Origin of the sequence: Pseudoalteromonas 'SMAR' (assembly GCF_048515945.1) — a bacterium.
GTDB lineage: Bacteria > Pseudomonadota > Gammaproteobacteria > Enterobacterales > Alteromonadaceae > Pseudoalteromonas.
In genome coordinates this window covers 57,672-100,911 of sequence record NZ_JBLWMW010000011.1, presented here as the reverse complement: position 1 = coordinate 100,911, position 43,240 = coordinate 57,672, and the positions used below count along the sequence as shown (strand labels likewise).

Here is a 43,240-nt window from a genome sequence, read left to right as displayed (position 1 = left end):
TATCATTCCTCTTTTGTGTATTCTAGTGAAATGACACAGATTTCTAAACACTACCCAAAGGGCTGACTGCGCCCTATCCTTATTTGTTATAAGCTATTTGTTGCCACTCTTTGCCCGCAATGAATACAAACAATTGAACCCGAAAACCAACGCAAAACAACTTTATCCCAGCTCCCACTTGATGCTAGATGAGTATTTTTAAAACCTTGAACAGTTAAACACTTATTACAATGTGGGCAACGGTTAAAAAATGCCAAAACAATATGAATTAAAACTGCGCAAATGAATGCCCCAAACAAATAAGCTAAATGAATAGCACTCGCACTAAGTCCAGAAAATAATTTTCCATAGGCCAGAGATACAAAGAAACCTATTACAAGTGCCCACGCTGCAAACACGCTTAACACATCCAGTTTACCAATTATTGATTTCATCACAGAACTTTGAACGCCCTCACGGCCAATCCTTATTTGTTAAATGAATTTATGCATCAATCTCAACTTGAGAGGCTCTTGGTATATGCCGATGCACTGTCTTTACTTCATATTTTGAGTTTGTATATATACCTGTATCTTCATCCCTAACTTGGGAAATCGTTAGTACTGCATCAAGTGAGTCTCCCGGGGCGACCGTGATTTTATGAGCAAAAAAGTCGTCATAGAACTGCTGATCAGATACTGGAGCTGAGATTTTTATGCCTCGCCAGATGAATTCCCATTTTCTTTTTGACCGTTCGAGTATTGCCCTTTTTATTTGAAGCTCTGCCACTTCATTAATTTCTCGTTGCGGTTCCTCAATTTCTAGAGGCGATGTTAGCAATGCAAAATGTTTGCGAAGAATCTCTATATCTGGTGATTTGTCATCGATGTTTCGAGTGAAGCCAAAGCTAGATATATTCTTGTCTTTATCAACAGCCTGTATTGATTTAGAAATACTCTTTCGAAACTTCTCAGACTTTTCGACTTCTTTTTGGGCATCGTAGATCGTTTTAGGTACAACGATAGTCTTATCACCCTGCTCAATTATAACCTGAGTATCATCTATGATTACATTTACATCAGAGTCTGGCGCTAGTGTATGCTGGTAGATAAATGATGTGACAATACCAATAGCTACAGCTTCAACACGATTTGCACTGAAAATATTTTTTAAACCACCGTAAACCGTTTTAACCTTAGCTCTAAAGCTCCCCTCGCCAAACGCCTCTACTAGTATCTCTACTTCATAGCCAGGGTTAATAATTGCATTTGCTTCTTTAATAGCATCACTAAGAGATACCAAAGAAGTCGCAAGTGTGTACGCATTGATTTTTTTGCGTTCACCACCAAAGTGAAGAACTACCTCATCACTATATTCCGCAATATTTACAACTTCCACAGTTGCTCCTCATTAATTTAACGCCCGCATAAGGCGCCCATTACGCGCTTGCTAGTCTTTTCGGCCTTGTACCGGCCCAGCAAGCGTGTAATGGGGCGGCTTTAATGCGATTGTTAGCTGCCTTCAACCATGCTTGTATAGTAATAATTCATATCAATTTTTGTGGTTCTTACCTTGTCTCTGATCCAATTCATCTCTTGCAAAGCAAAGGCACTCACCTTCCAGGGGTAGCGTGCCAAAATAGACTCTAACTCTTTCAGCTTTTCCTCTATCTCACCGCATATAGCTTTATCAACATCAATCCTATCAAAGTCGGAATAATGACCACTCCCTACTGGAAGTTTTCCAACTAAAGACTTTGCCTCACTGAAAAGATCTTGAATATTATTTGTTTCGTTGGGCGATACGAGCTCTTTAAACTTACTCTTTGAATCACTGCTAAAGAGGTTATGGTTTAGGCAAAAGTTTACTTTTTTTGAAGCCCCTGAAGTTGAATATGCTTCAGTAGCAGTAACTTGTTTCCAGTAAATTTTTTCCGTTGATAGATCTACGCAACAAACAATCACAGGAAGGCAGAACTTTTTCCAATATTCGATATGTCTATCATCAACATAAATTGATGTTTTATCTAATGTAGAAATACTATCAACGGCTTTAACTTGAATTTTTATTATGTCGCCTGTGGAGATTCCAGATTCATCAAGTATTTCAACCTCTGCGTCGACGCCTAAATCTTGACCATATAAACGACAAGGCCACCCTAAAACGTGAGTGAATTTGTATGCCAATAGGTATTCCCCTGAATCCCCATTTATTTGCTGCTTATTATATTTCATAGTGAGAACTTCTTAATTTCAGCTAACGCTTTAGTATTCATGCGTACGCAGTAGCATAATCGATTGTTGAACTAGGCTGCGACCTGCACGCCGTATCCGGCTGCTGTGGTTTATGCTGTGGTTTATGCTGTGGTTTATGCTGTGGGGACTTGCTATTGCTGAGTGGCTGTTAATCTGAACCATTTTTGGAATTAAACGTTATAACCTGACTCGCTCCCTGCCTGAACAACGTTATTTATGAGTCCATTAAACCTACTTTTTCACACTTTGGCAAGCTTCTGTGGATCTGCACAGCCGAACTGACTCTACCTCTCACCGCCGATTGGGAGATTTATGAGTCCATTAAACCTACTTTTTCACACTTTGGCAAGCTTCTGTGGATCTGCACAGCCGAACTGACTCTACCTCTCACCGCCGATTGGGAGAGTGGCTTTAATAGCTGATAACCATCATGAATTTGTATTTTACTAATAAGGTAATGTCACCGTAGGAAATAGCGATAGGCGTCATTAATTTTTAGCAATGAAATTATGAGCGGATTAAAACAGCAACCAACAGCAACGCCCCCCTCCCTCATCATACCCTCAAGTCAGCAGCCAATTAACCTATTTCGCGCAGGGAAGCGCGAAAAAGCATGTCAGGGCCAAGGACGGCCCTAACATGCTGGTAACGTTAACATTGGCTGCTGACTTGAGGTTCCCGGTGTGATGTTGGGAGCGCCCTTTCTTTTGCTTACTTTTCTTTGGGCGGCAAAGAAAAGTAAGTCGGCGCCCATGGACGGGCGTCGAAATCCGTCACGAGGACAACGAACAAAATACACAGACGTAAAAGGTGCCGTCATTAATAAATGTTTCAAAGCGCAGCCATTAACTACGTTAAACATTTATTATTTAGCACTATCAAATCGCAAAAATTTTGCCTTGCCAGCATGGATGCAGGTACCTTGGCGATATCAGAAAGCGGGAGCGGTGTTATTGCCAAGATTTACTTGCCTCAAAATCGACCCTTTAATTAACCAAACGGGTATTAGTGTGATGTTGGCAGCGCCCTTTCTTTTAATTACTTTCCTTTGAGCGACATTGAGAAGTCAGTCAGCGCCAACGGACGGGAACAGAACCCCGTCACGAGGACAACAAGCCAACAGAACGAGGTGTTAGAGATGGCTGTACTTTTCCTGTTTTCGTACAGCCACTTATAATTTGAAGGTTTACAAAGGAGCTGGGGCTAAACCGCCCCAACTCAGTATGTGTTAGAAGGACTTCACTACCTTTACACTGCCATCAGCAGCACCCGATGACACAAAGCCAATAAGGTTGGGGTTGCTGGCCACTAACTTTATCACCTCGGCATCATTTTCTGCCTCTTTCGGCGGCGTTCCTTTTCCGGTAAACACTAATTTAGACCAATAGGCCTTTAGCTGGCTCGAAGACTTATTCAGTACCTTTTGATTAAATTCATCAGTGATCGCAGAGCCTTCGACCTGGGTAATAGGCAAGGCTTTTGAGCCATCTGAAAAAGATTTTGACTTACCAATAAATATCTTTCTGATTTCATTCTCATCTAACGCCGAACCATTCGCTGGGTTGACAATAACATCCACGGCCATGGCACTGAATGTGCTGCATAGAAGAGTAAGCATTAATAATTTTTTCATGTCTTGCTCCTTAAAAAACCATGTCTACGCCAATGGTGATGGCTTTACTATCACCGGCCACCGCCAGACCTACAGAATTATCATCAACCTCGTCATACTGGATTTTAAATGCCGCGGCATAGTGAAAGTCCCAGCGTAAACCAATTGACGTGGTTTCGTGGCTTTCGGCATCAACGCCCTCGCCTTCAAAATCAGCATAAGAGACAAAGGGTGTGATGGAGTCGAAGCGGTATCCTAACGTGATCATACTGGTATCAAGATTGCCATCGAGGTCGAGACGATTGAGCTCAGATAAAATGAAAAAGTCACCCCAGTCGGCATTCACCGCCAAGCCATAAAACTTACCATCACGCTCGTCACTGCCATTCCAAAGCACCGGCTCTCCGCCACGATAGCGCTGATTAGTGTATTGCATGTGAGTTAGGCGCACCTCTAACCAGTCGTTACTGGTTTGAATGACTCCCCCGACGATGTCTTTCCATATTTCTCGCGTCGGTTCGCGGAAGAAGAAATCACTGAGCAACTTGTTCTCTTCATCGTCTTCTTTACCGGCATAAATGTTGCCGCTTAATGACCAGTCGCCAATGCTGACACTGTAGAGCAAGTTTACGCCGTTATAGTTGAAGATTTGCCAAGTGTAATTATCGGCAGGCGCCCGCATCCAGACATAGGCATAACCAACATCGTAAAAGTCAGAATAATAAAACAACGGCAGACGTTTTTTACCCGCCTGGAATGTCCAGTTCTCGTTTATGTCGTAGGATAAGTAGGCCCATTCAAACTTGGCATCGAAGTCATTAGCACCGCGGGCAACGATTTGCCCTTAACGCTAAGGCCTTCGGTAAGATCGGAGCTAAACTGCAAGCCCATTAGGGTTTCTGGTTCAAATGAAATGTCCTCATTGTAAACACTGACGATAGGGTAATCAGCCAAAAAGGTTGGCTCATTAATTCCAAATTGTGGCACTCCTGTTCCACTTAACACTTTACCGGCATTAATACTGGCAAATCCTGAAAAGTTAACTTCGGCTTGGCTATAAAAGCTGGCCAAGCAAAGGGTACAACCTAATGCTAATTTCATATTCATCGTTGAATCATCCCAATTGCTTGTTCTACAAGTACTACAGACCAAGTATAGTTAAATTTAAAAAAATGCTATAAAAAATAACTAGAGTGCTAATTGATTTGTATTTTTTGCAATTAAAACTAAAAAAGCAGCCTTTCGGCTGCTTATTATTCGCTATCATGAAAAATTAGCTAGAGGTTAAGGTTCCTCGTTGTAATAGCGTTCAATTTGGTCTTTAAGGTTGGGCGGCACGCCTTTGATTGTCAGGGTATCCGTGGCGGCATCATACACCACTCGCTCACCCAGATGCTTACGCTCAAAGCCAACACTCACACCACCGCCCATGCCTGAAAACTTAACCATGCTAGTAACGGTCTTTTTATCGACGGGGAAGCTTTCTTCTAGTTCGTAACCTTGCTCTTTGTAGAAGTCTTCAAATTTAACCTCGCTGGATTTAGAGAGGGTTTCAGAGAGTGAGCCAATTTCAGCATCATCGCCTGCAGAAATGCAATCATTGCAATAATCAAACACTTCTTTGCGGAGATCGTCCTTTTCTTCCTTTTGATAATCTTGGGCCGCTAAGTAGTCCTCTACCGCATGCAACATGGTTTGCGACTGCTGCTTAGGATCAATGCCTTCTTCACAGCCTAAAAAGTCTAAGAAGAAGTCTGCTACTTTGCGTCCGGCTCGTCCTTTAATAAAGGAAATGTAGCGATTTTCATCGGCTTGCGTGTCCCAGGCATCTAAATCAATTCGTGCCGCCAGTTGCATTTTAGCAATGTCTAAGTGCTTTGCTGCAGAAAGATCTAAGTCCGAGGTAATGGTGTAGTGCTCTTTAATATTAATTAATGCAATTAAGATGAAATTACTGGCAACGTATTGGTAATGGCAAAAAACCAAATACCCCGTTTCATTAAAGGCATACTTATTTAGCTCTTCTTTAAGCACATTGGTGGCTTCTTGGGTCAAGTTCCAAAAGTGTAATTCGTTGTTACGATAGCTTTGCATGGCCGAAGCAACAACACTGCTTTTTTCGCCACTGAAGGCGCAAAAGCCCTTGCCCGGTTTGCCATTGTAAGCATGATGCAGTTGCTCAATAAAAACATTGACGCGATCATTGATTTGCATCTCGTCGTCACGCAGGTGAATTTCGGTATCGTCATCTTGTTTGTCGACATAATGTACAACTAGTTTTTTTACCTCAACGCTCATCTTTGTTTTTCACGCCTCTAATGTTAAAATGTAAAAATTATTGCTTTTAAATTATTGAACCAACTGATGCCTATCCAATCAAAGTATTCCAATGAACAAGTAGAAGAAATTGTTGACCAATTAATCAACGTATTAAGCTCGCAAAATGCACCAGTTGATCTCAGCTTGATGTGTTTAGGTAATTCTATCACGCACATCCTAAAAGAACATGTTCCAGAAGCGAAGCGAGAATCTGTTGCTGAAAATTTTGCCAAAGCGCTCACTCAATCAGTAAAGTAACGGAATGAATCTAACACCGCACAGCCCGTTTTCGTCTAAAGCTAGCCAACTGCTCAGTTGGGGGCACTGGTTTACCTTTGCTAACATCGGGCTGGTTATGCTGATTAGCTTAGTCTACCTGGCCGCCGATAAGGCCCCAAGTACCTTGGTTGGTTGGTTTTACATGCTGATCACCTGGCTAAGTCATACCAGTTTTATCACCTTCTGTGCCTTTGTGTTAACCATTTTCCCGCTTAGTTTGGTCTTTCCTTACCCGCGGCATATACGAGGAATGGCAGCAGTCACTGCCACCACTGGCATTATTATTTTAATGATAGATGCCTTTGTTTATCTGCGTTTGGGGTATCACATTAACCCCGCTTCTTTGTCCGATATTATTACCCTACTTTTGCAAACCATTCTCGGCTCTTCGTGGTTTAATGTTGTCATTGCACTGACGATTATTGTCGCGGTACTGACATTCGAACTTTTAGCTGGCAATTACGCTTGGCGCCATTTGGCTGAGCTGAAGTCGCTGAAATTCCCTCGCTATGCCTCGGGTACCATAGTGACCTGCTTTGCCCTAAGCCACAGCCTGCACATTTGGGCAGATGCCAACGCTTTTTTCGATATCACTAAGCAAGATAACGTGTTGCCGTTATCTTACCCAACCACAGCAAAAACATTACTAGCTCGCCACGACTTGCTCGATTTAGAGCGCTATGAACAAGCGCGCTCGCTGGAGTTAAGTGATAAGCAATCGACCTATCAGCCACCTTTAGTCACAGCGAGCTGCAAGGTTACCGATACACCTGCGGTGACGATTTATTTATTCACTGACGCTAAGCCTTACCAAGCGCTGCTGAATGATATGGCAGAGTCACAACACGCCATTAAACTGGAGTCAGTATTGCGTGCAGGTAACAGCAGTGATGCTGAGTTTAGCCTTATTTACGGCTTACCCAGTTATTACAAAGACTCCATTGTCTTGCAACAACAGGCGCCTATGTGGGCTTTGGTCACGGATATGCTCAGTGCCGAGAACACAAGCTATCCATTTATTGCCAATGATCCAAAGGCACCGATTAAGATTAAAACCGTTGCCGAGTTATCTGCTGCGGATACCAAGCAACCCTTTGTTGCCCTTGATATCAGTGATCATAGCACCACCGTGGTCACCACAACGGCGTTAACGAATATTGCACAATTCAACGAGGTATCTGGATTAGTACAACCCAACGATATCATGTATACCCTGCTCAGTTCCTACTTTGGTTGCCGTGATATTGCCAAACAAAGCATGTTGGCCTCTGACGTAACTACTAGACCCCATGCCGAAGGGGTTAATTTTACTCAGGGTGTATTGGTTGCCTATAAAAAAGATAAGATCACCTTGGTCAATCAAGATGGAAGCTTCAAGCAAATGTCAGCCAAAGAAGGGTTTGTGCTGGATGGTAATTTAGATGTGCCGTTTTTAATCCAAAGCATAAAAACGTTGAAAAAGTATAGCACTCCACCTGAACAGTAAACTTGATGTCAAGGCTATGTCATCTACGCTATATATACGTACTCGTTTTCAAGGATGAAATATGAACAAGCTAACGATTTTTTGCTGCTTTTTCCTCTTAGTTTCAAGCGCAGCCCAGGCTGAAACGACTAAATATTATAAATGCACTACTGAGCGTGGAGTAGTGTATAGCCAGTTTCGCTGTGCAGGTAACGCCACAGAGCATACCATCACCACCACAGATCCAAAAATTCCGGTACCTCGAGAGCAGTTTTATAAAACTCTCAACAACCTAGAAAAGAAACAAATAATCACCAACCTTGAACGTGCCTTACGTGCAAAGCGCCATGAGCATGCCATTCTCAATCGTGATAAAGATCGCGCCATTAAAGAGCAGCAAGATAGCTTAAACAGATTAATGAGCGATAATGAACAGCGGCGCCAAAGTAAAATTGTCCGCTCTAAGGTTAAAGCCATTAACAAGCGTCATCGCAAAGCAATAAAACGCTTAAATAAAGAGATAGCTCGCCTAGAAAAAAAACTCAGTCACTATCAATAACAGTGCCTGAGTAATGGCATCGCTTCCCGAGTTAACGCTTTTACGCCATCGAGTGCAGTCGGCACACGCACGCAGCAAATTATGTTGATTTACTGGCTAGCCTACTGGTACAACCAGGTGACAAATGCAACAATCCTTAGTAAAGTGTTAAAATCAATTCGCTTAATTAAGTGGTTTATTTGGGGCAAGAAAAATTCTGTCGATAACTAGGCGAAATTTTGCTATTTAGTTGTTCTAAATAAAAAATTTTTAACGCAGTTAGCGTCGGGTTTGCTCCCTCAAGTTGAGCAAGTATTAATGCAGATTGGTAGTAGTGTTGATCCACCCCTTGCCGCCATTTCATTTTGTTTTGTATGTACTGTTGGGTCATCAACACTGGCGATGTGATAAAGCAATGACAGTTCGAGGGATAGCATGCAAGCAGAGCAACTGGCCGAACAAATACTCAGTGGATTTCAAAAACACTTTCAGGCTTTTCAAGCGGTAACGAGCAAGGCCCCACAGGCTTTTGCCCAGCAAAACTGGGGCGAAATAGACCGTATAAGTAAAGCTCGAATTATTCAGTATGACAGCAAAGTGGATGAGACGGCACAACAACTTAGTCAGCACCATGGCAGTAGAGAACTGGATAAGCCACTGTGGTATGCAGTAAAGCAAGCCTATTTCGAGCGTTTGTCTTTTCATCCGCAGCCAGAACTGGCCGAAACCTTCTACAATTCAGTATTTTGCCGACTATTTCATCGCAAATACTATAACAGCGACTTTATCTTCGTTGAAACGCAACTGGCCAACGCCACCGCACTCCCAGTAGAAGCGGAATATCGCAGTTACTTTCCCGTTGAACATGGCCTTAAGCCCACCATTAAAAACATCATCGAACAAATCGATTTTCACTGTGAATTTGAAGATCTGGATCGGGATATTAGGCTGTTAGTAAAAGCCTTTTTAAAGCAAGCGCCAAATACCCATCATCGCAGCCATTTGATGCGTTTTGATATTTTAAGAGCCCCATTTTACCGTAATAAGGGGGCGTATATCGTCGGCAGAGTGGTGTCAAAGTCAGGAGTGCAACCCTTTATTATTTCTGTACTGCACGGGCCTGATGGTGGCTTAATGATTGATGCACTACTTACCAACAGCTCACAAATGCGGGTTATTTTTGGTTTTGCGCGCGCTTATTTTTTAGTAACAACTCATGCGCCATCTGCTTTGGTTAAGTTTCTTAATCAACTCATGCCTAATAAAACCAAGGCCGAGCTTTATAATGCCATCGGCTTCCACAAGCAAGGTAAAACGGAGTTTTATCGTGAGTTTTTACATCACCTTGCCACCTCAGATGAACAATTTGAAGTGGCAGCCGGTACCCCTGGTATGGTGATGATGGTGTTTACCTTGCCAAGTTTTCCTTATGTGTTTAAGGTCATTCGTGACAAATTCCCAGAATCAAAACCCTTCAACCGAGACACGGTGCTGTCTCGCTATCAGCTCGTAAAACGTCATGATCGCGTGGGCCGCATGGCAGATACGTTGGAGTACTCCGATGTGGTGATCCCCATAAAGCGCATTGGGGAGCAGCTCTATCAACAGCTACTTAGCTCCATCGCCAACAGCATTCGTGTTGAGGGAGTCAATCTAGTGATCAAACATTTATACATTGAACGCCGCATTACGCCACTGAACTTATTTATCCAGCATGCCGATGATAAGGCCTGTGAAGTGGTGATGAAAGATTACGGCAATGCCTTAAAAGAAATGTTGGCGGTTAATATTTTCCCTGGTGATATGCTACTGAAAAATTTCGGAGTGAGTAAGCATCATCGCGTTATTTTTTATGATTACGATGAAGTTCAATACCTGACCGATATGAGCTTTCGCGCCTTGCCAACAACTCAGGGCCTCGATGACTTTTATAGTGGTGGTGACGTTTCCAGTGCACCGCAAGATGTCTTTCCTGAACAGCTGTGTACATTCGTGCTAACAAACCCTAAACTAAAGGAGCTGTTTCTACGTCACCATGCTGACTTAGCTGAAGTGCATTTTTGGCAACAGGCACAACAATATATAAAGGATAAATTGGTAAAACACATTTACCCTTATCCACAACATAAACGTTTTTTACAGCATGGCAGCAAAAATAATAATACAAAGGAAACCTAAGTGAACATTAGTAAAATCGACTTAAACCTGCTGGTCTATTTAGATACCCTGCTACGAGAGTGCAATGTGACTAAGGCGGCAAACCAACTTAGTATCACCCAGCCTGCCATGAGTAACGGCCTAAAACGACTACGAAACTTGTTTAACGACCCGATTTTAGTTCGCACCAGCGAAGGCATGGTACCCACTGAGCGCGCGCTAGAGTTGCAGCCAGTGATCCGTGGCATTTTAATGACCTTAGAAGAAACCCTTGCCCCAAACCGTGAGTTTGAAGCAGCAGTGAGTAACCGTGTTTTTCGTATCATGGCCAGTGATTATGCTGCCAGTACCCTCGCGCCACGCTTACTCAGTAAGCTTCACGAAGAAGCGCCTGACACCACCTTAGATATATTAACGCCCAGTGATGTTACCTTTCATGATGTAGAAAATGGCAAGGTCGATATGGCCATAAACCGCTTTGAAAACTTACCTCAGTCGTTTCACCACAAGCGAATTTGGAAGGATAGCTTTTGTTGCTTAGTAAAATCGGATAACCCTGTTATTACTAATTTCACTCTTGATGCTTACCTAAAGTCACGCCATATTTGGGTGAGTAAAACGGGCTTTGGCGTTGGTGTCGGAATGGACCCTGCTGATGTGCAAAAGCTTGGTTGGGTCGATGAGGCCCTAGCCCACTTTGGTAAGCATCGTAATATCGCCACCTTCACCCGTAACTACCATGTGGCTATCCACTTGGCCAAAGAGCAAAACCTCATCGCTACCTTGCCATCAAAAGCGGCCAACATTTACCATGCGGATCCAACGCTTACCGTATTAGAGCCACCTTTTCCTATTCCGCCCTTTGAATTAGACATGATCTGGAGCCCGTTATTACACCGCGATGCCAGTCATGTGTGGCTGCGCCAAAAGATTGCTGAAGTAGCAGAAGAGCTGGCCTAAACGTTAGCCACTCTGATCTCATAAAGGGAGTGGTTTTTTCGTGATTTAAGCCATCTTAGTCTATGCTGTTATAAAGCACACTACTTGGCTTAACTCGTATGAAGAAGTTTTCCTATCGCACCACCATAGACCTTAAAGAGAAACTGATCCATGCTGCAGCTTATGGTGATTGTGTCGAAGACGACATTGTTAATATGTATAAAAACCTTGGCAACTACCTAAAAAGCAATGATTTTAAGCATTTGCTAATCGATGTCTCACAGCTCAATATTACCTACGACTACCCAAACGTGCTGACCGTGTTAAAGAAAATTAATGAAGTATTAGACGGTATCGCCATTGCTCGGATCGTTTCTTCGAAAGATGCCAAGAGTGGCCTCATCGAAGCTTTCGCCGAAAAGCATTAACTTAAACTGCGTAACTTTGAAAATCAGCAAGACGCCGTTGCCTGGTTAAGCACCGTAGACGATGAGTAATAACATTCCGAAGTAACACTGAGTTATTGTTGTTGCTGTTTTAAGTAGCGCTGCACGGCACGGTTATGCTCGGCCAAGGTTTTAGAAAACTGATGTCCCCCAGTCCCCGACGCGACGAAATAAAAGTATTCCGTCTGCTGCGGATTCAACGCGGCCTTGATCGCGGCTGTCGAAGGCATGGCGATGGGCGTGGGAGGTAAACCGTCAATTCGATAGGTGTTGTATGGCGTCATCTGACGCAGATCTTTGCGTTTAATGTCGCCGTCAAAAGACTCCCCAATGCCATAAATCACGGTTGGGTCAGTTTGTAGGCGCATGCCTTTTCTAAGACGATTAATAAAGACTGACGCGACTTTGCTGCGCTCACCATCCACCCCTGTTTCTTTTTCAACAATCGACGCTAAAATCAACGCTTCATAAGGAGATTGCAATGGTAGATCAGGTTTTCGCTGTTGCCACTGTTGCGCTAAAACCTGTTGCATTTTTTGGTGCGCTCGCTGCAATAACGCCAATGCCGAGTCATTGCCATGATAATAATAGGTATCGGGATACAGCCAGCCTTCAGCGCTGTCTTGCTGAAGCCCTAGCTGCTCACTAAGGTTATCAATATCATAATTTAAGTAAGGCGCAGCGGCGATTTTTTTGGTCACCGTCCAAATGGCTTCGCCCTCAATGATAGTAAAACTAAAGCGGTGCTGCTGACCGCGACGTATAATTGCTAACGCCTCGAGAACCGGCTTGCCTTTAAGCTGGTAAACACCGGATTGCAATGCAAATTGCTGGGGTGCCAGTTTACTGTATAAATTGTAAGGCAAGCAGCTTTCTATCGCCCCGACCTGTTGCCAGCGTTGACATAAGCGGCGAAAGGTTTCTCCTGCTTTTACCTCAGTGTAGGTTTCATCCAGCAGTAACTTTTCGCTTTGCATCTGCTCCACCACTGATAACAACCACCAGGTTGCGGATGCAATCAGCAAAAGCAACAATACTAGTAATTTTTTTATCATGCCTTCACCTGTAAAAATTGCTGCTGTAACTGCCGAGTCTTGGCGATATCGAACGTCTTTTCTTGCAATCGCTGCACGGGAACCAAAGCCATTAAGCTATTGCAAAGATAGATGGCATCGGCTTGTTTTAGTTCGGCTAAGTTGACGTTCTGACTGTGAATATTGAGTTGACTCGAGAGGTAGTCCAAATACACACCGCGGATGCCACACAGGCTTAAATCAGGGGTATAAATGTTACCTTGTTTGATAAATATAAGGTTGGCCGCCGACGCTTCAATGATATGGTCATTGATATTGGCCACCACCACATCTTCTTCGCTAAATTGCTGAGCATCTTGTTTAACCAGTACCTGCTCTAAGCGGTTTAAGGTTTTTAACCCTGCCAGTAATGGCTGCAAGCCAAGTTTAATATTACTCATCGCCAAACTGATCCCCTGTTGTTGCCAACGCAGGTAATGCTCAGGGTAGTCAAAGGTTTGCAGATTAAATACTGGCGTTGCGCGCTCTGGTGCTTGGTAGCCTCTGCCCCCTACGCCACGAGTAATAAGGATCTTGATAACTCCTTGCGCTATCCCTGCGGTGGCTTCAGCAAGTTGTTGCTCTAGTTGCTGCCATGGCAACGCCGGAAAGCCTAAGCGCTGTTGGCACTCTAACAGCCTGGCCCGATGAAATGGCCAAAGTTGTGCCTTACCATTTTTTATCAACGCCGTAGTGAAGAAACCATCGCCATAACTGAGCCCACGGTCGTTCGCTGGGAATTGGGTTTGCTGCTGCAAGTCATTACTCCATTAACTGAAAAAGCCCGGCAATGCCGAGCTTTATGATAATAACCTAAATATGCATCATTATGCTAAGGCTAACTACACCTTTTTAAACAGCAATGAGCCGTTCGTGCCACCAAAGCCAAACGAATTACAAAGAGTGTAATCAAGCTTGGTATCACGTGCTGTGTGCGGTACATAGTCCAAATCACAGCCTTCGTCTGGGTTATCTAAGTTGATGGTTGGCGTCACTTTTTGCTCTTGTAGAGCCAAAATGGAGATAATTGACTCTACCGAGCCGGCCGCGCCAAGTAAGTGGCCCATCATGGACTTTGAAGAACTCACCATCACTTTATCGGCAGCAGCACCAAACACTGATTTAACCGCTTGTGTCTCAGCCACATCGCCTGCCGAGGTAGATGTCCCATGGGCATTAATGTAACCAACCTGATCGGCATTTACACCGCCATCTTTAAGCGCGTTTTCCATTGCCAACGCCGCACCAGCACCGTCTTCAGGTGGAGAAGTCATATGATAGGCATCGCCACTCATGCCAAAGCCAGATAATTCAGCGTAAATTTTTGCCCCACGCGCTTTAGCGTGCTCATACTCTTCAAGTACGATAACCCCTGCGCCATCAGCCAGCACAAAACCATCACGGTCTTTGTCCCAAGGTCTTGAGGCAGCTTGCGGATCGTCATTACGAGTTGATAACGCTCGCGCAGCACTAAACCCACCCATACCAATTGGCGTAGATGCTTTCTCTGCACCCCCTGCCACCATGGCATCAGCATCACCATAAGCAATCATTCGTGCAGCGTGGCCAATATTATGAAGGCCTGTAGTACATGCGGTGACGATTGAAATATTCGGGCCTCTGAGGCCATGCATAATGGATAAATGACCCGAGATCATGTTGATGATGGTAGAAGGCACGTAAAAAGGAGATAACTTACGTGGGCCACTGTTCAACAACTTAACATGGTTTTCTTCAATCAGTGTTAAGCCACCGATACCAGAACCAATGGCAACACCAACGCGATCCGCGTTTTGCTCAGTGACTTCCAATCCAGAATCATTGAGTGCCTGTACACCAGCTGCGATACCGTATTGAATGAAGACATCCATTTTTTTGGCGTCTTTTTTGGAAATATAATCAGTGACATCGAAGTCATTGATCAAACCAGCAAATTTGGTGCCGAAACCTTCAGTGTCAAAGTGTGTGATATTACGAATGCCACTACGGCCTTCTAATAAGCCCTGCCAGGTAGATGCAACATCATTACCCAGCGGCGTCAACATACCTAAGCCAGTTACTACGACTCGACGTTTAGCCACGGTGTCCTCCAAAAAGGGATTATTATATTGATGGGGGGTCTAGAAATGAATTAGGGCAGCGAGTGCTGCCCTAATGGGATAACTGGTTACTCAGCGTGAGCAGTAACGTAGTCGATAGCTGCCTGAACAGTAGTGATTTTCTCAGCTTCTTCGTCAGGGATCTCAGTATCAAACTCTTCTTCTAGCGCCATTACAAGCTCAACAGTGTCTAGAGAGTCAGCACCAAGGTCATCAACAAATGACGCTTCGTTTTTCACTTCTTCTTCTTTAACACCTAGTTGTTCAACAATGATTTTCTTTACGCGTTCTTGGATGTCGCTCATTCTTCTTTCCTTTATTTAAACGCTACTGCGTTAATTTTCAGATTTTGGCGCAGTTTACGCCGCATCATACTGGGATTCAAGGATTGACCCTCACTTTTTTTTCTGGTCAAACCTGTTACAAACCTATGAATCTTTTTATCGCTTATTTTCAATACGATTTCAAGTACGTTGTCGACAAGATCACAAAAAATTCAATTAATTTGCGTTCTCATCCCCGTTTCGGTGACGACGGGTGTAGCTTGCTACAAAGTAGCTTACACCATGTACATAGCACCATTAACGTGTAATGTTTCGCCCGACACATAGGCCGCAGCGTCCGAGGCTAAATAGATGACTGCCGCCGCAATTTCTTCAGGTTGACCTAAACGCCCTGCTGGGACATTGGCTAAGGTTGCCGCTTTTTGCTCATCCGTTAACTCATCGGTCATATCCGTTTGGATAAAGCCCGGAGCTACAGTATTTACCGTAATACCACGAGATGCAACCTCACGCGCCAAGGATTTTGTAAATCCAATCACACCCGCTTTCGCGGCAGCATAATTAGACTGGCCTGCGTTGCCCATGGTGCCAACCACCGAGCCAATATTGATAATACGGCCCGATTTCTTTTTCATCATAGGACGCAATACGGCTTTAGACAGTCTAAAGACCGAAGACAAGTTGGTATCGATAATGTCGTCCCACTCTTGCTCCTTCATACGCATTAGCAGGTTATCGCGGGTAATACCGGCGTTATTCACTAATACATCAACATCACCAAGATCGGCCTTAATCGCAGCTAATGTCTCAGTGATCGACTCAGGTTCGGTGACGTTCAACGCATATCCTTTACCATTTTCACCTAAATAGTCAGAAATACGTTGTGCACCACTTTCACTGGTTGCCGTACCAGCTACTTTCGCGCCTTGAGCCACCAAAGCGTTAGCAATGGCTTTACCTATACCCCGGCTGGCACCAGTGACTAATACCACTTTGCCTGCTAAAGAAAATAAATTACTCATCTGTTATTCATCCTTATTCTGCTGCTGCAATGGCAGCTAAATCATTGACTGAGCTACAGCTTACGCTGCGGTCGATGCGCTTCACCAAGCCACTGATGACTTTTCCTGGACCAAACTCGAAGCTCGTGGTGATCCCCTCTTTGGCCACGGCTTGGACTGTTTCTGTCCATCTTACTGGGCTGTATAACTGACGTACTAAGGCATCTTTTATCGCTGCCGCATCTTTGCTAATGACCACATCAACATTATTGATCACGGCATATTTCGGCTCATTAAAGCTAATTGCTTCTAGGTCTTGTGCTAACTTTTCCGCCGCTGGCTTCATTAGCGCACAGTGTGAAGGGACACTCACTGCAAGTTCTAAAGCACGTTTAGCACCGGCTTCCTTACACGCTTGCGAGGCACGCGCTACGGCTTCAACGTGACCTGCAATAACAACTTGTCCCGGTGAGTTATAGTTCACTGGAGACACCACATCTCCTTGCGCTGATTCAGCACACACTTTAGCAACAGCCTCGTCATCAAGACCGATGATCGCCGCCATCGACCCCGTGCCTGCTGGCACCGCTTCTTGCATATATAAACCACGTTTTTCTACTAATTTAACTGCATCAGCAAGGTTAAGTACACCGGCACACACTAACGCTGAATATTCCCCTAAGCTGTGTCCAGCTAAGGTTAGTTCAGCATCCACTTGCTTTTCTTGCCACGCTCTGAAGATAGCAACACTGGCGGTTAATAGCGCCGGTTGCGTGCGGAGGGTTAAGTTAAGCTCCTGCTCTGGGCCATTTAATACCAGCTCAGCTAGGTCGTAGCCTAGTGCCTGTGACGCTTCTGCAAAGGTGTTTTTGACAATTTCTGAGGAAGACAATAATTCAGACAGCATACCCACGCTTTGTGAGCCTTGGCCTGGGAAAAATAGTGCAATTTTTTGTGACATAATGTGCTCTTTCTTTTGTGTTCTCGTCACGTCCTCATGTCACCTTGTGATGTTAAGGGGTGGGACCTGACGGTTGTTTTTCTGTTTCAGCTTGTTCAAGCACCGCTTGAATTTTTTCAGGGATCTTACGCTGCACCTCTTGTGCAGCTTCCTCAATGGCAGCTAAAAATGCCTTGTTGGTGGCATTGCCATGGCTTTTTACCACAATACCGCGCAATCCTACCAGACTTGCGCCGTTATACTGGTCGGGGTTCACGCGTTTATACAGTTTTTTTATAACGGGTCGGAGCATAAATGCCAACACTTTATAAAAAAAGTGCTTTTTCAGCGCTTTAGTAAACTTATGCATGATTAGCTTAGCAATCCCTTCACAAGTCTTCAGTGCCACATTCCCAACGAATCCCTCACAAACAATGACATCGGCTTTGCCGGAAAACATATCACTGCCTTCACAATAGCCTTGGTAATTAATAAAAGAAGACGCACGCATCAGTTTAGCGGCTTGCTTGATGCCATCATGGCCCTTGATTTCTTCAGCGCCAATATTCAATAGGCACACTTTCGGAGCATCACAGTGCAGCGCTTCTCCAGCGACTATGGAGCCCATAATGCCAAACTGAAACAAGGTATCAGCATCACAATGGACATTGGCGCCAAGGTCAAGTAAGTATACTGGTTGCTTTTTCTCTGTTGGTACGGCAGAAATAAGGGCGGGACGGCGAATGCCTGGCAGCATTTTAAGTACATAATGGGCCATTAAAAATAGCGCCCCAGTATTACCTGAACTGACACACGCTTGTGCTTGGCCTGACTTCACCAATTCCAACGCAATGCGCATTGAAGATTGTTTTTTATTTCGTAGAGCTTGTGCGGGATCGCAACTGTTGGTCACCACCTCTTTGCAATGAATAATTTGCAACCTAGGATGGTCGAGCATTTTGGCTTTTATGAGTGCTTCTTCTATGACTTGTTGATTGCCACAGAGTAATAGAGTTAGGTGAGGATGCTTTAACACCGCAGCAATGGCTGCTGGGATAGATGAACGGGGGCCGTAATCGCCCCCCATCATATCTAACGCTATGGTTAGATTGGTCAGCATATAGCAATCTCTTAGTTAGAAATTACTTTAACGCCTTTGTAGTAACCGTCAGCAGTTACGTGGTGACGACGGTGAGTCTCACCAGAAACTTGATCTACAGTTAAAGTTGGACCACTGATCGCATCGTGTGAACGGCGCATGCCGCGTCTTGCACGAGACTTTTTGCTTTTTTGTACAGCCATTAGTCTTCTCCTAAGAATCTTTCTTAAGTTGTTTCAAAATATCAAATGGATTTGGTTTGTCATCTTTTGCTGCTAATTTACCAAAGCTAGTAGGCTCTGATGAATAACTGCATGAAGCTTCGTTGTGTGTAGGCACTATTGGAATAGCTAAAATCAGTTCGTCTTCGATTAACTCAAATACGTTGATTTCACCGTTTTCGTCCAGCTCTACTTCATCGTAACCTTCAGGTAGATGATCTGACTCTGCATCCAAACCAATTGGCGAATACACAAAGTCTTGTTCCAAATCCAACCCTAATTCTCCATTACAGCGTTGACAAGTTACAGTTACATGTGTTGATAAGTTACCACTTATTACCACTAAACCTTGCTCGTCAATTTTGCAATGAATCTTTACCGCTATTTCACCTGCTTCCTCCTGCACAACTTGCTCTAAACGAGAAAGTTTTTCAAGCGGGACAATACCGTCATACGTTAAACGATGTTGAGCTGCTTTGCTGGGATGAAGAGTGATGGGAATTTTCACCTTTTGCATAGGGGCTGCATCATATAGATAGTTACTGTGTTAGTCAAAGTAAAAATACACTTTCCCTTTGTTTTTCGCCTTATTGCGCTATATCCTGTCGTCAATGACGTTTGTATAAAAAGGTTTTTATGAACCCGGCCATTATTTTAGCTTCAAGTTCACCATTTAGGCAGTCAATTTTAGAAAAATTACAGCTCCCTTTTAGCAGCTTTGCTCCAGCAATTGACGAAACGCCACAAGCACAAGAGACGCCAGAGCAATTAGTGCGGCGGCTAAGCGAAGAAAAAGCCAAAACGGCACAACAGCACTTTAGTCATGGTCTCGCCATAGGCTCAGATCAGGTGGCGGTTTTTCAACAACAAATACTTGGCAAACCTCACAATAAAGAAAACGCGGTACGCCAGTTGAGTCGCTTTAGCGGCCAGCGTGTCGAGTTTCTTACTGGCTTATGTGTGTATGATATTGCCAGCGGTAAATTCCGCTCGCACGTGGTGCCATTCAGTGTTCACTTTCGAACCTTAACAGCCCAACAAATTGACTATTATTGTGAGGTTGAACAACCCTACCAATGCGCAGGCAGCTTTAAATGTGAGGGACTGGGGATCGCATTATTTGAAAAGTTACAGGGCGACGATCCCAATACCTTAATCGGATTACCCTTAATTCAACTCACAGAGATGTTGCTTGATTTCGGTGTCGATATCCTGAGTCAGCAATAGCTGCGAAAGCTGTTGATAATTATCACAGATGTGTTTCGCGTGGGTATTAGACAATATCTCGCGCGAAGCCACGCCCATGGTGACGCCTATAGCGTCAACCCCGGCTCGCTGAGCCAGCTCCATATCAATCAGAGTGTCTCCTACCATGACCGCCTGCTGAGGTACAAGCTGCAATTGCTGTAAAATTTGTTCGAGCATGTCTGGGTGAGGTTTTGACTGCGCTTCACAGGCCGTTCGCGTTATCACAAAATAGTCTTGCAAACCACTTTCAGCTAATAAACGGTCTAGCCCCACTCGGCTTTTACCCGTGGCCACGGCAATGTGTTTTCCCTGTTGCTTTAACTGTTTTAGCAGCTCAGTCACCCCATTAAACAGTGGCGTTGGAGTAGTATCTACGTGCTTGTAAATGTGTTTGTAGGCAGCCACCAGTTGTTGCAACTTATCTGGGTGATGGGGAAATAACCGCAACATGGCCTTTTCCAATGACAGGCCAATGATGTTTTTAGCTTGTTCGTCCGTCACCCTTTCCAGGCCACAGTCAGTGGCGGCCAAATGAATGGTATTAACAATTTTTGGCACGGAATCCATCACCGTGCCATCCCAGTCAAAAATAATACATTGATAATGCATATTAGCCACGCAACCGAGTTAAGCACGCCTGCAGCGCCTCATCTAATGGCGCCTCAACGTGGTGAGTGGTTTCTGTTTTGGGGTGGATAAAACGCAACTCTTTAGCATGTAAAAATAAGCGGTTTAAGCCTAACTGACGCATTTTGCCATCAAACACCTGGTCGCCATATTTGTCATCACAAGCAATAGGATGGCCTTTACACTGGGTATGGACGCGAATTTGGTGTGTTCTACCGGTTACCGGCGAAGCTTGTACCAAAGAAGCATGTTCAAAACGCTCCACCACACGAAAGCGCGTATGCGAAGGCTTGCCTTGCTCGTGATCCACTCTCACCACCCGCTCTCCAGATTTTAAGGTGTTTTTTCTCAGTGGCTCAGTCACGTTTTTATGCTTGGCACCCCATTGACCTGCAACTAATGCGAGATAGTTTTTCTCCATGGTTTTTTCACGAAGCTGTTCATGCAAGCCTTTTAACACAGCCCGACGTTTAGAAATTAATAAACAGCCCGAGGTGTCTCTATCCAAACGGTGCACCAATTCAAGATTTTGTTCTTGCGGGCGCAGAGCTCTCAGCGCTTCAATCAGGCCATAACTTAAGCCACTGCCACCATGAACCGCCATACCTGCCGGCTTATTTATTACAATCAGATACTTATCTTCATATAATATGGCTTCTTCGAGGTTGGCTACCTTGTCGAGGTTCTTAGGGACAAATTCTGTTTTTTCTGCCACACGAATCGGCGGAATGCGGATCTCATCATTGATTTGCAGCTTATAAACTGGCTTGACCCGCTTTTTATTCACCCGGACTTCGCCTTTACGGAGAATTTTGTATACGGCACTTTTAGGCACACCTTTTAAATGAGTCACTAAGAAGTTATCAATCCGTTGGCCTTCTTGGTCTTCGGATACGCTAACAAAGGTTACTTTTAATGCGGGTTTGTCTGACATTGCCTAATCACTGATTTGAGTAATAATTTAGTTGCTATCACGGCACTATTAATGGGATAATCAAGCCGTTCCTTTTTGCGAGGTGCTTTTTATCGCAAAAACAATGTCGTGATGCACATCTTGGATGGCAGATCATACAGATTAGAGCTAATATTTCCAAAGCTTTTATTATCTCCATTCGAGCTAATACACGAGCGAACAGTCAATACGAAGCGCGTAATATTTCGTTCAATGACTGAACACGACAATAAAATAACCAAAAAGCAATAAATTAAAATTTGTCTGATGCGTTTATCACAGTTGCAGTAATACCCGTGCAAAAGGACCGCAACTCGTCAAACTCATAAGTATCTGAAGAGGTAAGCTGGATCATTGAAAATAACATCAGTGACAGCATATGAATGCCAAGGCACTTATGAAACGTCATAAACGTTACAAACACGAATGCAAAATCAGTGAAGTTATCCTGATAACAGCGGTTACTGTAAATATACTCTTTCTCCCAGTCGTGAGACTGCATTAATAATCAGAGTATCCAGGAGTTATAAACCGCCACTGGCTATACGTATCAGGCGCTGTAAATAAATTGAGTAGAGAATTACAATATGAAACGTATGCTGATCAATGCGACGCAGCAAGAAGAAATGCGCGTAGCACTGGTTGACGGCCAGCGTCTATATGATTTAGACATTGAAAGTCCTGGTCACGAACAGAAAAAAGCCAACATATACAAGGGTAAAATTACCCGTATCGAACCCTCACTAGAAGCCGCCTTTGTTGATTATGGCGCCGAGCGTCATGGTTTCCTGCCACTAAAAGAGATTGCTAAAACCTACTTCCCTTCTGGCTACACCTTTAACGGCCGCCCTAATATCAAAGATGTTATTAAAGAAGGTCAAGAGGTAATCGTTCAAGTTGATAAAGAAGAACGAGGCCAAAAAGGCGCAGCGTTAACCACCTTTATTAGTGTCGCAGGCAGTTATTTAGTACTGATGCCGAACAACCCACGTGCCGGCGGTATCTCACGCCGTATCGAAGGCGATGAGCGTATCGAGCTTAAAGAAGCTCTAAGCCGTTTAAATGTGCCTAAAGGCATGGGGTTAATCGTACGTACTGCCGGTGTGGGAAAATCTTTTGAAGAGCTTGAGTACGACCTTAAAGCCCTTCTGGTGCATTGGGAAGCCATTCAAAATGCTGCTGACAGTGGCAAGGCGCCGTTCCTTATCCATCAAGAAAGCAACGTTATTTTCCGTGCTATCCGCGATTATTTACGTCGTGATATCGGTGAGATTCTAATTGATAAGCCACGCGTGTTTGAAGAAGCCAAGGCACACATTGAGCGTTTCCGCCCTGACTTTATTAACCGCGTTAAGTTGTATCAAAACGATGTGCCTTTGTTTACCCATTACCAAATTGAAAGCCAGATTGAGTCGGCTTTCCAACGTGAAGTGCGTTTACCATCGGGCGGTTCAATCGTTATTGATCCAACAGAGGCACTGACCTCAATCGACATTAACTCTTCAAAAGCCACCAAAGGCGGCGACATTGAAGAGACAGCGCTGAACACCAACTTAGAAGCAGCCGATGAAATCGCCAGACAATTGCGTTTGCGTGACCTAGGCGGCCTGATCGTAATCGATTTTATCGATATGACACCACCGCGCCATCAGCGTGAAGTAGAGAACCGCTTAAAAGAAGCCGTTCGTACTGACCGTGCCCGAGTGCAAATTGGTAAAATCTCTCGCTTCGGTTTGTTGGAAATGTCCCGCCAACGCTTGCGCCCTTCATTAGGTGAAGCAAGCCAGCACACTTGTCCACGCTGTGATGGGCAAGGCACAATCCGCTCTAACGAGTCTATTGCTCTGTCGATTTTGCGCTTAATTGAAGAAGAAGCCATTAAAGACAACACCGCTCAAGTTAACGCCCAAGTGCCTGTGGCCGTGGGTGCGTATTTGCTCAATGAGAAACGCCGTTCAGTACAGCGCATTGAAAAGCGCCATGAATGCCATGTTATCATTATTCCAAACCAGCACCTTGAGACACCACACTATGAAGTGGTGAGACTGCGTAAGGATGAAACACCAGAAGCAGCCAGCTACCAACAAATTGTTACCCCAGAGCCGGAAGCAATGGAAGTGGCGCGACCGCAAACGGTAGTAAAAGAAGAGCCGGTGCTTAAAGGCGTGGTGATGCCAGATGCCCCTGCTCCGACTCCAGAAGCGCAACCACAACCAAAGGCGCCTGAGCCACAAGCTAAAAAAGCGGCTGAGGAAAGTTTACTTACTAAGCTTGGTAATTGGTTAAAAGGCTTATTTGCTCCTGCAGAAGAAGAGAAAAAGCCAGAGCAAGAGCAACCTAAGCGCGAATCAAACCGCCAAAACAACAACCGCCGTCGCAACAATAATCGCCGTCGCAATAATAATCGTCGCCGTCAAGATAACCAAAAAGACGATAAGCCAAACGATGCTGTGCAGAGCAAAGACGACAATGGTAATAAGGAACAGCGCAGTGATAATCGTAAGCGCCGTCGCCCTAATAACCGTAAACGTTCTGAGCAAGACAAAGCAAATCGTCCAGCCAAGCAACAAAATGCAGAAGCAACGGATACTAAGACGGATCATAAAGAGCAACCTGAGGCAGTCAAAGAGCACAAGACTAAACCACGCAGACAGCGTCGTAACCTACGCAAGAAAGTCCGTGTGGAAACTGAAGCTCAAGACAACACAGTGAGCACTGAGCAGAGCAACGCAGCGGCAACTGACGCAACCACTACCCCAGTGGCTGAGCAGAAGGCCGATAGCAACAAAGCGAAAAAGCCGGCAAAAGCTAAAGCGGAAAAAGTCAAAGCACAACGTGATGACACAGCGCAAGCGCCGGAGCCTGCAGCCGAGCCATTAGAAACTGCATCAGCAGAGCAAACCGTTGATACCAACGCGCCTAAAGCGGAAGCAGAGACAGCGCACACTGACGGCAATACTACACAGCAGTCCAATGCAGAAGCTGTGGATGAGGAGCAAAAGGAAAGCCGCACTCGTTCGCGTCGTTCACCTCGCCACCTTCGTGCCGCAGGACAGCGCCGCCGCCGTCAAGATGCGCCTGAAAAGTCGCAATCTAGTGCCTTTGTTCCGGTTGCCGATCAAGCGGCCGCTGAGTATGAAGCACAATTGCAAGCACAATCGCACAGTGAAGACGACAGCAGCAATGCGGTAACAAACACCGCAGAGCAAGCGGAGTCTGTCTCGTCAGCGCCAGCAGAAACTGCAACCACTGACACAGTAGCGGTGGATACTAGCACTGATGAGCAAGCACCGGCAGCTGAAGAGCAAGCCGTTGAGACGCCTGAGCAATCTCAGCAAGTTGAGCACAGTGCAGCAGCGGAACAAGCTGAGACAGAAGTTAACGCAATCGAGGAAGAGGTTTCAAGCAGTTCGGATGCACAGCAATCAGCGAGTGCAGCAACGGCTAGCCAGGAGTCTGCAGATGAGGCGCCTGAAAGTGCCGTTCAATCAGAGCAAAGCGATGAACAGCTAGCGTCTAAATCTGACTCAGCGCCACAACAGGCTGAAGCGAATGCAGCAGAGCCTGCCTCTGCAGATGAGCCACACGCCGACGTTGAGACTGAAGCTGCATCAGAGCCTGAAGTAACTGAACCTGAAACAACGGCAACGCCAGTCAATGGTCAAGCCCGCACACGTTATCAATACAGTGCTAATGCGCCAATGACCAAAGCAGAAAGTGTGGTTGAGCAAAATACCATGCCAACGCCAAAAGCTATGCCATTAGAGAACCGCCCAGCTGCCAGCAGCAGCTCCGGCGCGGGTTCGAAATCACCCAGTGGCAAAGCGAGTGCCGACATGGCCTCTCCTGCCCAAGTTGGTTAATAAACAAAACCTAAGCCAGTCTTTCTAGACTGGCTTTTTTTTGTTTGGTAATTGTTCTACCGCAATGGTAATACCAGTCCTTCATGGCGCTTAAGGCCAATTATCAGGTAGAATGCCGTCAATTTTTTGATCGTTATAGTCAAAAGTATGTTCACACTAAAGAGATTTCAACACGCCACAATTAAGGGTGACCTGTTTGGCGGAGTGACCACCGCGATTATTTCATTGCCATTGGCACTGGCATTTGGCGTGGCCTCGGGTGCTGGCGCTGAAGCAGGCATGTGGGGCGCCATATTAGTGGGGTTATTTGCAGCCCTATTCGGTGGTTCAACCTCGCTGATCTCAGAGCCTACCGGCCCAATGACAGTGATCATGACTGCGGTGTTAACTGCAACCATGAGTAAATACCCAGAAAATGGTCTGGCCATGGGCTTCACGGTAGTGATGATGGCCGGTGCCTTCCAGATCCTACTGGGCACCCTTAAGCTCGGTAAATACGTGACCTTAATGCCATACAGTGTCATATCCGGCTTTATGTCTGGTATTGGGGTGATTTTAATTATCTTGCAATTGGCTCCGTTACTGGGTCACCAAGCCCCTGCCGGAGGCGTAATTGGTACCTTAGCCAATCTGCCGGAGCTGGTACTCGATTTACACCTTGCGGAATTATTCTTAGGCGTTATCACCTTAGCTATCTTGTTTAAGATGCCAAGTCGCTGGCGTCAATACGTACCAGCGCAATTGGTGGCTTTGGTTGCCGTGACCTTGCTGTCAGTGATTGTTTTCGATACTGACACCATTCGCCGGATTGGTGAAATACCCAGTGGCTTACCGAGCTTAGTGTTTCCGGTGCTATCGCCAGAACTCTTTATTGAGATGCTGATTGATGCTTTGGTGCTGGGTACTTTGGGCTGCATTGACACGCTCCTGACCGCGGTCATCGCCGATAGCCTAACCAGAACCGAGCATGACTCTGATAAAGAGTTACGTGGTCAAGGGATAGCTAACATGCTCGCTGGCTTGTTTGGTGCACTGCCAGGGGCAGGAGCAACCATGGGCACAGTGGTGAATATCCAAGTAGGTGCCCGCTCTCCCATTGCTGGTATCTGTCGTGCGTTGATCCTCATGGCCGTAGTGTTTGTCGCAGGCGGTTTAACTGAGCCCATCCCCATGGCGGTATTAGCGGGTATCGCGGTGTATGTTGGCTACAATATTTTGGATTGGAGTTTTATCCAGCGCGCGCACAAGTTAAGTGTCAGCCAAATGGCAATTATGTACGGCGTGATGCTGCTCACCGTGTTTGTCGACCTCATTGTTGCTGTGGGTCTTGGCGTGTTTATCTCTAATATTATGGTGATCGAGCGCCTAAGCCAAGTGCAAGAAAATCATGTTAAAGCCATTAGTGACAGTGATAGCGATGAATACGTGCCATTGACCGAGAATGAGCGAGCGCTGCTCGACCAAGCCGATGGCAAGCTGTTATTTTTCTACCTCTCAGGGCCGATGATATTCAGTGTCTCAAAAGCCATTGCCAGACAGCATCGTAAAATAAGCGAATACAACGCCATGGTGTTGGATTTAAGTGATGTTGCCATGATAGATGTTACCGTTGGCTTGGCCATTGAGAATGCTATCTCTGATGCTCTAGATGCCAATTGCAGCGTCTATATCTACTCGCCCAACAGTGAGACCACTGATAAGCTAAAACGCTTAAATATTCACGACCGTCTAGGCGACAAAGCCTTTTGTGATAGCCGCGAGCAAGCGCTCAGTGAAGCTATCGATAAGATGGCGAAAACTGACTGAAGTATTCACTTAAATGGTCGAGCATAAGCCGCAAACTGGTGGCGACAAATTGCCTGGGCGGATACAGCGCCCAGACTCCCTCTTGCTCGGGGCGAAACGCCGTTAATACTTCCGTCAGCTCGCCTGAGGCCAATGCTTCTTGGACATAGTAATGGGGAAGCTGTACTAAGCCTAAGCCTTGTTTGGCAGCTGCTAATAAGCCCCAGCCGCTGTTGCAGCGCAGCGCCCCACTCACTTTAACAAAGCGGGAATTGCCCTCCTCTAAAAATCGCCATTCACTGCTGTTACCTATCAAACACTGATGCTTTGCAAGCTCTGACAGCGTATGGGGCTGGCCATAATGATCGAGATACGACTGTGCGCCGCACACCATGGTCTCTCGCACGGTCAACTTTTTAGCGCGCAGTGAGGAGTCTTGTAATGGCCCAAGGCGAATGGCGAGATCAAAGCCCTTATCCAATAAATCGACCTGATGATTGGTTAAGTGGATTTCAACTTCCACTTTCGGATAGAGCCGCATAAACTCAACGATGGCAGGCATCACATACGACTCACCATACATTACTGGCGCGGTGATTTTTAACTTTCCTGTGGGCTGGCGGTCTCTTTGCCGCAGCGCCGCCGTGGCATCATCAAGACCATGCTGCAAGTGTTTGGCATGGGATAAAAACACCTCGCCCTCTTGGGTTAATGCCAGCTTTCTGGTGGTGCGTGTTAACAGTTGCACATTTAGACGCTGCTCGAGTAACTTCACTCGCCGGCTGATCTGGGCGACTGAGGTATTCAACTGCTGTGCTGCCGCACTAAAAGAGCCATTGGCGGCCACTGCGACAAACTCATCTATGCCATTCCACCGATCCATTATTACATATCCGTAAAAGTCTTTATTAATTTTAAAGATTATCAAATTTTAAATGCTAGTTATACTGTGTTTAGTTTCTCAAGAAAGGAAAGTAACATGTCAGAATTCATTAAATCGAAAGCGGCCATTGCTTGGGGCCCAGGGCAACCACTGAGCATTGAAGAAGTGGATGTCATGCCACCGAAAAAAGGCGAAGTATTAGTGAAGATCACCGCCACAGGCGTTTGTCACACCGATGCATTCACTTTATCTGGAGAAGATCCTGAGGGCGTTTTCCCGGCTATTTTAGGCCATGAAGGTGCTGGCATCGTCGAAGCGGTTGGTGAAGGTGTTACCAGCGTTGCCGTTGGTGATCACGTTATTCCGTTATACACCCCTGAGTGTGGTGAGTGTAAGTTCTGTAAGTCGGGCAAAACCAACCTGTGCCAACAGATCCGTGAAACCCAAGGTAAAGGCCTAATGCCAGACGGCACTACGCGCTTTTATAAAGATGGCGAGCCTATCTACCACTACATGGGCACCTCGACGTTTTCTGAGTACACCGTATTGCCAGAAATATCCCTTGCCAAAGTCAACAAAGAAGCACCTCTTGAAGAGATTTGTCTGCTCGGCTGTGGCGTCACCACGGGTATGGGTGCTGTGATGAACACAGCAAAAGTGCAACAAGGCGATACCGTGGCTATTTTTGGTCTCGGTGGCATTGGTTTATCAGCCATCATTGGTGCTCAAATGGCTGGTGCAAGCCGCATTATTGGTATCGACATTAATGAAGACAAATTTGATCTGGCGAAAAAACTAGGCGCCACAGATCTCGTTAACCCTAAAGACTTCGACAAGCCTATCCAAGAAGTCATTGTCGAGATGACCGATGGCGGTGTCGACTTCTCATTTGAATGTATTGGCAATGTTGATGTGATGCGCAGTGCTTTAGAGTGTTGCCATAAAGGCTGGGGGGAATCCGTTATTATTGGTGTCGCAGGCGCCGGTCAAGAGATTTCAACCCGCCCATTTCAATTAGTTACCGGCCGAGTATGGCGCGGTAGTGCCTTTGGCGGGGTTAAGGGCCGCTCTGAGTTACCTGACATCGTAGAACGCTACATGGCAGGTGAGTTTAAATTAAATGACTTTATTACCCACACCATGACGCTGGATGACATTAACGAGGCCTTTGAGCTAATGCACCAAGGTAAGAGCATTCGTTCAGTGATCCATTATTAATAGTTAATTCTACAATCCAAGGACGCCCTAGGCGTCCTTTTCAGTTAGGAGAACCATGATGGAACTAATTTCCAGTAATAAAGTCTCTGGCGGTTGGCACAAGCGATATAAACACCATAGTCAGTGTAATCAATGTGACATGACGTTCGCCATTTTCTTACCACAGCAGGTCAATGAAGGGAAACAAGTACCAGTGTTATATTGGCTTTCTGGCCTGACTTGCACGGATGAAAACTTCATGCAAAAAGCCGGCGCTTTCAAAAAAGCCAACCAACTCGGAATGGCGTTGGTCGTCCCTGACACTAGCCCGCGCGGCGAGGATGTGGCTGATGATCCTGACGGCGCTTATGACTTTGGGCTTGGCGCAGGTTTTTATTTAAACGCAACTCAAGCCCCCTATGCCAAGCACTATCAAATGTACGACTACATCACCCAAGAGCTTCCGACGCTAATCCGCGAGCACTTTCCGGTGACATCACAGCAAGCCATTAGTGGTCATTCTATGGGCGGACATGGCGCATTAGTAATTGGTTTGCGCAACCCAGAGCAATACAGCAGTATTTCGGCGTTCAGCCCAATCGTAAACCCCAGTAATTGCCCTTGGGGACAAAAAGCGTTTACTGGCTACTTAGGTGAGAATAAGCATGATTGGCAGCAATACGATGCCACCGCGTTGATAAGCGACTATAAAGGCAAATGCAAGCCCCCTATTTTAATTGAACAAGGTGCTAGCGATCAATTTTTAGAGCAGCAATTAAAGCCTTGGGTTTTCGAGCAAGCAGCCACTGCCGCGCACTACCCTATGCAATTAAATAGCCACGATGGTTACGACCATAGCTATTTCTTTATTTCGAGCTTTATTGATGACCACCTTGAGTTTCATCATCAGTATTTTGAAAAGTAAAGTGGCGTATCGCAAAAGGCGCTTTGCGCCTTTTAACCATAAAAATCTACATCATACAGACTTCGTTTTTCGCTGAGTAACAGTTATTGATACTAGGACAACCTAGATATACAGCCGTGTCACAGCCAAATGAGCAATTACCCCAAGTATCTACCTGACCACCAGCAGCGCGTGGAGTTGCTTGATAGCCTAGTTCAGCACTTTTATTAGAGAGGTTTTTAATTTTTTTCTTGTTTAAATTTAATTTCATTTCTTTTCCTTAAATAATTATAATTTACCATGATCAATCAAAGATTTAACATCAAGAAACACAATTAACAAGAAAAAACATCTTACAGCCACCATTTGTGTAAAACCAACTCGGCTAGCGGTGGCTAAATTGAAAATACGTAATTCTTATTAGAGAAATAATAAAGCTCTGGTTTTTCAAATAAGCGGCCGCTGCAATAAACGACCTCAGCTAGCGTCACTTCCTACTCACTTTTTCGCTGATAAAAAGTCCGCAATGGCTGGATACGCCGTTAGTGGGCTACAATTCACGAATATGACAAACCGACCAGTGCAATTTCGGAAAACTAGAAAAATGACTATCCGGCTGAGTGATGCGCTTGCTTTTTGGCAGCGGGAAGCCAAGCATCCAGCCAAGTATATTGGGATCGTGAGCTTGCGCAGCTAAGGGTGTGGGCGCCGCATCTTTCGCTTGCAGCAGCCCCTCTCAATACGCAGTATACACTAGCTCATAATACCTACTTCTAGCAGCCACAAAAGCGCCTTGTCGCCTAGCCTATTTTGCAATTAGACATAAAAAAGGCGCACTCCCTGTGCGCCTTGCTTGCTTAACATTATGTATTACAGTAAATCGCTATAAGGATTATGCTCACACAGTTTAATGGCTTGCTCAAACCCTGGAATAGTGAGCTCTTGCTCGCTTAAGGTTAATGCAGACTCATCCACCATGCCTTCACCAAAACGATAAATAAGCTGGTATTGGCCTAAATCAGCGGCTTGTTGGTAGCTGCTTTGACGTGCCTGAGTTTCACCAAGCTTGTGTTGGTAGTCGGCAAACTGCTGGGCACTATAGCGTTTGCTTAGCAGCTGTTTCGTCAACTTTGGAGAAAACACCGTTGCCGTGGCGTTGTTGCCGCCAAAGCCTTTGGAATTAATAAACGCAATGTCCATTTCGTCACACTGATAATGCTCGGTACGAATATCGAGATGTTCACTGTGAACGTCCTCGGCCACGGCATCAATGGTGGTGATCCCTGGCATAATATTGTATTCAAATACCCCCAATGCCATCGCCAATTGATCGCCAGAAGCCGGTGCAATGGTATGACCCACATAGGCTTTCGGTGCCGCCACTTTCCAGCCATTAATACTGAAGGTTTCCGCTAGCTTGTGGTAAATTAATGACTCAGTCACGCGGTTTTGCGGGGTACTGGAGCCATGGGCCAGAATAAAGCTGCGTTTTGCCAGTGCTTCTTTTCCTGCTATCTCTTGCGCCAGCGCCACAGATTTTGCCATGGTGATGTAGTTACCAGGCCCCGGTGCCGTAATGGATTTTTTCACGCCGTCAGCATTAACGAAAACATCCGCCACCGACCCCATGATTTGCGCCCCGAGCTCAAGCGCTAAGGCATCATCCATGAGAATAGCCACTTGTGCGCCTTCACCAATGGTAAAGCCACAGTTTTCTCCAAATGGTCGGCTGGTTTTGCGATAATCTACCGTGTCGGTGTTGTCCAGCTTACGTAAGCCTTCCTCATTCGCCAATGCCCCCATATTGCCAAAACCCTCGATGATCTCAGGGGTAATAGCGCATTCACTACTGGCAACAATGGCAACCCGTGTACGACCCGCTTGAATATCGTTGACGGCGGCGCGCAAGTTATACAAGAACGTGGCGCAAGCGCCTGAGGTGGAGAAGGCAGTACCCACGCTGCCAGTAACGTAGGCATTGATAAAGTCAGTGGACATAGTATTCAGGCCCAACGCCAATTGTTTGGTACTGACTCTATCACCACGCAAGCGACTGCGAACCAGCCCCCCTAAGCCTTCTTCGTTCATTTGCCCTGCGACCGAGGCCGAGTAAGTGCCAATTTGATCCGGGCGCACACTGTTCATGACCTTATCCCAAGGCAAGCCGGTAGAGCGAATGGCATCGGTGGCTGCAAAAATCGTCGCCTGCAAGCCTCTGGGCTGGTAGCGACTGTTGTACATAGTTGCCGGCTCAAAGCCACTGGGTAACTGTCCGGCGGCTTTAATAGGATTGTCGCGGTGACTGAGGTGCTTAACTTCTAGCTGCTCACGGATAACTACTTCGACGGTTTTGTTATCTAGTTCAGTGACCTGCCAACACGCTGGTAACGGCTCAGGTAAGTCACGCTTACGACAACTAAAGACAATTTCTTTGCCGTCGTTGCTGTTCATAGTAAGTTTTTGCTGCCAAGGCGTGGCATCGACATCAAAGTGGTTTTTTTCAATCTTGCGGATCAAGGTGCCTGCTAAGATAGCGTCGCCAAATCGCGTTTCAATGTCACTCTTTGCGACTTCGTCACCTTGCACGTCTACAAGTTTGCCCTCATGATAGGTAACTAAGTTCATCAAGGTGGCTAAGCCAACAAAGGTTTCTTGGCGTGATTTTTGGTCTAGTTTATCAAGTACAATGCGTTTAAAACCTTGATGAAATGAAGTGCGCCCCGCGGCGTTAATTCCCCCCATTCCGACAATGATTGGCAATGCAGTCATGGTATTCCTAAAGTCTGATTGAAAATGATGACATTGATTTTAATTGCATTGAAATTAAACTTTTTGCATTATGCGCCATTAATAACACATTTTTCGCCACAATAAAGAGGTCGGAGCAGATGCAACCCACTACTCGCATTGCTATCGTGCTGTATCAACATATGTTAGTTACCAGTGTGACTTTGCCGCTAGAAATGCTTAAGGCGGGTCAAGCGTTTGCTCGCGTTCACGGCAAACCATCCTTTACGCCTTTAACCGTTGAGCTTTGCAGCAGCGATGGCGAAGCCGTGAATACCGACAACGCTTTGTCTTTACACGCGCAAAGCGACTTTAGCTCGCTGCCCTTGTATGACTACATTATTGTTCCAAGTATTTGGCGCAACCCACGCCCCATTGTGCAGCGTAACCCTGAGCTTAGCACCTCTTTGGCCGATGCTTGGGAAGCCGGCAGTACTTTGGTTGGAGTCGGTACTGGAGTTTGCTTTTTGGCGCAAAGTGGTTTGCTCAATGGCCACTCTGCAACCACCCATTGGCATTTCGCCAAACAGTTTGCCACTTTGTACCCCAATGTTGATTTAAAGCCTGACTACTTTATTACCCAATCAGAGCGTATTTATACCGTCGCCAGCTTAAACGCCTTGGCCGATGTCATCGTCCACTTGATTGAATTACTTTATGGCATTGACGCCGCTCACCACGTACAGCAAAACTTTTCCCATGAAATAAGAAAACCTTATGAAGAACAACGTTATCTTGAAGGGGCCGTAGACCGCCACGCCGATGAGCAAATCGCCGCCATTCAATTTTGGCTGAAAAACAATGCCGCAACGGAGCTGTCATTACCCAGTGTTGCCGCCCAGTTTGATATGAGTTACCGCACCTTTAATCGGCGCTTCAAACAAGCCACAGGTCAAACAGCGGTCGCTTATTTACAACAGCTAAGAGTAGAAATGTCGAAGGAGTTATTGGCCAGCAGCGATTTATCCATTCAAGATATCGCGCTGGCTTGCGGCTTTAACTCTCAGGGGCAGTTAAGTCGCGTGTTTAAACAGCAGATGGGAAAGTCGCCTACCAGTTACCGCCGCATTGTGCGCCGTAAACTGTTTTCTTAAGCGCGCAATCGCTTTATAAAATTTGTGCTACACACAAGCTTTGTTGACGACCATTAAAGGCAAAGGTGAATTCATCATCCACTTGGCAACCGCGTAACTGTTGCCCCAGAGGCGCAGCAAAGGTGAGTACCATTACGGTTTGCCCTTTGCACGCTACTTTTAACCCGCCTTCGCATGGAGCCAAGTAAAACCAGTGCGATTGATTTGACTCGTCAATCAGTTCCACCAAGCTGTTATGCCCTACGGTATTGCTGTGTTGCAGCTGCAGTTGTGCCACTATTTCGTTTTGCGCCCGGTGCAAGGCATCCACTCTTTCGCTTTGCCCTTCAGCCAAATAGCCGTATTCAATGCTTAGCGAGTCATATTGCGTCTCTGCTGCGCTTTGTTCATGAGTCGCGTCCGCCCGAGCGCTGTTGGCGGCTGCCGTGGCATTCAGTAACTGCTGCTCTAAGGCAAACTTTAAATGTTCAATAAAAACGCTTTTATTCATTGGTAACTCACTACGATTGGCTGGCTATAGAGCTGAGCTTGACCATTCACGACCACATCTAAGCGCAATAACCAGCGCATCTTAGGGTCACTACACATACCCACCATGGCACTTGCTGTGAGGCTATCGTCAAAAAATACCGGAATACGCCCCATATTCATGTTTTCCCCTTCTAACCACGCCGATTTCACTTCAACTTTAGTATTAGTTTGCAGCTGAATAACAAACTCGGTTTCGGGCTCAACCCTTGCGGAACCTAGGAATAACGAGAGGTGCTCGGAAAGTTTACAAGGGGATTGCGATAAACAAACATTTTTTGTTACTGAACTTTCACTATTTTCTGAACGTTCATGTATAATAGCAGTTGGGTCTGAACAGGCCACGAGGAAAAATCCTAGCATTGCCATGGTTAATTGCTTTGCAATCATGCTGGTTACCGTCACAACTTAAACCTGCGCAGTGTACGCAAGTTTAAAGACAATTGCTAGGTCGCTTAAGAAGCATACAAAAAGCGCGCTAAAAATTGATTGATGTCATAATTTTAGGTGTTTTTGGTATCTTTTCAGCAGCAAAAAAATTATTATTTCCTCGCAAAAATAAAGGTTTCTCGGGCTGGTTAGGTTTGCACTCAGGGTTTGAGTGAAAACATGACGGGCTTGAAGAAATATAACTAGGGCCTGTAATTCAGGTAATTCATTTCTAATCGCAATAAATTGCAGCGGAATCCAGAAAATGAGCCAAACAGTAGCATCACAAACTGAGTACAATTATAAAGTTGTACGCCAATTCGCTATCATGACAGTGATTTGGGGCATTGTTGGCATGGGTGTAGGTGTATTTATCGCAGCGCAACTTGCGTGGCCTGCGTTAAACTTCGACATTCCATGGTTAACATACTCTAGACTACGTCCGTTACATACGAACGCAGTAATCTTTGCATTTGGTACAAGTGCACTATTTGCAACCTCTTACTATGTTGTGCAGCGCACGTGTCAAACGCGCCTGTTCTCTGACAAACTTGCCGCATTCACATTTTGGGGCTGGCAAGCCATTATCGTCGCAGCAGCTATCACGCTACCGCTAGGTATTACTTCTTCTAAAGAGTATGCTGAGCTTGAGTGGCCAATTGATATTGCTATCGCAGTGGTATGGGTAACTTACGCAGTGGTATTCTTTGGTACTCTTATTAAGCGTAAAGTGTCACACATTTATGTAGCAAACTGGTTCTATGCTGGTTTCATTATCACCGTTGCTGTTCTTCACATTGTAAACAGCATGGCTGTGCCAATCTCATTGACTAAATCATACTCAATCTACGCCGGTGCGGTAGATGCCATGGTTCAGTGGTGGTATGGTCACAACGCGGTAGGCTTCCTTCTTACAGCTGGTTTCCTTGGTATGATGTATTACTTTGTACCAAAACAAGCTGGCCGTCCGGTGTATTCTTACCGTCTATCGGTTGTTCACTTCTGGGCGCTGGTTTCACTTTACATCTGGGCTGGTCCTCACCACCTACACTACACAGCACTACCAGACTGGACGCAGTCTCTAGGTATGGTAATGTCAGTGATTCTATTCGTGCCTTCTTGGGGTGGTATGATCAACGGTATCATGACGCTTTCAGGTGCATGGCACAAACTTCGTACTGACCCAATTTTACGTTTCCTAGTGGTTTCACTGTCGTTCTACGGTATGTCGACTTTTGAAGGCCCAATGATGGCAATCAAGTCGGTTAACGCCCTTTCACACTACACAGACTGGACTGTAGGTCACGTACACTCTGGTGCGCTAGGTTGGGTTGCAATGATCTCTATCGGTGCAATTTATCACCTTATCCCAGCACTATTTGGTCACGGCAACATGTACAGCATTAAGCTTATCAATACCCACTTCTGGTTACACACAGTTGGTGTTGTACTGTACATCGTAGCTATGTGGATCTCTGGTGTTATGCAGGGTCTAATGTGGCGTGCAGTAAACTCTGACGGTACCTTAATGTACAGCTTCGTACAATCACTTGAAGCTTCTAAGCCGTTCTACATCATGCGATTCCTAGGCGGTGTGTTCATCGTTGCTGGTATGCTGATTATGGCTTACAACGTATACCGTACGGTTTCAGCAAAAAGTGGCGAGTTAGCTACTGATGCTAATCCACAAGTGGCTTAAGGGGTAGTGAGTATGAGCAACAATAACTCTACAAACAAACACGAAATCGTTGAAAAGAACGTTGGCCTAATGGCTATTCTAACGGTGTTCGCGATTAGCTTTGGTGCTTTAGTAGAAATTACGCCACTAATGTTCCAAGATGACACAACTAAGCCAGTTGAGGGATTACGTCCACTGACTGCGCTGGAAATGGAAGGCCGTGATATCTACGTTCGTGAAGGCTGTTATAACTGTCACTCACAGATGATCCGTCCTTTCCGCGATGAAGTTGAACGTTATGGTCACTACTCAGTCGCCGGTGAATCAGTTTGGGATCACCCATTCCAGTGGGGTTCTAAGCGTACGGGTCCTGATTTGGCACGGGTTGGTGAGCGCTATTCAGATGATTGGCATTATGCCCACTTAATGGATCCGCGCTCGGTAGTACCTGAGTCGAACATGCCAGGTTACCCATGGCTAGATAGCAACAGAGTTGATACCACCCATACTTTGAAGAAATTACAAGTGTTCCGTGATGCATTTGGCATTGATAAGTCTTCTGACCGCTACAATGGCAAAGGCTACGGTGATGATGCAGAGCTACAAGCACAGGTTGATGAAATCCGTGCGATGAACGACGGCAAAGGTGCTACAGAAATGCAAGCACTTATCGCCTACTTACAGCAACTTGGCACACACTTGAAGTAATTATTATGGATTACGGCACATACAGAGGCATTTTGACTCTGGTAATTTTGATATTGTTTATAGTGATTGTTGTATGGGCTTATAGCAAGCGGTCAAAACGCCGTTTTGACGACGCCGCCAAAGCCATCTTTGAAGATGAAAAAGAACACAACAACACTATCTCTAATGAGGAAAAGGAGTCTGAAAAATGACTAGCTTTTGGAGTATCTGGGTTATTGTATTAACCCTTGCATGTCTAGCTCTGATTTTCGGCTTGCTACTTTGGAACCTGAAAAACTACACAGGCGTCAAAGAAGGTGAAAGCTGTGGCCACGAGTTTGACGGTATCGAAGAACTAAACAACCCACTGCCTAAGTGGTGGACCTACATGTTCTTCGCAACCTTTATTTGGTCGGTATATTACCTTGCGGCGTATCCTGGCTTAGGTAACTATGAAGGCTTTTTGAACTGGACCAGTTCTAACCAAGGGGTTACCTCTTTGGAAAAATCTAAGGAAGCCGTTGCAAAAGCTAAGGCAAATGGTGAGTGGGTTCAACTTGATAAAGAGTTTGAAGCAGCCGATGCTCGCTTCGGTCCTATTTTCCAAGAGTTTGCTAAACAAGACGTATTAGCTCTGGCTAAGAACGAAGAAGCACTGGAAATCGGTCAGCGTTTGTTTGCGCAAAACTGCGCTCAGTGTCACGGTTCAGATGCTCGTGGCGGCACTGGTTTCCCTAACCTTACCGACGATGATTGGTTGTATGGCGGTTCTCCTGACAAGATCAAAGAAACGCTATTACAAGGCCGCGTTGCAGCCATGCCAGGTTGGCAGGATGCGCTTGGCGACCAAGGCATCAAAGAAATGACTGCCTACGTGTTAAGCCTATCAGGTCGTACCGTTAACCAAAAAGACGCCGCAGCGGGTAAAGCCAAGTTTGCTATGTGTGCTGCCTGTCACGGTATGGACGGTAAAGGGTCTGTTGCCCATAACCTACCGTTTGGTGCACCTAACCTAACTGACAACATCTGGCTATATGGTGGCTCTCAGCGCGCGGTTGAAGAAACCCTACGTCATGGCCGTGCCGGTGTAATGCCAGCTTGGAAAGAGATCTTAGGTGAAGACAAAGTACACCTACTTACAGCATACGTTTATAGCCTGTCTCAGGAAAAATAAACTCACAGTTTGTAAGCTTATTTAAGATCAAAAAAGCCTCCGATTGGAGGCTTTTTTTTAGGTATTTACCGTAACTTACGGTAGAATATCGGCAAGTTTTATAGCCCTGTGAGCAACTATGAACCCGACCCCTTGGTATAAGAATTTTTGGCCCTGGTTTTTAATCTTTTTCCCGCTAGCAACCATCATTGCCTGTGTCTTGTTAGTGACTTTAGCTGTCGGCAACGGCCCCGACATGGTAGTAGATGACTACTATAAAAAAGGCAAAGCCATTAACCTGGAATTAAGTAAATTCAACAAAGCCAAAGCTTTGTATTTGCATGGCGATTTACGCGTTCAAAACCAAAAGGTGTCGTTTAAATTTACCAAAGGCGATTACTCTAAAGTACATGCCTTAAAGCTCTCTTTTTACCACCGCACCATCGAAAAGTACGATTTTGCTGTCATCTTAACTAAGAACGCCAGCGATGAGTTTACCGGTCTACTAGATGAGCCCCACAGTGGCGCGTTTACAATTTTTATTGAACCTATGGATGGCAGTTGGAAAATGAAAGAAAAGCTCCAACTTCCCCACCAAGATGTGATTGCAATAACACCGCAGTATAAGTAACCGTTCCTATGGCAGAATCTTGTTTTCATTGTTTAGAGCCGATCCCCAAGGGATTTGATGGCAGCGTAGCGTTTCAAGGTGAGCAGCAGCCAGTATGTTGCATCGGCTGCCAAGCCGTAGCAGAAACCATTATCTCTCAGGGCATGAGCGACTATTATACTTACCGCACCGAAAGCGCCGGTAAAGTGGAAGAGTTAGTCCCTGAGCAGCTAAAAATGCTGCTTAGCTATGATAATGATGAAATACAAGAAGATTTTGTCGAAACCAGCGGGGCGAATAAAGAAGTCTTGCTCAGTGTCGAAGGAATAAGCTGTGCCGCCTGTGCCTGGTTAATCGAAAAACAACTGCTGTCGTTAGGTGGTGTCGTCCGGGTTGATGTCAATACCTCAACCCACCGCGCCATGATTGTTTGGCAAGAGTCCAAAGTAAAGCTAAGCACTATCATCAAATCGCTGATGGAAATTGGCTACAAGGCCTATCCATTCCAAGCCGATGAAGAAGCCGCACAAAAACAAGCGGTTGCCAAAGCCTACATCCGCCGATTAGGCGTGGCTGGGCTGATGACCATGCAAGTCATGATGTTTGCCTTTGCCATGTATTTTGGCATGTTTTCTGGCATGGAAGAGGATTTTGAACAGTATTTTCGCTGGATTAGTTTAGTCCTTGCCTCCCCGGTTATTCTCTATTCGGCGATGCCCTTCTTAACCAATGCCATTAAGGGTCTTAAAGCCAAGCAACTGAATATGGACTTGCCCGTTTCGCTGGCCATTTTTGGGGCATACGGCGCCAGTACCTACGCCACCTTTATGGAGGTCGGTGAGGTCTATTTTGAATCCATTTGTATGTTTACCTTTTTGCTATTACTGGGTAAATACTTAGAGTTTCGTGCCCGTTTAAAAGCCAGTGAGTTTACCGCCAACTTGCAAAAGCTGCTGCCGCTGACTGCAAGAAAACTCGACAGCAACAATAATGAGCAGCCAGTTGCGGCTAAAAAACTTCAGCTCAATGACATTATTCTGGTCAAAGCCGGTGAAACCATTCCGGCCGACGGCTTGGTTATTCGTGGCCACACCACAGTGGACGAATCAATGATGACCGGCGAGCACTTACCGGTAAAGAAATTTCAGGGCCATCAAGTGTATGCCGGCACCGTCAATCATGACGGTGTGATCACACTAGAAATCAATAAAATAGGTCAAAACACCTTACTCAATCAAATCATTCGACTGCAACACAACGCCCTCACCAAGCGGCCAAAATTAGTCGAAATTACCGATAAGGTAGCGCAGTGGTTTGTGGCGTGTTTGCTGGTGTTTGCCTCGATCACTGCCGTCGGTTGGTACTCAGTATCACCCGAACAAGCATTTTGGGTGACTATTTCGGTACTCGTCGCCACTTGCCCTTGTGCCTTGAGTTTAGCCATACCCACGGCGCTCACCTGTGCAGTGGCAAGCTTAACCAAAAAAGGCATCTTGATAAAAGAAGCCCACGTGCTCGAAACGGCAACTAAGCTCAGCCGAGTAGCATTTGATAAAACCGGTACCCTCACCGAAGGGCGTTTTTCCATACGACATGTTGAACTAATTGATAAAGACCTCAGCGAAGATCAAATCCTTGAACTGGCCGCCGCACTTGAGCGTTACTCTGAACATCCCATTGCACGTGCGTTTTCGCACATAACCGCCAATGATAACCTAGTTACAGACGTTGAAGTTGTTGCAGGCGCGGGGATCCAAGGGCGCTGGCAACAGCAGCCTATAGCACTTGGCAAAAGTAACTGGTTTAACTCTCACGCTTCCTTTGCCCAAGCGACGTTATTTATAGAGCAAAAGCCGGTGGCTGACTTTTATTTTAACGATAAAGTCAAAGACAATGCCGAGCGGGTGGTAAGCCAATTACAACAATCAACGCTTAGTTGCCACATGCTCACGGGAGACAGCTCAAATGCTGGTAAAGAATTAGCAGAGCAGCTGGCATTAGACAGCTATCAAACTGCCTGTACGCCAAAGATGAAGCTGCAAGCGGTAGAAAAGTGGTCGCAACAAGGCGAAGTGGTGGCCATGGTTGGCGATGGCATCAACGACAGCCCAGTGTTTAATAGTGCCCACCTCTCTGTGGCGATGGACACAGGTGCTGATATTTCTAAAAACACCGCGGACGTGGTTTTGCTTAATAGTGACTTAAATGCCATTCTTGCATTACGCCAGGTGGCACAGCAAACCCGTCGTATTGTAAAGCAGAACCTTACCATTTCGCTGCTTTACAATGCCTCAATTTTACCCTTGGCGGCGCTTGGGCTAGTGCCCCCTTGGCTGGCTGTTATTGGTATGTCTGCCAGCTCCATTATCGTCATTGCTAACTCGCTAAGGTTATTAAAAATATGAGTATTATTTATGTCCTAATCCCGATTGCGATCCTGTTTGTTATCATTGCCATAGGGATCTTTTTCTGGGCAGTAAAAAGTGAGCAATTTTCGGATTTAAATAAGCAAGGCCACAGTATTTTATTTGATGATGATAAGCCTGGATCATCACAGCAACCACCGCGAGAAGATAAAAAAACCAGCGATGACTGAAATCAGTGTATTAAGTGCCTTTATTATGGGGCTGGCTGGCAGTGGCCATTGCTTGGTCATGTGCGGCGGCATTGCCAGCTCCTTGCAGTTGGCAAGCAAAAACCTCTCCGCCATTAAAGTCAGCTTGCTGTACAACCTTGGCCGTATCTGCAGCTATGCCATTGCCGGCGCCCTCGTTGCCTGGTTAGGAGCCAGTTTAGCCAAGCAAAATACCCTGATTGGCCATTCAATGAAGCTACTGAGTGGCGTATTTATGATCTTGGTGGGTGTGTACGTGATGCGCCTTGCAAGCTCATTGCAATGGCTAGAATCTCTCGCCAAAACCGTAATTTGGCAACATTTAGTGAAGTTGAACCGCCACCTTGTTCCAGTCAACACTCCTGCCAAAGCCTTTGCTTATGGCGCACTGTGGGGCTGGTTACCCTGTGGTTTAGTCTACTCAGCATTAACCTGGACACTGCAAGCTCAGACGGCGATACAAGGTAGCGCAATTATGCTCGCCTTCGGCCTAGGTACCTTTCCTGCTCTCATTGCCATCGGCCAGTCTGCACAACTGTTACAAAAAACCATAAATCATCAAGTGACTCGTATTGTTATGGGGAATATTTTTATATGGTATGGTGTTTATTTAATTATTATTGCAACTGATAAGCTAGTACATTAACCTAGGCTTAGTAGTGCAAGCTCTAAAATAAAAAGTAGCTAATTAGTTGTGAATGGGAGTTCCAAGCGATGAGTTACTTGGCTTTTTTGTCGCTAGAGCTTGCTGCAACACAGTGTTGTTGCCAAGATGTGCGTCATAGACTTATGGAAATTTTATGGACTTAAGTAATCAAAATCGTTCGAAGAGCCAATGTACCATTAGCTGCAATAACTGTAGCATTAGCCAGCTTTGCCTGCCGTTTTCTCTTAATGGCAATGAAATGGATAAATTGGACGAAATCATTGAACGTAAGAAACCACTGCACAAAGGTGATTTCTTATTTGAATCGGGCTCAAAACTCAATGCAATTTTCGCGGTGCGCTCAGGCTCATTTAAAAGCTACACATTGTCAGAGCAAGGCGATGAACAAATTACTGGCTTTCACCTAGCGGGTGATTTGGTGGGCTTCGATGCCATTAATAAAATGCAGCACCAAAGCTTTGCCCAAGCCCTAGAAACCTCAATGGTGTGTGAAATCCCATTTGATACCCTAGACGAATTAGCCGGTAAGTTACCGAAACTGCGCCAGCAAATTATGCGCTTAATGAGCAGTGAAATTAATTACGATCAAGAGATGTTGCTGCTGCTTAATAAAAAGACCGCTGAAGAACGTTTGGCCACCTTTATTTTTAATTTATCTAATCGCTTTGGCGAGCGCGGTTTTTCTCGTAAAGAGTTCCGTTTCACCATGACCCGTGGCGAAATTGGTAATTACTTAGGGCTTACGGTTGAAACCATTAGTCGCCTACTAAGTCGCTTCCAAAAGGCTGACATTATTAAGGTAGAAGGTAAATTTATTACCATTAATGA

42 protein-coding genes and 1 pseudogene (1 of these 43 running past the window's edge) are annotated in these 43,240 nt (G+C 45.5%); 21 read left to right on the top strand and 22 right to left on the bottom strand.

Annotation, left to right across the window (positions count from 1 at the left end; genetic code table 11):
• Nucleotides 1-86 precede the first annotated feature (86 nt).
• From ACNKW2_RS07140 to yejK, 6 genes and pseudogenes are all read right to left on the bottom strand, one after another.
• A complete protein-coding gene (locus ACNKW2_RS07140; RefSeq protein ID WP_419147933.1) occupies nt 87-434 on the bottom strand; it encodes a hypothetical protein in 348 nt (115 codons plus the stop codon).
• Nucleotides 435-483: 49 nt separating this feature from the next.
• Complete coding sequence (locus tag ACNKW2_RS07135; protein ID WP_419147932.1) at nt 484-1,377, bottom strand: LAPAL motif-containing putative phage structural protein; 894 nt, start codon at nt 1,375-1,377, stop codon at nt 484-486.
• A 113-nt stretch (nt 1,378-1,490) separates the two neighbouring features.
• On the bottom strand, nt 1,491-2,213 hold the full coding sequence (locus ACNKW2_RS07130) for a DUF4365 domain-containing protein (protein WP_419147931.1): 723 nt from the start codon (nt 2,211-2,213) through the stop codon (nt 1,491-1,493).
• A 1,249-nt stretch (nt 2,214-3,462) separates the two neighbouring features.
• The gene (locus ACNKW2_RS07125; RefSeq protein ID WP_419147930.1) at nt 3,463-3,867 is read right to left on the bottom strand and encodes a type 2 periplasmic-binding domain-containing protein; all 405 of its coding nucleotides are present in this window, start codon (nt 3,865-3,867) and stop codon (nt 3,463-3,465) included.
• Between the two features lie 10 nt (nt 3,868-3,877).
• Nucleotides 3,878-4,953, bottom strand: a pseudogene (locus ACNKW2_RS07120) (porin).
• A gap of 177 nt (nt 4,954-5,130) precedes the next feature.
• The gene (gene yejK / locus ACNKW2_RS07115; protein ID WP_419147929.1) at nt 5,131-6,144 is read right to left on the bottom strand and encodes a nucleoid-associated protein YejK; all 1,014 of its coding nucleotides are present in this window, start codon (nt 6,142-6,144) and stop codon (nt 5,131-5,133) included.
• A gap of 66 nt (nt 6,145-6,210) precedes the next feature.
• Between yejK and ACNKW2_RS07110 the strand changes: the two genes are divergently transcribed.
• The 6 genes from ACNKW2_RS07110 (at nt 6,211) to ACNKW2_RS07085 (ending at nt 11,971) form a co-directional block, all read left to right on the top strand.
• Complete coding sequence (locus ACNKW2_RS07110) at nt 6,211-6,423, top strand: YejL family protein (RefSeq protein WP_336566070.1); 213 nt, start codon at nt 6,211-6,213, stop codon at nt 6,421-6,423.
• A gap of 4 nt (nt 6,424-6,427) precedes the next feature.
• Nucleotides 6,428-7,930, top strand: a complete 1,503-nt coding sequence (locus ACNKW2_RS07105) for a DUF3413 domain-containing protein (RefSeq protein WP_419147928.1) — start codon at nt 6,428-6,430, stop codon at nt 7,928-7,930.
• 61 nt (nt 7,931-7,991) lie between these two features.
• Nucleotides 7,992-8,468 (top strand): DUF4124 domain-containing protein, encoded by a 477-nt coding sequence (locus ACNKW2_RS07100; protein WP_419147927.1) that lies wholly within the window; start codon nt 7,992-7,994, stop codon nt 8,466-8,468.
• A 414-nt stretch (nt 8,469-8,882) separates the two neighbouring features.
• The gene (gene aceK, locus ACNKW2_RS07095) at nt 8,883-10,625 is read left to right on the top strand and encodes a bifunctional isocitrate dehydrogenase kinase/phosphatase (protein ID WP_419147926.1); all 1,743 of its coding nucleotides are present in this window, start codon (nt 8,883-8,885) and stop codon (nt 10,623-10,625) included.
• Complete coding sequence (locus tag ACNKW2_RS07090) at nt 10,626-11,564, top strand: LysR family transcriptional regulator (protein ID WP_419147925.1); 939 nt, start codon at nt 10,626-10,628, stop codon at nt 11,562-11,564.
• 98 nt (nt 11,565-11,662) lie between these two features.
• Nucleotides 11,663-11,971, top strand: coding sequence for a hypothetical protein (locus tag ACNKW2_RS07085; protein WP_419147924.1), 309 nt, complete (start codon nt 11,663-11,665; stop codon nt 11,969-11,971).
• A gap of 92 nt (nt 11,972-12,063) precedes the next feature.
• Here the strand turns inward: ACNKW2_RS07085 and mltG are convergent, their stop codons facing one another.
• The 9 genes from mltG to yceD all read right to left on the bottom strand — a co-directional run bounded on the left by mltG (nt 12,064) and on the right by yceD (nt 19,223).
• Entirely contained in the window at nt 12,064-13,044 is a 981-nt protein-coding gene (gene mltG / locus ACNKW2_RS07080) for an endolytic transglycosylase MltG (RefSeq protein ID WP_419147923.1), read from the bottom strand.
• Entirely contained in the window at nt 13,041-13,820 is a 780-nt protein-coding gene (gene pabC, locus ACNKW2_RS07075; RefSeq protein ID WP_419147922.1) for an aminodeoxychorismate lyase, read from the bottom strand. Before pabC ends, mltG begins: the two co-directional genes overlap by 4 nt.
• 84 nt (nt 13,821-13,904) lie before the next feature.
• The gene (fabF, locus tag ACNKW2_RS07070) at nt 13,905-15,143 is read right to left on the bottom strand and encodes a beta-ketoacyl-ACP synthase II (protein WP_419147921.1); all 1,239 of its coding nucleotides are present in this window, start codon (nt 15,141-15,143) and stop codon (nt 13,905-13,907) included.
• 86 nt (nt 15,144-15,229) lie between these two features.
• Nucleotides 15,230-15,466, bottom strand: a complete 237-nt coding sequence (gene acpP, locus ACNKW2_RS07065; protein ID WP_005494401.1) for an acyl carrier protein — start codon at nt 15,464-15,466, stop codon at nt 15,230-15,232.
• Between the two features lie 254 nt (nt 15,467-15,720).
• Nucleotides 15,721-16,467 carry a 3-oxoacyl-ACP reductase FabG gene (gene fabG, locus ACNKW2_RS07060; RefSeq protein WP_336566058.1) on the bottom strand — a complete coding sequence of 249 codons (747 nt, stop codon included), beginning with the start codon at nt 16,465-16,467 and terminating at the stop codon, nt 15,721-15,723.
• Between the two features lie 13 nt (nt 16,468-16,480).
• On the bottom strand, nt 16,481-17,407 hold the full coding sequence (gene fabD / locus ACNKW2_RS07055; RefSeq protein WP_419147920.1) for an ACP S-malonyltransferase: 927 nt from the start codon (nt 17,405-17,407) through the stop codon (nt 16,481-16,483).
• A 52-nt stretch (nt 17,408-17,459) separates the two neighbouring features.
• Entirely contained in the window at nt 17,460-18,506 is a 1,047-nt protein-coding gene (gene plsX, locus ACNKW2_RS07050; RefSeq protein WP_419147919.1) for a phosphate acyltransferase PlsX, read from the bottom strand.
• A gap of 11 nt (nt 18,507-18,517) precedes the next feature.
• Entirely contained in the window at nt 18,518-18,688 is a 171-nt protein-coding gene (rpmF, locus tag ACNKW2_RS07045) for a 50S ribosomal protein L32 (RefSeq protein WP_036967969.1), read from the bottom strand.
• A 10-nt stretch (nt 18,689-18,698) separates the two neighbouring features.
• On the bottom strand, nt 18,699-19,223 hold the full coding sequence (yceD, locus tag ACNKW2_RS07040) for a 23S rRNA accumulation protein YceD (protein ID WP_054554711.1): 525 nt from the start codon (nt 19,221-19,223) through the stop codon (nt 18,699-18,701).
• 119 nt (nt 19,224-19,342) lie between these two features.
• Here yceD and ACNKW2_RS07035 point away from each other — a divergent pair, with 119 nt between their 5' ends.
• Nucleotides 19,343-19,933 (top strand): Maf family protein, encoded by a 591-nt coding sequence (locus tag ACNKW2_RS07035; protein WP_419147918.1) that lies wholly within the window; start codon nt 19,343-19,345, stop codon nt 19,931-19,933.
• On the opposite strand, the gene ACNKW2_RS07030 is transcribed toward ACNKW2_RS07035, so the two are convergent.
• Together ACNKW2_RS07030 and rluC are read right to left on the bottom strand one after the other, a co-directional pair.
• The gene (locus ACNKW2_RS07030; protein ID WP_419147917.1) at nt 19,874-20,563 is read right to left on the bottom strand and encodes an HAD-IIIA family hydrolase; all 690 of its coding nucleotides are present in this window, start codon (nt 20,561-20,563) and stop codon (nt 19,874-19,876) included. The genes ACNKW2_RS07035 and ACNKW2_RS07030 overlap by 60 nt on opposite strands.
• 1 nt (nt 20,564) lies before the next feature.
• A complete protein-coding gene (gene rluC / locus ACNKW2_RS07025; protein ID WP_419147916.1) occupies nt 20,565-21,515 on the bottom strand; it encodes a 23S rRNA pseudouridine(955/2504/2580) synthase RluC in 951 nt (316 codons plus the stop codon).
• A 605-nt stretch (nt 21,516-22,120) separates the two neighbouring features.
• Here rluC and rne point away from each other — a divergent pair.
• Complete coding sequence (rne, locus tag ACNKW2_RS07020) at nt 22,121-25,396, top strand: ribonuclease E (protein WP_419147915.1); 3,276 nt, start codon at nt 22,121-22,123, stop codon at nt 25,394-25,396.
• 147 nt (nt 25,397-25,543) lie between these two features.
• On the top strand, nt 25,544-27,202 hold the full coding sequence (locus ACNKW2_RS07015) for a SulP family inorganic anion transporter (protein WP_419147914.1): 1,659 nt from the start codon (nt 25,544-25,546) through the stop codon (nt 27,200-27,202).
• Here ACNKW2_RS07015 and ACNKW2_RS07010 read toward each other — a convergent pair.
• Nucleotides 27,174-28,064, bottom strand: coding sequence for a LysR family transcriptional regulator (locus ACNKW2_RS07010; protein WP_419147913.1), 891 nt, complete (start codon nt 28,062-28,064; stop codon nt 27,174-27,176). The two genes, ACNKW2_RS07015 and ACNKW2_RS07010, sit on opposite strands and share 29 nt — an antisense overlap.
• A gap of 96 nt (nt 28,065-28,160) precedes the next feature.
• Here ACNKW2_RS07010 and ACNKW2_RS07005 point away from each other — a divergent pair, with 96 nt between their 5' ends.
• Nucleotides 28,161-29,282, top strand: a complete 1,122-nt coding sequence (locus ACNKW2_RS07005; protein WP_336566044.1) for an S-(hydroxymethyl)glutathione dehydrogenase/class III alcohol dehydrogenase — start codon at nt 28,161-28,163, stop codon at nt 29,280-29,282.
• A gap of 58 nt (nt 29,283-29,340) precedes the next feature.
• Nucleotides 29,341-30,186, top strand: coding sequence for an S-formylglutathione hydrolase (fghA, locus tag ACNKW2_RS07000; RefSeq protein WP_419147936.1), 846 nt, complete (start codon nt 29,341-29,343; stop codon nt 30,184-30,186).
• Between the two features lie 46 nt (nt 30,187-30,232).
• Here fghA and ACNKW2_RS06995 read toward each other — a convergent pair whose 3' ends face one another.
• Together ACNKW2_RS06995 and ACNKW2_RS06990 are read right to left on the bottom strand one after the other, a co-directional pair.
• Nucleotides 30,233-30,436: a hypothetical protein gene (locus ACNKW2_RS06995; protein ID WP_419147912.1), complete on the bottom strand. Its 204-nt coding sequence runs from the start codon at nt 30,434-30,436 to the stop codon at nt 30,233-30,235.
• Between the two features lie 599 nt (nt 30,437-31,035).
• Nucleotides 31,036-32,934: a beta-ketoacyl synthase gene (locus ACNKW2_RS06990; protein WP_419147911.1), complete on the bottom strand. Its 1,899-nt coding sequence runs from the start codon at nt 32,932-32,934 to the stop codon at nt 31,036-31,038.
• A gap of 119 nt (nt 32,935-33,053) precedes the next feature.
• Between ACNKW2_RS06990 and ACNKW2_RS06985 the strand changes: the two genes are divergently transcribed.
• Entirely contained in the window at nt 33,054-34,046 is a 993-nt protein-coding gene (locus ACNKW2_RS06985; RefSeq protein ID WP_419147910.1) for a GlxA family transcriptional regulator, read from the top strand.
• A gap of 13 nt (nt 34,047-34,059) precedes the next feature.
• Here ACNKW2_RS06985 and ACNKW2_RS06980 read toward each other — a convergent pair whose 3' ends face one another.
• A complete protein-coding gene (locus tag ACNKW2_RS06980) occupies nt 34,060-34,536 on the bottom strand; it encodes a transcription elongation factor GreAB (protein ID WP_336566037.1) in 477 nt (158 codons plus the stop codon).
• Nucleotides 34,533-34,979, bottom strand: a complete 447-nt coding sequence (locus tag ACNKW2_RS06975; RefSeq protein WP_419147909.1) for a hypothetical protein — start codon at nt 34,977-34,979, stop codon at nt 34,533-34,535. The genes ACNKW2_RS06980 and ACNKW2_RS06975 overlap by 4 nt, the downstream gene beginning before the upstream one ends.
• A gap of 289 nt (nt 34,980-35,268) precedes the next feature.
• On the opposite strand from ACNKW2_RS06975, the gene ccoN reads away from it, so the two are divergent.
• From ccoN to ACNKW2_RS06930, 9 genes are all read left to right on the top strand, one after another.
• Nucleotides 35,269-36,702, top strand: coding sequence for a cytochrome-c oxidase, cbb3-type subunit I (gene ccoN, locus ACNKW2_RS06970; RefSeq protein WP_336566035.1), 1,434 nt, complete (start codon nt 35,269-35,271; stop codon nt 36,700-36,702).
• Between the two features lie 12 nt (nt 36,703-36,714).
• A complete protein-coding gene (gene ccoO / locus ACNKW2_RS06965) occupies nt 36,715-37,389 on the top strand; it encodes a cytochrome-c oxidase, cbb3-type subunit II (protein WP_336566034.1) in 675 nt (224 codons plus the stop codon).
• Nucleotides 37,390-37,394: 5 nt separating this feature from the next.
• Nucleotides 37,395-37,580, top strand: coding sequence for a cbb3-type cytochrome oxidase subunit 3 (locus ACNKW2_RS06960; RefSeq protein ID WP_336566033.1), 186 nt, complete (start codon nt 37,395-37,397; stop codon nt 37,578-37,580).
• Nucleotides 37,577-38,542, top strand: coding sequence for a cytochrome-c oxidase, cbb3-type subunit III (ccoP, locus tag ACNKW2_RS06955; protein WP_419147908.1), 966 nt, complete (start codon nt 37,577-37,579; stop codon nt 38,540-38,542). Before ACNKW2_RS06960 ends, ccoP begins: the two co-directional genes overlap by 4 nt.
• Nucleotides 38,543-38,660: 118 nt before the next feature.
• Nucleotides 38,661-39,152, top strand: a complete 492-nt coding sequence (locus ACNKW2_RS06950) for a FixH family protein (protein ID WP_419147907.1) — start codon at nt 38,661-38,663, stop codon at nt 39,150-39,152.
• 8 nt (nt 39,153-39,160) lie between these two features.
• Entirely contained in the window at nt 39,161-41,536 is a 2,376-nt protein-coding gene (locus tag ACNKW2_RS06945; protein WP_419147906.1) for a heavy metal translocating P-type ATPase, read from the top strand.
• Nucleotides 41,533-41,727, top strand: a complete 195-nt coding sequence (gene ccoS, locus ACNKW2_RS06940) for a cbb3-type cytochrome oxidase assembly protein CcoS (protein ID WP_419147905.1) — start codon at nt 41,533-41,535, stop codon at nt 41,725-41,727. The genes ACNKW2_RS06945 and ccoS overlap by 4 nt, the downstream gene beginning before the upstream one ends.
• A complete protein-coding gene (locus ACNKW2_RS06935) occupies nt 41,720-42,391 on the top strand; it encodes a sulfite exporter TauE/SafE family protein (RefSeq protein WP_419147904.1) in 672 nt (223 codons plus the stop codon). The genes ccoS and ACNKW2_RS06935 overlap by 8 nt, the downstream gene beginning before the upstream one ends.
• 154 nt (nt 42,392-42,545) lie before the next feature.
• Nucleotides 42,546-43,240: the 5' portion of an FNR family transcription factor gene (locus ACNKW2_RS06930; RefSeq protein ID WP_419147903.1), read on the top strand. Its footprint extends 40 nt past the window's final position; 695 of the gene's 735 nt are visible here — the first part of the coding sequence; it begins with the start codon at nt 42,546-42,548; its stop codon lies beyond the right edge, outside the window.

What these genes read in the sequence shown, in the direction of transcription:
- fabG (WP_336566058.1), bottom strand. Translation starts at nt 16,467, where the DNA reads ATGAGTAATTTATTTTCTTTAGCAGGCAAAGTGGTATTAGTCACTGGT.
- ACNKW2_RS07125 (WP_419147930.1), bottom strand. Translation starts at nt 3,867, where the DNA reads ATGAAAAAATTATTAATGCTTACTCTTCTATGCAGCACATTCAGTGCC.
- ACNKW2_RS06945 (WP_419147906.1), top strand. Translation starts at nt 39,161, where the DNA reads ATGGCAGAATCTTGTTTTCATTGTTTAGAGCCGATCCCCAAGGGATTT.
- fghA (WP_419147936.1), top strand. Translation starts at nt 29,341, where the DNA reads ATGGAACTAATTTCCAGTAATAAAGTCTCTGGCGGTTGGCACAAGCGA.
- ACNKW2_RS07130 (WP_419147931.1), bottom strand. Translation starts at nt 2,213, where the DNA reads ATGAAATATAATAAGCAGCAAATAAATGGGGATTCAGGGGAATACCTA.
- yejK (WP_419147929.1), bottom strand. Translation starts at nt 6,144, where the DNA reads ATGAGCGTTGAGGTAAAAAAACTAGTTGTACATTATGTCGACAAACAA.
- mltG (WP_419147923.1), bottom strand. Translation starts at nt 13,044, where the DNA reads ATGATAAAAAAATTACTAGTATTGTTGCTTTTGCTGATTGCATCCGCA.
- fabD (WP_419147920.1), bottom strand. Translation starts at nt 17,407, where the DNA reads ATGTCACAAAAAATTGCACTATTTTTCCCAGGCCAAGGCTCACAAAGC.
- ACNKW2_RS06960 (WP_336566033.1), top strand. Translation starts at nt 37,395, where the DNA reads ATGGATTACGGCACATACAGAGGCATTTTGACTCTGGTAATTTTGATA.
- ACNKW2_RS07085 (WP_419147924.1), top strand. Translation starts at nt 11,663, where the DNA reads ATGAAGAAGTTTTCCTATCGCACCACCATAGACCTTAAAGAGAAACTG.
- aceK (WP_419147926.1), top strand. Translation starts at nt 8,883, where the DNA reads ATGCAAGCAGAGCAACTGGCCGAACAAATACTCAGTGGATTTCAAAAA.
- plsX (WP_419147919.1), bottom strand. Translation starts at nt 18,506, where the DNA reads ATGCTGACCAATCTAACCATAGCGTTAGATATGATGGGGGGCGATTAC.
- ACNKW2_RS07105 (WP_419147928.1), top strand. Translation starts at nt 6,428, where the DNA reads ATGAATCTAACACCGCACAGCCCGTTTTCGTCTAAAGCTAGCCAACTG.
- ACNKW2_RS06990 (WP_419147911.1), bottom strand. Translation starts at nt 32,934, where the DNA reads ATGACTGCATTGCCAATCATTGTCGGAATGGGGGGAATTAACGCCGCG.
- ACNKW2_RS07015 (WP_419147914.1), top strand. Translation starts at nt 25,544, where the DNA reads ATGTTCACACTAAAGAGATTTCAACACGCCACAATTAAGGGTGACCTG.
- ACNKW2_RS06995 (WP_419147912.1), bottom strand. Translation starts at nt 30,436, where the DNA reads ATGAAATTAAATTTAAACAAGAAAAAAATTAAAAACCTCTCTAATAAA.
- ACNKW2_RS07010 (WP_419147913.1), bottom strand. Translation starts at nt 28,064, where the DNA reads ATGGATCGGTGGAATGGCATAGATGAGTTTGTCGCAGTGGCCGCCAAT.
- ACNKW2_RS07100 (WP_419147927.1), top strand. Translation starts at nt 7,992, where the DNA reads ATGAACAAGCTAACGATTTTTTGCTGCTTTTTCCTCTTAGTTTCAAGC.
- ccoO (WP_336566034.1), top strand. Translation starts at nt 36,715, where the DNA reads ATGAGCAACAATAACTCTACAAACAAACACGAAATCGTTGAAAAGAAC.
- ACNKW2_RS06950 (WP_419147907.1), top strand. Translation starts at nt 38,661, where the DNA reads ATGAACCCGACCCCTTGGTATAAGAATTTTTGGCCCTGGTTTTTAATC.
- rpmF (WP_036967969.1), bottom strand. Translation starts at nt 18,688, where the DNA reads ATGGCTGTACAAAAAAGCAAAAAGTCTCGTGCAAGACGCGGCATGCGC.
- ACNKW2_RS06980 (WP_336566037.1), bottom strand. Translation starts at nt 34,536, where the DNA reads ATGAATAAAAGCGTTTTTATTGAACATTTAAAGTTTGCCTTAGAGCAG.
- ccoN (WP_336566035.1), top strand. Translation starts at nt 35,269, where the DNA reads ATGAGCCAAACAGTAGCATCACAAACTGAGTACAATTATAAAGTTGTA.
- yceD (WP_054554711.1), bottom strand. Translation starts at nt 19,223, where the DNA reads ATGCAAAAGGTGAAAATTCCCATCACTCTTCATCCCAGCAAAGCAGCT.
- ccoP (WP_419147908.1), top strand. Translation starts at nt 37,577, where the DNA reads ATGACTAGCTTTTGGAGTATCTGGGTTATTGTATTAACCCTTGCATGT.
- ACNKW2_RS06935 (WP_419147904.1), top strand. Translation starts at nt 41,720, where the DNA reads ATGACTGAAATCAGTGTATTAAGTGCCTTTATTATGGGGCTGGCTGGC.
- rluC (WP_419147916.1), bottom strand. Translation starts at nt 21,515, where the DNA reads ATGTCAGACAAACCCGCATTAAAAGTAACCTTTGTTAGCGTATCCGAA.
- acpP (WP_005494401.1), bottom strand. Translation starts at nt 15,466, where the DNA reads ATGAGCGACATCCAAGAACGCGTAAAGAAAATCATTGTTGAACAACTA.
- ccoS (WP_419147905.1), top strand. Translation starts at nt 41,533, where the DNA reads ATGAGTATTATTTATGTCCTAATCCCGATTGCGATCCTGTTTGTTATC.
- ACNKW2_RS07110 (WP_336566070.1), top strand. Translation starts at nt 6,211, where the DNA reads ATGCCTATCCAATCAAAGTATTCCAATGAACAAGTAGAAGAAATTGTT.
- rne (WP_419147915.1), top strand. Translation starts at nt 22,121, where the DNA reads ATGAAACGTATGCTGATCAATGCGACGCAGCAAGAAGAAATGCGCGTA.
- ACNKW2_RS07140 (WP_419147933.1), bottom strand. Translation starts at nt 434, where the DNA reads ATGAAATCAATAATTGGTAAACTGGATGTGTTAAGCGTGTTTGCAGCG.
- ACNKW2_RS07030 (WP_419147917.1), bottom strand. Translation starts at nt 20,563, where the DNA reads ATGCATTATCAATGTATTATTTTTGACTGGGATGGCACGGTGATGGAT.
- ACNKW2_RS07005 (WP_336566044.1), top strand. Translation starts at nt 28,161, where the DNA reads ATGTCAGAATTCATTAAATCGAAAGCGGCCATTGCTTGGGGCCCAGGG.
- ACNKW2_RS07035 (WP_419147918.1), top strand. Translation starts at nt 19,343, where the DNA reads ATGAACCCGGCCATTATTTTAGCTTCAAGTTCACCATTTAGGCAGTCA.
- ACNKW2_RS06985 (WP_419147910.1), top strand. Translation starts at nt 33,054, where the DNA reads ATGCAACCCACTACTCGCATTGCTATCGTGCTGTATCAACATATGTTA.